Raw genomic sequence first — 55,991 nt, 5'->3', positions numbered from 1 at the left:
CTAATCGTCGGCCCATTGACGATAAACTTCTCAAAACTCTCAGCAGACATATACTTATACAATTCCATGATTATCTCCGTAAGATAAAACGTCTTCAGCTACGCCGTGTCCGACCTGGGCCGCAATGCGGATACCATGTTCAGCCCGCAGTGCCTGCTGGACAGCCTGTTCCAGAGCCGTACGGAAGCCGAGCAACGCTTCCGCCAGGCATTGGATGACGCCAGCCTGCACTTGCGCCTGAGCCTCAACGTGGCCGTGGCGCTGGGAAGATAGATAGGGAGAAGGGGCCCCGAAAGGGGCCCCAAAGAGGTTAGAGCAGATCAAGCAGCGAGAGCTGCTTACACGGGGGATGATCAAGCTTGCGCCAGAGGGGAAATGCCCGTGCCGTCTGGGCCTTATGACACGGCTGGAACGCGAGTGGCGTACAGAACGCGAAAAGCCCATGAGGTAGTAGCCGGGACGATTGGGGTCTTCAGACCCGATAGTGAGGGGCTGCCTCATTTCTCACCCCCTTGTCGGGGCTACTTGGCAGAGCCCGTCTTGTAGGGGATAAAAAACGCCCGTTTCCCATACGTCCGTGCGTAGATCCGCTTGCCGGTTTTGGGGTGAACGTACGAGGCGACAAAATAGCCGCCAGCCTCAGCCGTACATGTCTTTTCAGAAGACATATAAGCATCCTCCAAGAGGATATGGAGGCAGGGCTTGACTGGGCGGCAAATAAAAACTAGGCTAGAATTTCCTAGGTTCTAGGTAGTTCACGATCCCATATCGTGATCTGCTGCCACAAGGCCACGATCCTGCCCCTCGGTTCAGGCTCGTGGCCTTACCTGTAAATATCACAGCGCATGGTTATTCTCCTGTAAAAGAGGGGAAAAGACGCCGCACTTCGCCGTGTCCGACGAGCGCAGTGAATACCCTGTAATTCTTCGTTTCAAAGCGATACCGACCTGCCACGATGGCAGGAGAAAGCGACAGCTCTGCGGCCAATGCGCAGATGCTCATGGTGCTTATCCGGTGGGCACAGAAGCTCTCCCAACGCTCGCGGGGGATGAAGACGTTCTGTGCGATCATATCCGCCGCCACTTCCTGGTTATCTTCTTGGGCCGAGATTTCAAGGTCATCGAAAACGGGCTCTTCCGAGACGTCCCCGTTATACAGATGGCCGAGTTCGTGCATCAGCGTATGCCAGAAATTGTCCAGACGGTCATACCGCAGTGTCAGACCGATGACGGGCTTTCCATCCAGCAGAAAGACCGCACCATCCAGATAGGTGCTCCGCAGATGCGGCATGGTGACCACGCGGATGCCCTTTTCCCGTAAGGCGTTGACAGCCCGGACAGGGCCGTCAGGATAGACGCTCAGACGGGCGATAGCCGTAAGGTCTTCCCTGGTGATGGTCCCATAGTCGGGAGCATCCATGCCAAGGGCACGCTTGCGCACAGCAGCCAGCCAGACCTGCAAAGCACAGACGTCCGACTTTTCATTCTTGCGGATGGAACGGCGATAACAGGCCTGCTTGGCCTGCTCTGGCGAGAAGCCGGCACTCTCAAAGAATCCGCGGATGGCTTCCTCAAAATTGCGGCTGCGCTTCGTCAGGCGGGGACGTACCAGGCCGAGCTTGGCCATCTCAGCTACAGGGTAACGGCTGAAGTCGATACCCTGGTCCTCTGCGGCCTTGGGATCCCCAAGTAGAAGATCAGAAGGGATTCCAAGGTTATCCCGCAACGTCCGCAGGTCAGACATCGAGAGGTTGCGCTTGCCGGACAGGATTTCGCTTGCCCGGCTACGGCTGCCAAGCACCTTGGCAAAATAGGTTTCCGTCAGCTCCCATCGCTTGAGGAAAAACTTGATGGCGGTTGCCGGAGTAGGGAAAGTGCCGCGCAACTTCATCGACAAAAGCAGCAGCATATCGACAGCCAAGTCTTCCTGTTGGGAGGAAGACTCCAGCTTTTCGACCTGCTGCTTCAGGTCGTCTATTTCATGAGAATCGAACAGCTTTTCCATATCGGCCTCTTTCTTCTACCCACCATAGTCCTCATTCCCAAAAGATGTCAAGGGCTGACGTCCCACAACTAGGATAGACAAATTGTTTTTAATTTGTGAACAATGTAAAAATAAATTATTACAATATGTTATTTATAAAAAATTTACAAATTTCCAATTTTTCAAAATAAATCGGAATTTAAAAAGGCCGCCCTAAAGGCGGCCTTTTTTATCCTGTTTCTGACAGGAGCGTATGGAGAAACAGTATGAAGAAGCATAAAAAAATCGCCGTCTATGGCAGCAAATGTCCCTACTGCGGCACGGTCTACAAGCACGAGGGCATGGCACGGCGCTGCCTGCGCAGACCTCTCTGCCGTATCTACAACAACGTCACCGGCGACAGGCGGAAGATCGCGGACATCCAGTTTAAAGCCGCTGCCTGCGTCCAGTTCTTCGCCGCGCCGCTCCTCAAGTGCGGCAGAGATGACAGCGACTACCGGGAGATCAAGCAACATGCCCAACACTGCCTTGATCTCATCGACATCCTGTACACGCGGGTTATCACGTTGCACTGCGGCATGGCGGTCTTTGATGCTTCAACCACCAAAGCGGCCCGGCTGCTGGAATCCATCTGGCCGCCGGTCAAAACCGACATGACCCACCTGCTGGCCGTCATGTCCACCCTGTTCTACGACGTCCGCCGCGCCCTGGACGAAGCCTGGCAGCATTACCCGGCGTGGGCTACCGACGACGTGTGGGCTGAGATCGAGGAGGAGACGGACGCCCTCTTTGATCTTTTCAACCCGGAGGGGACAGAGGACTACCCGCATATCGACAAGGTGATGCCCGCCTATGACATCCTGCGAGAGTTCATCCTTCCCGAGCGCAAGACGGACATGCGCCTCTACCTGGCAGGGGAACGCTTCTGGATCGCCGCACCAACCAAGGCCGAAGCACGGGAAATCCTGCGCACGGAGACGGGCCTCGTCGGCCTCGCCATGAAAGGCATCGACCTGGGCGAAAAGCTGGAAGACGGGCGCACAGCAGGGGAGCTTCTGGCCACGGCCAATGGCATGCCAAAGATCGTGGCGCGGGCCGCGTAAAACAGGCCCCCTAAAAACTTCCTTTGCTGTCACAATTCCGCGGATCTGAAAATCTGGAAAAGCCGCGCAGAAATTCACCTTTTCCCGTGGCCGGTACACGATACAAGGAGCTGACTGCCATGAGCAGGACAGACGCCCAGGAGCGACTGGCAGAGATCCAGAAGCTTTTGCAGGAACGACAGGCAGTCGTAAAAAAAGTAGACATCATCGACAGGCAAATACAGGAACTTGCGGGGCTATGCCCCGACAAAAAGAGAAAGGCCGCCCCCCTGAGCGCACAAGATTTTGTCCGGGGGTGCGGCCTTTCATAATCGGTGGACGTATGAGCATCTCGCAGCGACGTGACGGCAGATGGATGGTGAAGTACAAGCCCCACGGAGAAAGGGCATGGAGACAAAAAACCTTCGTGGACGAGCAGACAGCACGGGCTTGGGAAGCTGAATTCCTGGCGGAATCTACAGCCGAAGAAGAGCGCCTGACACTGGGCGAGGTGGTCATGCTCTATTACCGGAGCCACCCGGAAAGTCATCCCCGGACCAAGCGTAATGTCGTCTACTTCCTGGCGGGGCACGACGCTGATGGAAAGCATGTTCCCGGAGTAGGGGAGTTCCTGCGGGACAAGTTCGCCGATGCCCTGACACGACAGGATCTGGAGCGGATGCGGGAAGGCTTCCGCTCCAGAGGGACAGGAAACAACACCATCAACAAGTATCAGGCCTACCTGCACGCCATACTGGCCTGGGCCGTCGATCAGGAGCTCATCAGCCGCAATCCCTGGCGGGACTACAAACGTTTGCGTGTGCAGCGTCACCTATGCATGACGACGCTTGAAGATTTTCGGCGGGTCTATGCCTTTCTTCCCGCCCACCTGCAATGGGCCTTCAAGACAGCTTTTGCACTGGCCTTGCGACCGGGTCAGGTCGAGCTCTTTTCCCTCACCTGGGATGCCTTTGATTGGCGCCGGAGCTTCGTCCATGTGCGTCAGGGCAAAACAGGGCTCATCAAGACCGTCATTCCGCCAGCCATGTATATGGAGGAAGCTGCCCAGCGTTACGCGGTGGACAGAGGCGCCGGGATCCATCTGGTCTGCCATCGTCATGGCCGACGGATCATATCATATAAGGATGCGTGGGCTTCTGCCTGCAAGAAAGCAGGTGTGAAAATGCGGCCCTACGATGTGCGGCACCTATCGGCCAGTGAGATGCTGGCCCGGGGAGCGGACCTTGCCTCGGTGGCTGCCCAGATGGGCCACTCTTCGGTCACGACAACGGGCAACACCTATGCCCATGTGACGGCAGGAGGGCAGGCAAGGGCGGCTGCTCTGATGCCTGTATTGGATGCCGAGAAGGTTCTTTTCTAAGAGGCTTGCACCATGTTTTTTGGTGCAACTTTTTTGTAAGTAGCTGATAATAAAAGACTACAAAGCGGACTCAAAATCCGTCGGTGGCAACACCTTGCGAGTTCGAGTCTCGCTCCCGGTACCATAAAAAAATCAAGGGTTTACGGATAGTCCGTAAACCCTTTTTTCGTATTTTCCGTATACCTCTGCATACCGCCGTAGACCGGGAATAAGTTAAAATAAGTTTGACTAGGGGAGCGATAATATTGGCAGCGGGGACCAAGGCCGTCACCTGAGCGTAAGGCCGCGAAGGTCAAGGAATTTCGGGCGCAGAGGCTCAAAAAGGAAAACGCGCGAACGTGCATCATTTTTGCACACGTTCGCGCGTTTTTTGCGCTTTTATTGGCAGCTGGCGAATTGCTTTCTATCAGTATTCCCGGCCGCTCCAGAGGACTTGTCCGATGACGCGGAAGGCATCGCGCTGCTGATCGCGGATATCAATAAGTTTGCGGCGCTATTGGCAGCAATTTGCGCGCGTATCCGGCAGTACAGCTGGTCCTGGTGGTCAGGGCCCAGGGCGGTGGGCTATTCACAGAGGGCGGTTCTGGTCACTGCCTGTTTGTGCGGCAGCGTTCGGCGACAAGGGGAGCCGAAGAAGGCGGCTGGCGTCCCGGGCCGCAGGATGTCCCGCTTTGGGGGAGATTGTTTATTTGCCGTATCCCCTTGCGAACTTTCTGTTTCAGTGCTACGGTTTCATAAAACATTTTTTGTGGAGTGCTTTGTTTCAGGAACGCTTCACAGAAAAAACGTGCCGGACCCCGCAGCCGCCAGGCATGCTCGGCTTTCGGCATATACCTGTTTCATCCTGACCCAGGAGAGGAAGCCTATGAGCTACACACGAAGGGGATTCCTGAAACTGGCAGGCGTGAGTGCCCTCTGCCTCTCGCTCAGCCAGTTCGGTTTCAACCTCGGCGAGGCCCAGGCCTATGCCGGGAGTCTCAAGATAGAGGGCGCAAAGGAAGTCATCACGATCTGTCCGTTCTGCGCCGTCTGCTGTCAGGTCATCGCTTATGTGCGCGACGGCAAGCTCGTCAGCACAGAGGGGGATCCCGATTTCCCCGTCAACGAAGGTTCCCTGTGCGCCAAGGGTGCCGCCCTGTTCTCCATGTACACGAATCCGCATCGCCTCACCAAGCCCTTGTACCGGGCGCCCTACAGTGAAAAGTGGGAAGAAAAGGACTGGGGATGGATGCTGGAAAAGATCGCCCGTCGCGTGAAGGATACGCGTGACAAGGATCTGATCCTCAAAAACAGCAAGGGCCAGACGGTCAACCGTCTGGAAAGCATTTTCATGATGGGCACCTCGCACGCCTCCAACGAGGAATGCGCCGTTATCCATCAAGCCATGCGCGGCCTGGGTGTTGTCCAATTGGACCACCAGGCACGGGTCTGACACAGCCCCACTGTTGCGGCTCTGGCAGAGTCGTTCGGACGCGGTGCTATGACCAACCACTGGATCGACATCAAGAATGCCGACGTGGTTCTTATTATCGGCAGCAATGCCGCTGAACATCATCCTGTTTCGTTCAAATGGATCATGCGGGCCAAGGACAACGGCGCGGCGCTTATCCACGTCGACCCCAAGTTCTCCCGCACGTCCGCCCGTTGCGATTATCATGTGCCGCTGCGCTCCGGTACGGATATCGCGTTCCTGGGCGGTATGGTCAATTACATCCTGGAATCGAACAGCTATTTCCACGATTACGTTATCAATTATACCAACGCCTCGTTCATCGTCGGCAAGGGCTATGACTTCAAGGACGGCCTTTTCAGCGGCTATGACGCCAAGGCGCGCAAGTATGACCAGAGCAAGTGGGGCTTCGAAAAGGGCCCGGACGGCGCCCCGCTGCGTGACGCCACGCTGAAGCACGAGCGCTGCGTCTTCAACCTGATGAAGAAGCATTACTCGCGGTACACCCTGAAGAACGTCTCCGACATCACGGGTGTTTCCGAAGAAAACCTGCTCAAGGTCTACAAGCAGTTCAGTGCCACGGGCAAGCCCGACAAGGCCGGCACCATCCTGTACGCACTGGGCTGGACCCAGCATACCGTGGGCGTGCAGAACATCCGCTGCTCCACGCTGGTGCAGCTGCTGCTGGGCAATATCGGTGTGGCCGGTGGCGGCATCAACGCCCTGCGTGGCGAGCCCAATGTGCAGGGCTCCACGGACCATGCCCTGCTGTACCATGTGCTGCCCGGGTATATCGGCCTGCCGCTGGCGCCCTGGCAGACCCTGGCCCAGTTCAACAAGGCCAATACCCCGGTCACCAAGATCCCCAACAGTGCCAACTGGTGGGGCAACCGGCCCAAGTACTTCGCCAGCCTGCTCAAGGGCTGGTTCGGTGAAGAGGCAAAGCCGGAAAACGACTTCTGCTACGGCCTGCTGCCCAAGGGCGAGCCTGGAGCGGACTATTCGTACATGTATGTCATGGACAAGATGTACCACGGCAAGATCAAGGGTGGTTTTGTCTTCGGCGTCAACCCCATGAACAGTTTCCCCAACACCAACAAGATGCGCAAGGCCCTGGACAATCTGGACTGGATGGTCTGCGCCGAGCTGCACAATTCCGAAACCACGGACAACTGGCACCGTCCCGGCGTCGACCCCAAGAAGATGAAGACCGAAGTCTTCCTGCTGCCGTCGGCCCATCGCGTGGAAAAGGCCGGTACCATCAGCAACAGCGGCCGCTGGCTGCTGTGGTTTGACAAGGCCGTGGAACCGGCGGGCGAGGCCCGCAACTTCGCTGACATGTTCGTGCCGCTGATCAACAAGCTGCGTGAAATGTACAAGGCCGAAGGCGGCAAGCTGCCCGAAGCCCTGCTGAAGATGAACTGGCCCGAAAAGTACGATCCCGAGGAATGGACCCGCCGCATCAACGGCTTCTTCTGGGCCGATACCAAGATCGGCAACCGTCTGTACAAAAAGGGCGACCTGGTCCCGGCCTTCGGCAATTTGCAGGCCGACGGCACCACCTCGTCCCTCAACTGGCTGTACACCGGCAGCTATACGGAGGAAGAAGGCAACAAGTCCAAGCGGCGCGACCCGACCCAGACGCCCATGCAGGCCGCCATCGGCCTGTATCCCAACTGGTCGTGGTGCTGGCCGGTCAACCGGCGCATCCTGTACAACCGTGCCTCCGTGGACCTCAACGGCAAGCCCTACAATCCCAAGAAGGCCGTCATCGAATGGGACGGCAAGAAATGGGTGGGCGACGTGCCGGACGGTCCCTGGGCACCGCAGGCCGATACCAAGAACGGCAAGCTGGCCTATATCATGACAACAGACGGCTATGCCCAGTTGTACGGCCCCGGCCGTCTGGACGGCCCGTTCCCCGAGCATTACGAACCGGCGGAAACGCCCGTGGCGCAGCATCCCTTCTCCAAGCAGCTGAGCAGCCCGGTCTACAAGTTCCATACCAGTGATATGGACAAACTGGCCAAGGCGGCCGATCCCAAGTATCCCATCGTGCTGACGACCTACAGCATGACGGAACACTGGTGTGGCGGCGGTGAGACCCGCAATGTGCCCAACCTGCTTGAAGCCGAGCCCCAGCTCTATGTGGAAATGAGCCCCGAGCTGGCCAAGGAAAAGGGCATCGCCAACGGTGACGGCGTGATCGTGGAAAGCGCCCGCGGCAAGGTGGAAGCCATTGCCATGGTGACGGTCCGCATCCGTCCGTTCAAGGTCATGGGCAAGACTGTCCATCTGATCGGTATGCCCTTTGCTTATGGCTGGACGACGCCGAAATGCGGCGACTCCACCAACCGTCTGACCATTGTGGCCTGTGACCCCAACACGACCATCCCCGAAGCGAAGGCCTGTTGTGTGAACATCCGCAAGGCGGACAAGTTGACGGAAATTGCTTAACCAGCACCGGGCGTGCCCTTCGGGGCACGCCCCCCAAGGAGCAAAGATATGCCGAAAGCATTTTTAGTAGATACCACACGCTGCACGGCATGCCGCGGCTGTCAGCTTGCCTGCAAGGAATGGCACGATCTGCCCGCCAACGAGACCAAGCAGCGGGGGAGCCATCAGAATCCGCCGGATCTGAACCCCAACAACTACAAGATCGTTCGTTTCCATGAGCATCTGGACAAGCAGGGCAATGTGGTCTGGAACTTCTTCCCGGACCAGTGCCGTCACTGTGTCACGCCCATCTGCGTGGATGTGGCCGACATGGCCGTGCCCGGCGCCATGATCAAGGATCCCAAGACCGGCGCCGTGCTGGTGACCGACAAGATCCGGAAGCTCAGTGAACAGGACATGGCAGACGTCATCCATGCCTGTCCGTACAATATCCCCAGGTATGACAAGGTCAAAAAGACCCTTGCCAAGTGCGACATGTGTTCCGACCGCATCGCAGCCGGGATGTTGCCTGCCTGTGTCAAGACCTGCCCCACCGGGGCCATGGTCTTTGGCGAGCGGGACGAGATCCTGGCCCTTGCCAAAAAACGGCTAGAGGTCGTCAAAAAGACCCATCCCAAGGCATTCCTGGCAGATCCTGACGAAGTCAGCGTGATCTACCTGCTTGCGGAGGAAGCCGAGTTTTATTACGAATACGCGACCTTCGGCTAACTGTCGTCGCCTTCTCCCTGTTCCCACCCTCTCTCCGAAGCCCGCGGGCTTCGATAGCCGGAGTATCCATGGCCGTATCCTGCCAAAGCGTGGAAGAAACCGTCAGCGGTATCCTTGCCCGCCGTCCTGTCCTGTCCCCTGTCCTGCAAGCCTTTGCCCCGCTGCTGGCTGCCCGGGCCGCGTTGCCCGCACAGCTCAAGCCCCTGCTGGAAGCCGCCGGCGTCCGTCTGCCTGCGATGCAGCGTGAACGGGCCGCCCAGGGCTATCCGCTGCTGGCGGAGGTGCCGCTTGCCGGAATCGGGACAGCCCTCAGGGCTGCGGCCGAGGCCATGATCCCGCTGCTTGCGGCCCAGGAGATCATCAGGCCGCACGAAGCGAAGCTGCGGGCCTTCTTCGTGGACGCCGCGCAGGGCCCGGAGGCCCCGGTGGCTCTGGCTGAGGCCGTGCTCAATGAGACGGCCGAGAGTGTGGAAAAGACCGCGGCGCATCTGGATGTTCCCGTACAGGTGCTGCTGTTTGCGTTCAGCTTCATGCTGGGGCCCGTCCTGCGGGCTCTGGTGGAGCTGTCGCCGCATGGGGACGGAAAGGAGGCTCCCTGGAACGTGGAAGGTACCTGGCGGCAGGGATATTGCCCCGTCTGCGGATCCGGGCCTTCCATAGCGTATCTGGACCGGCCTGTTTTTGATGAAAAAAACGCGTTCCTGGCGGGTGGTGGCGGCAAGAAGCACCTCCACTGCTCGCTGTGCGGTACGGACTGGACCTTCCGCCGCGGGGCCTGCCCCTTCTGCGGTGAAGAAGGGGCAGGCGTCATGGAGATCCTGAAAGAAGCAGGGAATGCCCTGGGCGAACGCCTTGACTGGTGCACCCGCTGCAAGACCTACTGCCCGACGGTGGATCTGCGCGAGCGCGACACCGCTCCCGATCTGGACGCTCTGGCACTGGGGATGCTCCATATGGACATGGTCGCGGCCCAAAAGGGTCTGCAGCCGCTCCATCCCGCCTTCTGGAACACGTTTTAGAGCTGCCGTGGCTGCCTTGCGGCCAGCGGTCAATACGAGGTAACGCATGAAACGAGCGCTCATTGCGATATGTATGCTGTCGTTGATCGGCGGTGCGGCCACCTGGGCCGTGGCCGGCGACGTCAAGGCTCCGGACAAGCCCATCGAGCTCAAGAGCTCGGAACACAAAAAAATGTGGGTGAAGTTCAATCACGCCAGCCATGAAAGCGTGGAGTGTGACGTCTGTCACCACGCGGCGCCCTCTGACGCCAAGGATGCCTATGTGTCCTGCGGGGCAAGCGAAGAATGCCACTCCCTGAAGGGGACGCGGGAGCGTGATCCCCAGAGCCTGTTCTGGGCGTATCATACCAAGAGTTCCGAACGTTCCTGCTATGGCTGCCATACGACCATGCTGGGACCCGGCTGCCGTCCGTGCCATATGCCTCCCCAGGGTGGCGGAGCCGAAGGAAAGTAAGTCACTGTCTGTTTTCTGCCCCGCAGGAAGTGATTCTGCGGGGCAGTTTTTTCTGGAGCCCGGACAGCCCCGGAGACTGGGGCTGTGGGCTGCGCCCTTTCCGCCAGATTCCCCGATCCTTGCGGTTTACAGAGCTGCAGCGAGCGGGTATCGTCTAAAATGGGCCTGCCGGCACGACAGGCTGCCTGCCAGGCGGTCTCTGTGCCGGATGGCTTTTGGGTTTCGGCCCTCCCGGAAGGCCGGAGAGGGGCCCGCGGATGTTCGGGCGATGTGCGGGAGAGCCGCAGGATTTTCAATGGAGACATGCATGCGGATCGGAAAATGGGATCACGACGCCTTTGTGGCCGTGGTAAAGGATTTTCATGGCCATGTGGCCCCTGGGGTCATCATCGGCGGATATATGGTGGAAATGGCACGGCGTACCCTGCCGGAAGGCATCCTGTACGACGCCGTTTCGGAAACGGTCCAGTGTCTCCCGGATGCCATCCAGCTGCTGACCCCCTGCACGGTGGGCAACGGCTGGCTGAAAGTCTATCATTTTGGTATCTATGCGCTTTCTCTGTATGACAAGTATACGGGAGAGGGGACGCGCGTCCGCCTTAATGTGGACGCGCTGGATGCCTACCCGCATGTGCGGGCCTGGTTCCTCAAGGAAAAGCCCAAGCGTGAGCAGGAGCCGGAATTGCTGCGAGAGGAGATCCGTGCTGCGGGCATGGACCTGCTCCAGGCCGCGCCCATCCGCATCCATCCTGATTTTTTGGTGAAGAAGGGAAAAGGCGTGGTGCGCCGCTGCCCCCGCTGCGGGGAATGGTATCCGGCAGTGCTGGGGGATCTGTGTCGTCCCTGCCAGGGGGATGGCCCCTACCTTGCCGGAAAGGAATAGCCCTTATCGTCCCGGGCCCACGGAAACCATGCTGCCGTGGGCCTTTTCGTTTCAGGAGAGATCGTGATGGAACTGGAAGCCCGCAAGGCCGTGCTGTATTCTATCTTCGATGCCGGGGTGCGGGCCGTGGCTCCCGATGCGGCCCTGATGCGCCATGTCTGCCTGGAAGACGGGCAACTGCTGGTGGACGGGCAAAGCTGGAAACTGCCGCGCCGGGGGCGTTTGCTGGTGCTGGGAGCCGGCAAGGGGGTCGCGCCCATGGGCGCTGCCGTGGAAGAGCTGCTGGGGGACCGTATCGATACCGGGATGCTGGTGGTCAAGTACGGTCACGGTCTGCCCTTGCAGCAGATCGCCCAGGTGGAGGCCGCCCATCCTGTCCCGGATGCCGCAGGTGCGGCGGCCACACGGGCCTTGCTGGAACTGGCCGCCGGGGCGGCGGCAGATGATCTTGTCCTTTGCCTGCTCACAGGCGGGGCCAGTGCCCTGACACCGGCCCCGGTGAGCGGGGTCACTCTGGAAGACATGCAGCAGGTGACGGAGCTGCTGCTGCGCAGCGGCGCGACCATTACGGAACTCAATGCCGTCAGGAAGCATCTGTCCCGTTTCAGCGGGGGGCAGCTGGCCAGGACAGCAGCCCCTGCCGGGGTGGTGAGTGTGATCGTTTCCGATGTGGTCGGGGACGCCCTGGATGTCATCGCCTCAGGCCCCACAGCGCCGGATGTTTCGACGTTCGCAGACTGCATGGACATCCTCGCCCGCTACGGGCTGGGATCGGCCATGCCGCCCGCTGTCCTGCACCATCTCCGGCAGGGCCAGCTGCATCAGGAGGCGGAGACGCCCAAACCGGGAGATGCCCTGTTCCGGCATGTGCAGAACACGCTGGTCGCCACCAACCGGCAGGCCCTTGACGCAGCGGCGGAGCAGGCCAGATCGCACGGCTTTCGTCCTGTCATCCTGACGGACAGGATGGTGGGAGAAGCCCGGGAGCAGGCGGCCCTGCTGGTGACACAGGCCCGGCAGATGGCGGCGGAGCTGGCCGCGGACGCACAGCCTGTCTGCCTGCTGGCCGGAGGCGAGACAACCGTGACGCTTCGCGGCCGGGGCAGGGGGGGACGCAATCAGGAAATGGCGCTGGCGGCCAGCCTGGCCCTGCAGGACTGCCCGCATATCTGCGCCCTGTTCGCCGGTACGGATGGTACGGATGGGCCCACGGATGCCGCCGGAGGCTGTGCCTGGGCCGGCAACCTGGCCGTTGCGGGGCTGGAGCAGGCGCGCCGTGCTCTGGAAGAAAACGACAGCTACGCGATCCTGCATCACTGCGGCGCCCTGCTGCGTACCGGCCCCACACGGACCAATGTCATGGATCTGGCCATTTTGCTGGTTTGGCCGGAAAATATACACTAAAAGTTTTTTCTTTGATGCCATAACTTGACAACAGCCGCTTTAAATAGTAATTTTTATTAAATACTGGAGTTCGCTTATGGCCCAACCACAAACCAGAATGACTAGGCAACGTGCTGTCATCCTTGAAGAACTGAGAAAAGTCAAAACCCACCCCACAGCGGATGAGCTGTACAGCATCGTCCGCGAACGTCTGCCCCGCATCAGCCTTGGCACGGTATACCGCAACCTTGACTTCCTGGCGGATACCGGTGAGATACGCCGGCTTGAAGCTGCCGGGACGACCAAACGATTCGATGGTGATATCTCCTGGCATCAGCATGTGCGCTGCATCCACTGCGGACGCATAGGCGATGTCATGCAACCCCTGCCGGTACCCTCTGTGGCAGGCATGCAGGTGGAAGGCTTTTATTCCGTTGTCGATTCCCGTGTGGAATTTGACGGGATTTGTGATGCCTGCGCTGCCAAGGGCTTGAAGTAAGCACACGTTTTCTTCGGGACGGATCTTTTTCCGTCCCGATCTTTTCAAAGGAGATCCTTATGGCTGAAGCTCGGGACATGTGGCGTTGCCAGATGGTGAATTGCGGTTATGTCTACGACCCGGATCGTGGCGACAAACGCCACAAGATCCCTGCCGGTACCAAATTCGAGGACCTGCCCGATGACTGGCGCTGCCCGGTCTGTGGCGCGGCAAAAAAAAGCTTCCGTCGCCTTTCGGAAGAAAATTAAGACGGCAGACAAGGACGCCCCAGGGCGTCCTTTTTTGTGATGGCGCTGTCCCCGGACTCACGGGCAGCAGCAAGGAGCCGTTTTTACGCAACGCCCGCCGGTGGCGGGAAGGCTGTACGGACGTTCAGAAGCGCATGGAGAGCGGTGACACGGACGGGCCTCACCTGCCCGGATACTTCCCGTGCCGTGGCTGAGGCCCCGGCTTCCCTCCCGGCAGCCTGGCTCCTGCCCGGGCAGGAGCACAAAGAGATGCTTGCGTAGCCTGACTGTTTTGGTATCTTCAAAAAATACCTTGTTTCAGCAACAGACTGGTGCGCATGAAGTATCTACCCTCCCAGATCATGACCTTTCTGCATGAGCGTGGTGCAAAGCACAATATAATCGTGCTGCGGCGCTTTTTCATCACCCTGTGCGTCATGATCGCCGCCTACAGCGTTATTTTCCACTGGCTCATGGAGTATGAAGGGAAGGAGCATTCCTGGATCACCGGGGTCTACTGGACGCTGACGGTCATGTCCACGCTCGGTTTCGGCGATATCACGTTTTCCTCGGACCCGGGGCGTATCTTTTCCATCATCGTGCTGATGTCGGGCGTGATCTTTTTCCTGATCATGATGCCTTTCACCTTTATCCAGCATTTTTACATGCCGTGGCTGGAAAGCCAGAAAAAGGACATGGTGCCGCGCCGCCTGCCTGCCGGGATCAGGGGGCATGTGCTGATCGTTGGGAGCGGGCCCATCACCCTCAATCTGGCGGACGATCTGGCACGCCACGGCATCCGGCGCGTGCTGCTGTGCAATGATCCCCAGACGGGCCTCGATCTGCTTGACCAGGGCTACGAAGTGGCTGCCGGTGACCATGACGACGTGAAGACCTACCAGAAACTGCACGCCGATACGGCCGCCATGCTGGTGGTCATGGATACGGACATCCGCAGCACCAACATCGTTTTCTCGGCCCGTGAAGCCGCGCCGCAGGTCATCATCGCTGCCGGGGTGGAAAATCCCGACGCCACGGACATCCTGCGCCTGGCAGGGTGCAACAGGGTGTTCCAGTTCCACAATGTGCTGGGCGAGGCCATGGCCCGGCGGGTGGTCCGCTCGTCCCAGCGGGCCAGCATCATGGGACGCTTCGGCCGTCTGGTGGTGGCGGAAGCTCCGGTGATGCACAGCAGCCTGGCCGGCAAGACCCTGCTGGAGTGCAGCCTGCGCGAACGGACGGGCATCAACGTGGTCGGCGTCTGGGATCGCGGTGCGTTCCAGCTGCCCGGGCCGCACACGATGCTCACGGAAAGCAGCGTCCTGGTGGTGGCCGGTACGGAAAAACAGGTGCGGATGTTCGACCGCCTGATCAGTGAGCCGGAAAAGACAGGGATGGAGAACGTGCCCGTGGTCATCCTTGGCGGCGGCAGGGTGGGCCTTGCCGTGGCACGGAACCTGGCACGCCGCAAGATCCCGGCGGTGATCGTGGACCGGCAGCCGCACATCAATTCCGGCGCCATCCCCCATGTGCACGGGGACGCCGCGGATCTTGCCGTTCTGGAAAAGGCCGGCATCCGCAAGACGCGCACCATCATCATCACCACCCATGACGATGACGCCAACATCTATCTGACCATCTACAGCCGCCGTCTGCGGCCGGATGCCCAGATCCTCTGCCGTGCCTCGCTGGACCGAAACGTCAACGGCCTGCACAGTGCCGGTGCGGACCAGGTGCTTTCCCTGGCCTCCCTGGTGAGCAACAGCATCATCAATCTGCTGGCCCCGGACAAGATGATGATGCTGAACGAACGTCTGCTCGTTTTCCGCTATACCATCCGGGGACAGCTGCAGGGCAAGAGCCTGATGGAATGCGGCATCCGCAACAAGACCAAATGCAGTGTGCTGGCCGTGCGCGACCATACCGGCACCATGCACGTCAACCCCGATCCGGGCTATATGTTTGCCCTGGGGGACGCCCTTTATCTTATCGGCGACTCGGAGGCCGAAGAGCGCTTCCGGGAACGGTACGGCATCGACAGTGATCTTGCCTGTGCCGATGCCGATCTGAGCTGAGGCGCCGCAGCGGCTCAGGCATTGGCCAGCCGCAGGATGCAGCTTTCCGCCATCACAAGGGGAGGGAGATCCGTCTGCCTTCCCTTTTGGGGCGGTCTGCCCACGGGGAAAGGTCTGGCGGCCGCCAGTTTGCTTTCGAGTCCCGGCCTGCAGGAGCCTGTTCCGGCCTGTCCCGAACGGTGGCAGGGGTCGGGGCCGCCCGGCGGGCTGACGGAGATTGTCCTTGCGGCGGCTAGCCCTGCAGGGACCGCAGGACTTCCCTGGCATCTTCCACGACCTCGAAGGCCGATTGCAGGGAGGGAGGCAGGCGGGAAGGCCGGCCGGTCGCCATGTCGATATAGACCCAGACCGTGGCCGCTTCGGCCAGGACGCTGCGGTCAGTGCCGCGCCAGAACAGATAGCGGCGCAGGCTCTGGCGGGAGGCGAGCTCGGCTACCCAGGTGGCGGCGGTGATGATATCCCCGGCAAGGGCGGGGCGTTTGTAGGTGATGGTGTGCTGACGGACGACCCAGCCGTGCCCTTCCGCCTCGTAGCGCTCCACGCCCCAGCCCTGGACTGTGGAGTGGCTGATGGCCAGGTCCTGCATCCACTGGACATAGCACAGGTTGCTGACACGGTTCTGGATGTCGATATGCCGGGGAGAGACGACGATTTCCCGGGTGAAGATGCGCATGGTTCCTCCGTGGCAGACGGGGTGTCGTCTGCCTAGCGGAACACAGCATATACCTGTCCACGGGGAAAGGCCATGTGCCTTTTGCCTGTTCGGCTGCCCGGGAAAGGATTTCGCTTGTCTGGTCCGCTGCCCTGGCGTAGAGGAAGACAGGACATATGCCCGGACAGGAGGAAGGCCGTCATGGCACAGCGCATGGTCAGTGCACGGTATGTAAAATGGCTGGGGGGCGTGGGGCTGATCCTGCTGCTGTCATGGCCGGTCATGGCCGCGGAAGGCGCGCTTGAGATCCTGGCGGCCGGGGACGTGCTTCTGGGCGGCCGCATGCTCGAGGCTCCCCAGGCGGGGGAGCTTTTCGGGCCCCTGACCCGCCGGCGCCTGGAGCGGGCGGATATCTTCCTGTGGAACTGCGAGATCGCCGGTCTTTCTTCCGTCTCCAAGCAGAATACCTTCGTCTTCCATGCCGACGGCCTGCTGTTCCCCCAGATGGCTTTTGCCAATGGGGCCGCCTGCACCGCCAACAACCATGTGTTCGACGGGCTGGAAGAGGGCGCGGCCAATCTGCTGACAGTGCTGGCCGGCGCCCGTATCCGTCACAACGGCCTGCATGATCGCGGGACTTTTACACCTCTCTCCCTGCTGCCCCAAAGGAAGCCGCCGGTCTACCTGCTGACGGGATCGCCCATGTCGCAGATCGGCAGCGGTCCCCGGATCGTCACGCTGTCCTATCCCCAGCTGCTGGAAACCGTGCGGGCCTTGCGTGCCCGGGAGCCGGAAGCCTGGATCATCCTGTATTCCCATGACGGGAACGAAGGTTTTCCCGAGGCTTCGGAACGCCAGCGGCTCTGGGCGGACTGGTTCGCCGCCGCAGGGGCAGACATCATCCTTTTTGCCCACAGTCATTGCTATGGCGGGTTCGAGACCCTCGGGAGCTCGCCGCGCAAGACCTTTGTGGCCTGGGGACTGGGAAATTTCCTGTTCGGCGGCAACAGAGGCTGGCGAAACCGGAACGATGTACGCCTGCTGTCCATCCGCCTCGACACGGTCACAGGCGGCAAATCCGCCTGCTGGCTGTACGGGAAAACCAGCAACTGGCAGTTTTCCCTGTACCGCATGGACGAGGCCGTGCTGCGGCAGGCACAGGATCTGGGGGCCAGGGCTGCCGCCACCATAGCGCAGCCTCCGGCGGAAGGGAGCGGACAGGAGGCGAAGACGGCCGATGAAGGATCGGGACTGGGATCATTCCTCCTGTTCTGGAAAAATCTCTAGGCGCCGCAGGGCCTCCGGGTAACGGGCGGGGCCGCATCCGGGATGGACGAGCTGCGGAAGCTGAGAGCCAGTTCAGTCCCACCGGCCAGTCATGCCGGAAAAAGGCAGGCACGCGCAGACAGCGGCCGGTAAAGCGGAATTGCCCTGGCAGTACCGGGACTCGGAGAGGGGGGCCTGCGCCGTTCCAGCGGCACCAGGATGCGGAAGGACGGTGCTTTGCCGTCCGCATCCTCAGCAGGCCTGCCCAGTGTCCCCGACACCCATCGCTTGAGACGGAAGGGGCGGCAGGTCATTCCTGCCGCCCCTTCGTCTGACAGGGAGCGGGGGTGCTTCCTGCCGGGGGAGGGCATGGCATCGGGCCGTCCGGGAGGTGGAGATTACTTGACGCTTTCGTTGACCGGGAAAGCGAAGTTGTCCTGGTAGTACCGGGTCACAGGATGCTTGTACTGCTCCAGAGGCACCGGGACGCGGAAGAATTCCGGCGTGCTGTCCGCATCCTTGCGCAGGCAGAGCCAGGCCAGCTGGGCGTCGTCGCGCACGGGATAATCTTCCCGGTAGTGCCCCGCACGGGTCTCCCGGCGTTCCAGCGAGGCCCGGACGTACATTTCACTGACAAAGGCCACACCACGGGTCTCATGCAGCTTGAGCAGGTAGTGGGGATCCGCCGCCACCATGCGCGGCAGGTCTTCTTCCCGGATACGTTCCAGTTCCTTGAGCGCGGCCTGCAGGCTGCGCTCGTTCTTGAGGATGGAGACCCCGTAGGGGAAGACCGTTTTCTGGATGGAGGTCAGCACTTCCTTGGGCGTAAGGCCTTCCTTGCCCAGAGGCGCGAACAGGGCCTGCCGGCGGGCGGCGAGCCCCGCGTCGGACAGGTCGCTCCTGACTTCCGGCAGTGTCTGGAGCAGGCGGGCCGCGTTTTCGCCGGCCATATGGCCCAGCACGGACGTGGTCATCAGGGCAAAACCGCCGGCGTAGACACCGGGCTCGGTGGCCCGGGCCGTACCGGCAGCCAGCAGGCCTTCCAGATTGGTGTTGCCCCAGGCATCGGCCCGCAGACCGCCGTAAGAAACGGTCATCTGGGGCACCCACTCCGTGGAATCCCGGAACAGGTCCAGCCCCAGGGCGGAAAGCTTGTCGTAGTTCAGCTTCTGCCAGCCGTTCTGGGGGCGCAGCAGGATCAGGTTCTCCTGCTGGATGCGGCTCAGGTCGAACGTGATGGGGCCGCGGCCTGCCCGGATCTCCATGGCCATGGCCATGGTGGTGTAGTGGGGGTCGGTATTGGAGCCCAGCACGGGGGAGTAGCGCTCCATGAAGGGCTCGCCTTCGGCATTGACGAAGCGTGCGCCCAGGGGCATCAGCACGGTCTGGCCTTCCCAGCCGAAGAGACGGGGCATGTTCCAGACGCGGGCGAATTCCAGGTTCTGCAGGACGGCACCGGCCTCATAGGCCATCTGCATGGTCTCGCCGGTGGGCGTGTTCTTGCCGTACGAGGTCTTCCAGCCGCCCATGCCGCTGGCGGCGATGACCACCCTGGCATCGAGGCGGTAGAAATCACCATTGATGGTATCGAAGCCCAGGGCACCGCAAACACGGCCGTCCTGCTGCAGCAGTTCGGTCAGCAGGATGCGCCCCATCCGCTCCACGGAGCGTTGCCTGAGCTGGCGCACGATGTTCCTGACCATCAGTTCGCCGCCGCGGCCCTTGAGCTGGGCCGGGTACAGCTTCACATGTTCCAGTCCCCGCTGGGGGACGTATTTCATGCTGCCGTCTTCTTTTTTGAAAAATTCGCAGCCGAAGCGCTCGTAGTCATGCAGACGGTCGGCAGAGCGTCGCAGTATCTCCTCCATGAGGTTCTGGTCGCACAGGCCGTCGAAATAATAGACGAAATCCCGGACCCATTCATCCACGTCGTCCGGGGGAAGGACGGCTTCAAAATCGCCGCCCGCCATGGTCATCAGGCCGCCCCAGTCGCGGGGGCCCTTGTCCACGATGCAGATGCGGGCTTCAGGCGCCAGCTCGGAACAGCGGTAGGCGGCCCACAGACCGGCGGAACCGCCGCCCAGGATCAGGACATCCGTCGTGATGTGATGCATGTTCATCTTACAGTCCTCCGCCCAGAGCCTTGGGGATATCGGGGAAAACAGGCGGCAGTTCTTCGCGGAACGGGTGCACGAAGATGGCGCCTGACGGGCACAGCCGTTCGCAGATATAGCAGGTCATGCAGTCGTCGGCATAGGCGATGAAGGCTTTGCCGTCCTCACCGAGCCGCAGGGCGTCCAGAGGACACTTTTCCACGCAGGCGCCGCAGCCGGTACAGATAGCGGCATCGATTCTTTCGATCATGATCGTTCCTTTGGGCACGGCCGCAGTGGAGATACGGCCGTGCCCGTGTTCAGGAGGGCTGGCTAGAAAGAGTAGATGAACAGCACGCTCACGTTCCAGGCGTCGCGGATGTCGCGATGGTCGCCGCCGGTCAGGCTCTGGCCCCAGACGTCATCCGACTTGTCCAGCCACAGGGCGATGTAGCTGGCTTCCAGATTGACCTGCAGGTTGTCATAGATCTTGTATTCGTTGAGCAGGCCGAACTCCAGGGCATAGTCACGCGTGGTGAGGTACAGGTTCTCGCGGCCGACCTTGGTGGTGCCTTCGGGATTGTTGGGAGCCATCCATTGGCCGGTGCGCTCGTGGTATTTTTTCAGGATGCCGGGATCGTTGGTTCCGCCGAGCAGGCTGATGTGGAAGGTGTGCTTGAGGTCTTCCAGGAAGCTCATGTCCTTCAGGCGGAAGCCCACGCCCCAGGTGCCCACCAGGTTGTTGCCGATGACGCGGTCACGCTCCAGACCATTGATGTCCGGGCCCATGAAGGTGCCGGAGAAGCTGCAGGGGCCGTAGTCGTTGCTGATGGTGGGCAGGCGTTCGGAACCGTTGCCCACGTTGTCGTCGTCACCGGAGCTGTACCAGCCGAACAGGCCCAGCTTGGTCCAGTCCAGATTGTATTCCAGCAGCAGGCCGGCCAGCCAGCCGGAGCGGTTCAGGGAGCCGTCGTCATAGGTCACATTGCCGTACGAGAAGTCCCAGGCGATGCGGAAGGGATCCCATTTGGTTATCTCGCCGCTCAGGCCGCCCCACCAGGCCGTGCCGTAGGCATTGAGCTTTTCCTTGTGGCTCAGCAGGTCGGCACGCAGGGGGAACAGGCCGCTCAGGGCATAGCCGCCGTTGACGCCGTTGATCTTGTTGCCGACGTAGTTGTCGTTCTTGCGGAACGTGTTGGAGCCGATGGAGGCGAACATGCCCCAGGGGGTCAGCTTGACGCCGTCAAAGGTCAGGGGCACCATCAGACCGGCCATGTCCATGTTGTCCATGAAATTCTTCTGGTAGCCGTCGGCATCGCCCACATAGTTGTCATTGTACGGACGGGCCCAGAAGGCCGTCAGGGCAGCGTTCTCATTGAAAACGTAACTGGCGGTGATGGCGGCCACGTCGGACTGGAAGACCGTAGGGCCGCCCATGGCCATGTAGGGCAGACCGATGCCCTGGATGCCCATGCGCAGCTTGAGGTCCGTATCGGGCACACGCCAGTCGATGAAAGCTCGCTTGAGCTTCACGATGGATGCGTCAGCCCCCAGGGCCATACCGCCCTGGGGATTGTCGGCCTTGCCCCAGATGGACTTGCCGATTTCAAAGTAGACCTGACCGGAAAGGTTTTCGTCAGCCACGGCGTCGATGACCAGGCGGACACGGGACCGGGCCTCGAATTCGTCTTCGCTCGGGTCATAGCCGGTATGCCCGCCATTGGTGAAGTTGCCGTTCTGGCCATACTGGAAACTCGCCAGCCATACTCCCTTGGCCTTGAAGTCTACAGCATGGCTTGCCTGGGCGGCTCCCGTCACCATGGCCGCCGCCAGCAGCAGGCACCAGATCCTTTTCATAATCCTTCCTCCAGAGAGACAGTGATTGCCGGGCAAAGCCCGGAAATTTGGGTGCAGAAACAGACCCGGAGGCCAAACGGGAGCCTCAGGGGCTGGTGCAATCTTAAAAAGGGCGGATCGTGCGATCCGCCCTTTTCATCATGCTAGACTTGCATAAACAGGGGGAATGTGAAGCCGATGGCGCTGCAGGGGCAGCTGGTGCGGCAGTTGGCGCAGTGCCAGCACTCTTCGCCATGCATCATTTCGGGACGTTCCGCTTCCTGGTAAGGACGCATCTCCAGCACATAGCCGGGGCAGTCCTCGACGCAGGTACCACAGGCCTTGCAGTGGCCGCAGTGGAAGCAGCGGGCGGCTTCCTTCTGGGCCTGTTCGATGGTCAGGCCCAGGTTGAGTTCGGCAAAAGCCTTGGTACAGGCATTTTCGGCTTCCTTTTCAGAAGGAACGCTCTCATACTGGGCGATGCCGTAGATGTCGGCGTACTGCACCACATAGGGAGCGGTATCGCTGCCCATGGCGTCGCAGTCTTCGATCATGTTTTCTTCGTTCAGGGCGTAGACGCGGCTGCTGGTGCCGGTCAGCATCTGGTGCACGGCAAAGGCGGCACGGCGGCCGTCGCCCACGGCGCGGGCGATGGAGGCGGGTCCGGCGGACACGTCACCGGCGGCGAAGACACCGGCCCTGGAGGTACGCTGGCTTTCATCCACCTTGATCCAGTTGCGGGGGGTCAGCTCCAGACCGCCGGCGTTTTCACCCAGGAAAGCCAGATCGGTCTTCATGCCCACGGCGAAGATCACGGTGTCGCATTCCAGGACATGCTCGCCACCGGGCACGGCTTCCAGGGTCAGCTTGCCCTTTTCGTCAAAGTGGCAGTCCTTGACTTCGAAGTAGTCCACGCCGGTGACCTTGTCGCCTTCGGTGCGGATGGCGGACATGGTGCAGGAATTGTGCACATGCACGCCTTCCTTGGCGGCCAGTTCCAGGTCTTCGGCAGGAGCGCGCATCTCGCCGGCCTTTTCCAGGCAGATCACATGGACGTTCTCGGCGCCAAGGCGGCGGGCAGTGAAGGCGCAGTCAAAGGCCACGCCGCCGCCGCCCATGATGACGACGTTCTTGCCGATCTTGCCGGTGTTCTGGCCCAGAGCGGCGGCACGCAGGAATTCAACGGCCTTGACGGCCTTTTCGGCGCCGGGGATGGGCAGGCTGTTTTCAGCGGGCACACCGGTGGCCACGATAACGGCATCGTAGCGGGCGGAGATCTCTTCCATGGTGATGTCCACACCCACGCGGGTGTTGACGCGGGCGCGCACGCCGGCTTCCAGCACCAGGCCCACTTCGCGGTCCACCACATCGCGGGGCAGGCGGAAGTTCGGCACGCCGTAGCGGGGCACGCCGCCCAGCAGGGGTTCGGCTTCATAGATGGTGACTTCGTGGCCCAGCAGGGCCAGGAAGTAGGCGGCCGTCAGGCCGGCGGGGCCGCCGCCGATGACGGCGGCTTTCTTGCCGGTGGCGGGGCGGCGTTTGAAGAAGACGTGCCCGCGTTCGGCAAAGGTCTCGGCAGCGCGTTCCAGAGCGCGGATGTTCAGGCAGCCGTCCATTTCCTTGCGGTTGCAGGCATCCATGCAGAAGTGGGGACAGACGCGGCCGGTGATGCCCGGGAAGGGGTTTTTGGCACGCAGGTAGCGCAGGGCTTCGGTGAACTGGCCTTTTTCGATGAGCGAGTTCATCTTCTGGATGGAATTGCCGATGGGGCAGGAGGTTTCGCAGGGCGAGGTGCGGAACTGCTCTTTAAGCTGGGCGCCCAGCACGACGGGGCGCGTTATTTCACGGCTATATCTCGGGGGCATGATGACAAACTCCTTGGAAAGTGCATGAGGATACCGCGGACATTACAGCAGCGGTGCCTTGCCCCACTGGAAACGGGGGCCATCTTCGCTGCGGATCAGCAGCAGCGGCTTGGCCATGTCGGGGTTCAGCTCGGGGTAATCCCGCAGCTTGTAGACACAGCGGCCGGTCTCCTTGCGTTCCATGGTGGCCTGGATGGCCAGTTCACAGACCGTCAGGATGTCGCGGGACTCGTGACAGCGCATGAGGTCGCGCAGGGTGTCGGCGTGCAGGCGGTCGGCCTGGCCGGACAGGAAGCGGATCTTTTCCAGGGCGCGGGCCATGCCGGCCATGGAGCGGCGGAAGCCCATATAGTAGTTCATGACGTTCCGGGTAGCCTGTTCGATCTCCTTGTAGCTGATGCCGTCGTCGGCGGGCACCTGCATGGGGGCGAACACGTCCTTCTTGACGCTGGCGGCCAGGTCTTCATTGATCTTGCCGGCTTCGGTGATGCCGGCGGCCCGCATGCCGGCCTGGCGACCGGCTTCGTAGCCGCCGCACATGGCGCCGGAGCAGTACAGGAAGATGCTGCCGCAGAAAAGATTGGGCACAGTGGTCTCGAAGGTGTCGTTGACGGCGATGGTGCCGCCGAAGATCAGTTCGCCGATCTCCACTTCCAGCAGCTTGTGCTGGAAGTCGGTGCCGGTGCAGTCGGCCCAGTCACCGAAGGTGGCCTTGTCGCCGGGCATGAGCACATACTGCAGCTCATGCACCACATCCTTGTCCACATGGCGCATGTCCATGTAGAATGGCGGGCCGGATCCCTCCATCTGTTCCTGGAAGGTGCCCTGGATCTGGTTGTTGCGCACGCCGTTTTCCATCATGGGGTCGTACTTGCCCATGAAGCGTTCGCCAAGGGCATTGATCTCGTGCGCACCGGAGCTGTTGATGCCGTTCATGCCGGGGCAGCCATAGCCCTTGGGCAGCATGGTGGCACGCTGGTAGGTGTCCAGTTCGGTCACGGCGGCGCCCACATCATAACCCAGCACCACGCCGGCGCTGGTATTATAGGGGTACATCCAGACGTTGAAGGGATTGTGGGTGGAGTTATCCGTGCCGCGCGTGGCCGAACGACCCTGGGCCGAAACAACGGTCTTGGCGCGAACCAGCACGAATTCGCCGGTGCGGACATTCCAACCCAGCGCACCGCAGGCCTTGCCGTTGTCGGTGAGGATCTTGACCGCCATGACGTTGTCGAGCGTATTGATGCCGGCATCACGCACGATGCGGGCCATGGCGCGTTTGATGGTCATGCCGTTGGCGATATGGACCCACCAGCGGCCCGGCTGACCAAAACCCTGGGTGCGCAGGTAGGTGCCGTCAGCCTTTTTGCTGAACTGCACACCCGCCTTGCCCAGCACATCCAGAAAATATTTCATGTGGGCGTACCAGCCGTTCTGCAGCATGGCAGGCGACCAGCCGTTGAGGGGCTTGGCATAGAACTTGATGAGGTCTTCCACGGTGTCGTGGGCTTCACCGGGCTCATCCAGGACGGCCATATAATGGTCATTGCCACCGCCGATACAGCCGGAGCTTTCCAGCTTGCCCTTGTCCATCAGCACTACATCGAGGCCCTGGTCACGCGCGCCGAGCGCCGCACCACAGCCCGAAGCACCGGAGCCGATCACGAGCACGTCGGTTTCCACCAATGTGCCGAGAGGGTGTTTGGTCATCTTCATAACGATATCCTGGTTGTGATTTTTTAGCGGACAGTCATCGCCGGGCCGGTCGGGCAATCCTCAGTGGCTGGCCCGGCGTTTGTGAATAAAAAATCATGCGAAACTGCTGTATTGTCAAATCAATAAAAATCAAATATCGTTTCAATAAATCAAACATTGGAGGACGTGATGATCCCGGAGTTGAATGGTGATTTTCTTCAATGGTTACGGGGGTTTTATTATGTCGCCAAAACAGGGAGCGTGCGCAGGGCCGCAGAGCTGATGCACAGAAATCCCTCAACGATCAGCTATCAGCTGCGTTCACTGGAGACCGAGCTCAATACGGTCCTTTTCGACAGGTACAAAAAAAGCCTTCAGATAACACCTGAAGGCAAAAAACTGCTGGGCTGGACCATCACGACCTTCGAGACCCTGCAAAGCATGCGCTCCGCCGTGGGGACATCAGACGGCCGCCTGCAGGGCGACATCTTCCTGGGGGCGACCCTGCCGGTGGCCATCATGGCCGTGGATGCCATCGCCGCGTTCCGCGCGGAAAATCCGCAGGTCAACATCCGTATCCAGCGTGCCCTTTCTTCCGAGATCGTCCAGGCGGTCAAGGAATCCCGCCTTGATTTCGGCCTTACAGGCATGACGGCCCTGCCCACGCAGGATACCATGGAGATCCTGCTGAAGGCCCGCCCTTTGCTCGTCATGCGCAAGGACAGCATCTGGGATATCCCGCCCATCCCCACAGAGGCGGATCTGGAGCGCCTGCCCTTCGTCGTCTTCCAGACATCGCTGGAAGAAAACGAGCAGCCGAAACCGACCCTGCAATATGCGGCGCAGCGTCTGCAAAAGAATACCGTCATCAGCGTCAACAACTACCACCTCATCATGCAGTTCGTCCGCTGTGACGTCGGGGTGGCCATCATGGACGAACTGTGCTACCGGGCGACCATGTTCGGTTCGGACTGGAGCTCCATCGTCAGCTGCCCTCTGGATCACCTGCTGCCCAACGTGCTGTATGGCATCCTTGTGCGCAGGCACAAGCATATCAGCCCCCAGGCGCAGGCCCTGATGGACGCCCTGCGGCGGCATTTCACCGAGCTTGCGGCCCAGCCCTTTGCGCCCACGTTCCTTGCCGGGCAGACGCAAAAAGGCGGACAGCCCAAGGCTGCCCGCCCACGCAGGAAGGCCACGTCCCGCAAGGGAGACTAGAAGATGGCCTTGCCTACGATGATCGTGATGGCCGCGGTGACCAGATAGGACATGAGGATGACAGCAGGGGCCGTCTTCCAGATGGCCTTGGAATCCGACCATTCGTTGCCGTGCAGCAGGGCCGCACTGGCGCTGGCGGCAGGCGTGAGGAAGGCAAAGTGCACGCCCATGACCACCATGATCAGCGGAAGTTCGGGGCTGACACCGGCCGCTTGGCAGTAGCTGTAGATGATGGGCATCAGGGCCACACCCACGGCGCCGTTGTTCATGACCTGGGTCAGCAGGGTGGCGGCCAGGCCCAGGAACAGGGCAAAGGTCAGCGGGGTACCGCCGGAAATGATGGGATCAAGCGCCATCATCAGGAAAGGGGTGATGCCGCTCTCGGGCCTGGCCATGGCACCGGACAGGGGCTGCACGAAGGCCAGCAGCAGCACGATGCCCCAGGTGACGCCGGAGTCCACCATGACCTTGAAGTTCAGCAGGGCCTTGCCTTCCACCTTGATGGCCGCCATGACCGTCACCAGCAGGATGACGATGCCGGTATTGCCGATGCCCTTGAGGAAGCGGGTCAGGAAAAAGTCCCTGGGCATGAAGTTGGGAGCCAGCAGCAGGATGACCAGCAGGAACAGGAAAGCCAGGATGATCTTCTGCACACGGGAAAGGACCAGGCTGCCGTCCTTGTCCAGCTTGCTCACATCCAGATGGACGAGCTTGCCCATGTCAGGGCGGAAGATGTACTTGCCCATGACGATGAAGAGCAGCGAGCACACGGCGCAGATGAGCAGGGCGATGAGCATGTACTTGGCGTAGTCGATGCCCACACCGGACATGGTCTCATAGGCGCTGAACACGGTCAGGGCCGCCTGCTTGAAGGGAATGAGGGACATGCCCACCTGGGCGGCGAACACGATGCCGAACACCATCATGGTGGGGTAGCCGTCGCCCTTCTTGAAGCCGCAGACCTCACAGACGCCGTAGAGGATGCTCCAGCCGATGATGGCGGCCGGAGAGGCGCTGGTCAGGCCGCCCAGGATGAAGATGGAGCCCAGAAAGGTATAGGTGAACACCCAGGGACGCCCGGCAACGAACTTGCGGGTGATGAACCACAGGGAAATGAATTTGGACAGGCCATAATGGCTGATGGTGGCGCAGAAGACGAAGATGAAGAACATCATCTGGACCACGGGGTCACCAAAGCTCTTGTTGAGCAGCATCATGGGCTTCATGCCGCCGATGAGCATCAGGGCCAGCAGGCCGGCCAGACTGGGCCAGACGATCTCGATACAGACCCAGCCGTAGAGCACGCCCAGAAAGATGCCGATGAGGTTCATCCCCAGGGGCGTCAGCGGTTCTACGGGCGGTAGCTGGCCAAAGCCGAACATGATGAGCAGACAGACGACAGCGTGCAGATAATAGGCAGGCGCCGAGAAGCGCTTGGGGGTGGATTCTTTTCCAGCCATGATACGTTCCTTCTTGAGAGATCGCTACATACCGCCGCAAAGGCGGCTGTTCCTTCGGTCATCCAATACAGGAGGGGACATGTCTGTCCGCATACCATGCGCCCCGCCAGTTTCTCCCTGTATGGCCGTTGTTCGCGGCCATTATGTGAAAAAGTTATCATGTTAGGCGGTCTGTTTTGTCAATTCAATAAAAAAATATTTTTGTTTGATAATTTTAAACAAAAATGCCACACATAAAATAAAAAATATAGTTATTTTACATTGTTAAGTATTTTATGAGGCAAATTTGCCGCTATTCCAGAAAATTGGGAGCCATCCAGGATGTGGGCGGCCGGAGGGAAAAGACATCCGGGTACGACGTTTGTTTTTAATAGGTTTGATTCGTTGGATAATTTTTATTTCATGAATTGTAGTCAACCATGGTTTCTGTGAAAGGATCTCCGAAGAAACGCGGGCAGGCAACTGTGCAAAAAAGAACAATTGACAGGCGCTGTCAGTCCCGGCATAAGGGGCGGCATCGTGTGCGTTCCTCGGCACACAAGGGAGGAAACATGTCTTATTTTGCAGCCCGGCAGGCCCAGACGACCTTGTCCTGCCCTGAATGCGATCACAAGCTGGAGATCGCACGCACCTGCCACGAGGCCTTCATGCGTTGTCCTTTCTGTGGCAAGCGTTTTCCGCTGGAGCGGTTCATCAGTCAGGCGGATGAAGCCATGGAACGCTTCCTCGAAGGCCTCTACGTCGACCGTATCTAGGCATGAACCGGCAGCAAAGGGCCGCCCTTCTGCTCGTGCTGGCGCTGTCCGGCGCCGCGCATGCCGTCATCCTGCTGTGTTCCGGCGCGGGGATGCTTCTGGCAGGATGACACTTTTTCCACAAAAGAAGGGATGCTGCTTTTTCCGGGTCATGAAAACAGCCCGCATGGGACGAGCCATGCGGGCTGTTTTCATGTTTGCAGAGAGAAAAGGGATCAGTAGAGCGTGGGCAATCCCAGGATGGCCCGGGCAGACACGGCCACCTGCATCATGACCTGGGAGATGTCCTTGACGGCCTGCATGTTTTTGGAGGCCACCCGCGGCATCACGAGGATCTGGTCCCCGGGCCGGATGGTGTCGCCGTCGTGGCTCACCGAACCGTTGGGATGCATGACGAGCACGGTATCCTGGTCAGCGCGGCTGTTATAGCCGCCGGCACCCTTGATATAATCGTCCAGGTCATTGTTTTTGCTCCAGAGCATGGCCTGGGGCATCATGACTTCGCCGCTGACGAGGACCACATCGCTCTTGGCCGGGATGACGATGACATCGCCGTCCTCCAGCGTGATGTCGCCGATCTTCTGGCCGTCGCTCAGGACGACGACACCTTCCGGTTCCACGGCCTTGGCCCGCTCCACGAATTTGGCGATCATCTCCGCCTCCTTGGCGCGGATCTGGGATTCTTCCGTACTGGCCGACGAGGCGGTGAGGGCGGATTCTTCCAGGCGGCGCAGACTGTCGGCGATGGCTTTCTTCTGGCGTTCCGCCACGCTCTTGCGTTTGATGTACATGCCGTTCAGATCCGCACGTCCCTGCTCGACAGCGATGAAATTGCGCACCTCGTCCAGGCGTGCCCCGCGGCGCACGGGAAAGCGGCTGGCGCCGCGCACGGCGCCCTGCACCGTGACCGTGATGGTACTGCCTGCGGCATCCGCCAGCAGTTCGATGGTGTCGCCGTCCGCCAGCTGCAGGCTGGCCAGTTCCCCGAGGGGCAGATAGGTATTGTAGGGCTTGCCGTTGCGGACGCCCTTGATGGCGATGTGCGAGGCGCTGCTGTCGGGGTCCACCAGTTTCAGCAGGCTGGCTCCCGAGGTCTTTCCTTCCGGCAGTTCAAAGCGCGCGCTGGTGCGCACCTTGCCCGTGACGGTGACCGTGGGGCCCTTGTCGGGGACCACGATGATGTCCCCATTCTGGAAGCGGATGGGGGGCATGCTGCCTTCGCGGATAAAGGGGTACAGGTCCACCGTGGCCACGACCTGATTGTTGCGGCGCACCTGGATGTTTCTGTAGCTGCCCCGCCCGGCATCGATACCGCCCGCCTTGTCCAGATAGCTCAACAGGGGATCGGCTGCCGAACCGCTGTAGCGGCCGGGCTTGGGCACATTGCCGGTGACGAACAGGGTGATGGGCTGGGCATCCATGGGCGCCAGATAGATCTGGCTGTCGGCATGGCCGGAGGCCGCCAGCTTGCTGCGCAGGGCATCCTGCAATTTGTCCTGGGCCAGACCTGTCACGTTGAGCTGGCCGACTTCAGGTATGTCCAGCTGGCCGGAAGGGCTGACTTCAAGGATGGTATCCACGTTGAGGCTCCCGCCCCACAGGCGCAGGACGACCCTGTCGCCCGGCGCCATGGCACCGGTGGTCCCACCCTGACCGAAATTGCCCTGGAAAAGGTTGGCCCCGTACGGTGCCGGAGCGTCGGCGGCGCATACGCCCTGCGGCAGGAGCAGCAGATACAGCAACAAAAGAAAAACAGGCTTTTTCATAGTAACAGATCCGGGCTTATTCCTTGGCCCCTTCCGTCTGGGAAGCCGTCACGACAGCGGGGCGCATGCCCTGGCCCCAGACACGGGGCGCCAGCCGCCACTGGCCTTCGGCATTGCGGCAGGCAACGATGATCTCGGCCTCGTTGAAGCTGTTGCGGACAGTGGCACGCTTGCATTCTTCGCCAGCGGCGGAGAAGAAGCTGTCTTCCATGCTCACGCGCACATCCGTCCCGAACGCGGGATCGGAAAGGGTGGTGATATCGCCGGGCACGGCGTTGGCCATGAAATTCTCCACAGGGCTGGGCTTGTATTCGGGCGTTTCAGAGGAATCTCCCAGCAGGCCGCAGCCATTGAGGGCCAGACAGGTCGTCAGCATGAGGAGGAGAGAGAGACGTTTCATGAGTTCTCCTGGAGAAGGAAGGCCGGAAGCGGACCGTTGACCGTCAGCCCCGGATAGGCTGTACGGGATCCGGCGTCCGGGATGAAAAGGGCAGGGGAAGTTCCAGATCGATGAAGCGTTCCTGTACGCTGGTGTCCGGGATATGGATGGCGAGCCGCTCCAGATCCTGCGGAGCGAGCCGGGCAAGCCAGGCCACGGCCTCCCGGGCCATGACGAACCAGCGATCCAGCGGCAGGAAAAGGACTGCCGGACAGATCTTGTACAGATACAGGCCCCTTTCGAGCAGGACCAGCGGGAACAGGCTGCAGGCCACAGGGCGTCGCTGCCGTGGCAGGCGACATCCCTCAGGGCCACAGGATTTGCATCCCCTGTCGTCCAGACAGGCCGTATCAGGGGCAAGCAGAAAAAAATCCCGGTCCAGATGGGCATGCTGCTGCGAGGGCAGCAGCTTCATGGGGAAAGGGGTCGCGCAGTCCTGGGGACCGCAGCAATAACGGCAGTCCCGGCAGTAATCGTTGCTCAGGATCCCCTGATCGAAATGCACATCCCGTTGCAGGGGAAAACGCTGACGCCATTGCTGCCAGTAATACCAAGAGCTTTTTTGCATGGAGATCCTCCGGCCGTTTCGGCTGTGCCGGATAAAAATGTCGATTATCCCGATGCGGAACGTCTGTCAAACATCACTCCATCATACTGAAAATAAAAAATACGGCTTTCCTCAAAACAGGAAAAGGCTGGCAAAAAAGGCTTGCCAGAGGAACGCTGATGGCGTACACAAATTCCTGTGCCGAAGTGGTGGAATTGGTAGACACGCTAGGTTCAGGGTCTAGTTCTGGCAACGGAGTGGGAGTTCGACTCTCCCCTTCGGCACCAAGGGAAAGCAAAGGCTGGTAGCAATACCGGCCTTTTTTCATTATAGCACGGTGCGCGCGACCTGCCCGGAGTCCCCTCTGTCCGCCCTGTCATGCCGCCAGGGGGCAGGACAGGGCGGATGACGATGGTGTCCGATCAGAAAAGGCTCTCCCCAGCTGGGGAGAGCCTTTTCTGATCGGACGGTCATTCCGCCGCCCGCAATCTGCTCGTGATGTCGTCGAACTCCTGCCGCAGCCGGGCATCATACAGCAAGGAAAGGTCGGGCGGCTGAAAGGCGAAGATGCGGGAAAAGTCCGCTTCCGACGTATGCATCATCCCCAGCAGGTCGCTGCTGGTCTTGACCGTCCGGTAGGTGTTGACAGCCACCTTGAAGGATTTTTCCGCCCGTTGCAGCAGCTGCTGCAAATGCTTCTTCTGGCGCGCCAGGTACTGGTTGTAGAGGTCCACGGCATCCAGCGTCCTCTGGTTGGCAGTGATGTTCACTTCCAGGATCTTCCGGTCCGTCTCCTCAGCTCCCGAAAGCAGGCTGCGGGCATGTTCCTGCAACCGGGAGGCTTCGTTCCGTATCTTCTCCAGGCGGCCGAGGTAGCGGCTGTCGATCTGCCGCAAGGCCTGTTGCAGGGCGTAGACGTAGACCTTGTTGCACATCATGTAGATGCCCGTATAGGTCTGGAGCAGTTCCACCGAGGCGTCCGGGGCCGCCAGCTGGCTTTCTATGCTGCGCTGGATGGCACTGATGTTTTCGGCCACGGCCATGATGCTGGCGGTATCCTTGCCGTCGGCCGCACTCAGCATGGTTTCCAGCTGTTCGCGGCTGACAGGCAGGCCGCGTGCGGAGATCTCGGCAAAGATACGTTCCTTGTCCGCCTCCAGCCCCTGTTCCAGCTCAGCGATTTCCTTGCGCAATCCGGCGATGTCTTCCTGCAGGCTGCTGCGTGTGGCTTTGAGGGGGTTCCAGTGCGAAGAGGGGGCGGAGACCAGTTCCTGCTGCAGGGCCGCTATCTCTTGACGCTTTGCCGCTATCTTGTCCCGGGCGGCGTCCCGGCTGGCGATGAGGTCCAGAGCCTGGGAATCCGCGAGGATGGCGAAGCATTCGGAGACGATGCGCTGGAATTTGGGATCCCGGAACGTCAGGATCTCGGTCCAGCTCCGTTCGGAGGGATCGGCGCCCGAGGCGATGATATCCACCCCGTCGTGCAGCAGCGGGATGGCATCGTCCCAGATATCGACGAAGGACCGGGCGGCAGGAACAGTCTGGACATGGAGCAGGATCGCCAGCAAGAGGAGCAGGGCCGGACGCATGGGCTCTCCTTTGGAAAAAGTGACGGTAGAGGGGAAAGGGTAGCAGGCGGAGGGAACGGCTTCAAGAGAAAGGGGACGCGCATCTGCCGGAGGGCACCGGGCTTTGGGAGCCGCCGGCATAAGCTGAAGCCCGGCTGGAGTCCGGTCAGGATGCCCGCCCGCAGGATGAAGGCCGCGGCCTGTTGTCAGGCAGCAGTGCAGAAGCGTGGAGCCATGAAAAAGGCCCCCGATCAAGGGGGCCTTCACAGATGGCGTTATGCGTCCCCCTAGTGGGTGGCCAGCACGGCGCCTTCGTACTTGGTCTTCATGAATTCCTTGGCCGTGTCGCTGCACAGGGCCTTGTACAGGGCCTGCAGCTCGGGGCGCTTTTCGTCACCGGTGCGGATGGCCAGGATATTGGCGTAGGTGGTGGCAGCGGCGGAATCGGCAGCTTCCACGGCCAGGGCATCGGCCACCTTCAGGCCGCCGAGGATGGCGTAGTTGCCGTTGATGATGGCGATGTCCACGTCAGGCAGGGCACGTACCAGCTGGGCGGCTTCGATCTCTTCGATGCGGAGCTTCTTGGGATTGTCCTTGATGTCGCGCACGGTGGCGGTCAGGCCCGTGCCGTCCTTGAGCGTGATGAGGCCCTGGTCCTGCATGAGCAGAAGGGCACGACCTTCGTTGGTGGCGTCATTGGGCACGGCCACGATGGCTCCCTTCTTGAGGTCCTTCAGGCTCTTGCACTTGCCGGCGTAGATGCCGAAGGGTTCATAGTGCACGCTGCCCATGGAAGAGAGCTTGGTGCCTTTCTGGGCATTGAAATCGTCCAGATAGGGCTTGTGCTGGAAGTAGTTGGCGTCCAGATCCTTGCTGTCCAGGGCCACATTGGGCTGCACATAGTCGGAGTATTCGATGATCTCCAGGTTGATGCCTTCGGCCTTGAGCATGTCTTTGACCGCATTCAGGATCTCGGCATGCGGTGTGGGAGAAGCGCCCACCTTCACGGTGGTGGCGGCCTGCGCATGGCAGGCCAGAGTACCGGCGGCCAGCATGGCGGCCAGCGTCAGCAGAAGTTTTTTCATGGGAAAAACCTCGGGGAAAGGGTGATAGAAAAAGCGGATCAAGACCCGCGTTTGTCGCTGTGGCGGGTGGCCCAGTTGCCGAAACTCTGGAAGATCTGCACGATGATGATGAGCAGGATCACCGTGGCGATCATGATATCGGTCTGATAGCGGTTGTAGCCGTACATGATGGCCAGCTTGCCCAGGCCGCCCCCCCCGACAGCGCCGGACATGGCAGAGTAGCCCAGGATGGTGATGGCCGCCACGGCGCTGCCGTTGATGAGCGAGGGCAGTGCTTCGGGCAGCAGGACCTTGGTGATGATCTGCCAGGTGGATGCCCCCATGCTCTGGGCGGCCTCCACCACACCGTTATCCACTTCCAGCAGGGAGGACTCGATGAGCCGGGCCACGAAGGGAGCCGCGGCGATGACCAGGGGCACGACCGTGGCGTTGTTGCCGATGGTGGTCCCCACGATGTAGCGGGTGAAGGGGATGACGGCGATCATCAGGATCAGGAAGGGGAAGGAACGGGTCAGGTTCACCACCACGTCCAGCACGCTGTAGACCACGGGATTGGGACGGATGCCGTCTTTGCGGCAGATGACCAGGACGACGGCCATGACGATGCCGAAGACATAGGAGAAAAACGTGGAGACGATGGTCATGTACAGGGTGTCCACCACCCCTTCCATGAGCATTGCCACAGTGGCCTGATCAAACATGCTTCATTTCCTCCAGCAGGATGTTCCTGGACTTGGCAAATTCCAGGATGCTCCGGCGCGATTCCGGGCATTCGGGCAGCTGCAACACCATCTGGCCAAAGGCGATGCCCCCGATGTCACGGGTATCGGCATACATGATGTTCACAGGGCAGTGGCATTCCAGCACCATATTGGCGATGACGGGCTCGAAGGAGGAGCGGCCGTTGAATATCAGGCGATAGAGGTTCTCCTGGGGAAGGTTCTGCAGGGCCTCAGGCATGACCAGGCGGCGGGCGGCCTCGGTGCGCGGATGGAAGAAGACATCTTCCACTTCGCCGTGCTCCACGATCTTGCCGCGGTTGATGATGGCCACATGGCTGCAGATTTTTTCGATGACGCTCATCTCGTGGGTGATGATGACCGCCGTGATGCCGAGATCCCTGTTGATGTCCCTGATGAGGGTCAGGATGGAATCCGTGGTGGCCGGGTCAAGGGCTGAAGTGGCTTCGTCGCAAAGCAGCACCTGCGGGTTGGTGGCCAGGGCACGGGCGATGGCCACGCGCTGCTTCTGGCCGCCGGAAAGCTGTGAGGGGTAGGAATCCATGCGGTTGGCAAGCCCCACCAGCTCCAGCAGTTCTTCGGCACGCTTGCGGGCCTGGGCCTTGTCCATGCCGATAAGTTCCAGAGGAAAGCAGACGTTCTGGCGCGCCGTGCGCTGCATGAGCAGGTTGAACTGCTGGAAGATCATGCCCATGGAACGTCTGGCGGCGCGCAGCTCGCGCTCCGACAGGCGGCACATGTCCTTGCCCTCAAAGAAGATGGAGCCCCCCGTGGGGCGTTCCAGCATATTGATGCAGCGGACGAGCGTGCTCTTGCCGGCACCGCTCTTGCCGATGACACCAAAGATATCCCCTTTGTTGATGGCAAGATTGATGCCCTGCAGGGCAAAAACATCCGTATTTTTGCTGCGGTAGCGTTTTTCCAGATTGACGATGTCGATGATCGGCGCGTCGGCCATAGTGCCTCCCCTTTGATTCCCCTGTCGGGGGTATACGAGGTTAGCATATCTTCCCCCGCTCGCAAAGAAAAAAGATGCCGAGAAATGTGCTGCGCAAGGCCTCGGGCATGGGGGCCGGGAGACGGCGGGAGCAGACGGCAGACCGCATCCGGTGCTCAGGACGGCACGGCAAGGCATGTGCGGCAAGAACGGTGGGGGATGAAGCAGGGGGAAAGGGATCCCCCTGCTTTGCAAAAGCGCTAGCGCTGGCGGATGTAGGCTTCCAGACGACGCATGGCCTCGGCCAGATTGTCGATGGAGTTGGCGTAGGAAAGGCGCAGGAAGCCTTCGGTCTGGCTGCCGAAGTCGATGCCGGGGGTGATGCCGATATGGGCTTTTTCCAGCAGGTCGAAGGCCAGTTCCATGGAACTGCTGCCCAGGTGGCGGGCATTGATGAGCATATAGAACGCGCCCATGGGTTCCACGGGGATATGGAAGCCCAGACGCTTCAGCTCGCCCAGCAGGAAGCGGCGGCGTTCGTCATAGGTGGCATGCATGCGGGCCACATCCTCATCCGCACAGGTCAGGGCCGCGATACCGGCTTTTTGCACCGCGGAATTGGTGGACAGGAAAAAGTTCTGCATCAGGGCCTGCATGGGGCGCACGAGGTCGCGGGGCACGATGAGGTAACCCAGGCGCCATCCGGTCATGGCGTAGGCCTTGGAAAAGCCGCCGATGACCACGGCATTGTCCGTGTATTCCAGGATGGAGTGCTCTTCCGCATCCCCGTAGGTCAGGCCGTGGTAGATCTCGTCGGAAACGATCATGGGGCCCAGTCCGGCCAGGGCGCGCATGCGCTCCGGCTCCAGCACGATGCCCGTGGGGTTGCAGGGGGAATTGATGAGCACGGCCCTGGTGCGCGGCGTGATCTGCCTGGCCACGTCCTCGGGACGGAACTGGAAGCCCTCTTCCTCATGGGTCAGCGTCCAGACGGGCTTCCCGCCGGCATAGCGCACGAAGTTGGGATAGCAGGCATAGCCGGGATTGGAGAGGATCACTTCGTCGCCCGGATCGAGCAGGGCGGAGAATAGGACCATCATGGCCGGGGAAGAACCGGGGAAGACCAGTACCTGGTCGGGGTGAAGGCTGACACCATAGCGCCGCTTGTAATAGGCGCACAGATGTTCGCGCAGCTCCACATCGCCCAGGGAGTGGGTGTAGTGGGTATGCCCTTCGTCCAGGGCCTTGAAGGCAGCCTGGCGGATGCATTCAGGCGTATCAAAATCAGGCTCGCCCAGTTCCAGGTGGATGATGGAAGCACCCTCCCGTTCGAGATTCTGGGCGCGTTCCAGCACTTCCATGGCCAGAAACGGCGTGATGCCGCGTACTCTCTCGGCTATCATCGTATATCCTTTGTTCTTCCTGCCATCAGGCAGGCGGGTTCCGCGCCTTGGCGGCGGTGACCATGCCGCCGTGGCGCCGCAGGGCGGACGGTATGCCCTGACGCATGTCATCCGGGCCTCATATCAGGAGGGGCGGCAAAAAGGAAGGGGAGGGCCTTCGCTTCATCCCGTCCGGAGCGGAGCGGTCCCGGAGCAGACGGGCACTGGTGATGCAGGCGTTTCCTCACGGGCAGGCACAGGCAGAACGTTTGGCGGCCGGAAACCTTTTGCCGCCCGTGGCCGGGATCTCCGCAATCCGCAAGGCCGCAGGGCAGGGGAGGAAACAAAAAAGCCCCCGGTCCGCGAGGACCGGGGGCCGGAAGATGGACGCGGATGCCTAGCCGGTGATCTCCAGGGCATTGAAGAAGTAGGACATCTCGTAAGCGGCAGTTTCCGGTGCGTCAGAGCCGTGCACGGAGTTGGCTTCGATGCTTTCGGCGTACTTCTTGCGGATGGTGCCCTCCGCCGCATTGGCGGGGTTGGTGGCCCCCATCAGTTCCCGGTAGCGGGAGATGGCCTTGTCGCCTTCCAGGATGGCGCAGACCACAGGACCGGAGCTCATGTATTCCGTCAGGCTGGCAAAGAAAGGCCGTTCCTTGTGGACGGCATAGAAACCCTCGGCCTGCCGGCGGGTCATGCGGATCTGCTTCATGGCCACCACGCGCAGGCCGGCGGCCTGAATCATGGCGAGGATCTCCCCCTGCAGGTTACGGGCAACGGCATCGGGCTTGATGATGCAAAAAGTACGTTCCATGGAATCTCCTGTGGTAAATAAGAAAAAGCGGCAAAACTTATTGCATAAAATATTTCATAAGACAAGAGGCCCGGGACATGAGGAAAGGCGGGGGACCGTGACGACAAAAAAGCCATCCCGTACGGGATGGCTTTTCGCTTCTTACTGGGCATTCAGCCGGCCGGTGATGTTGTCCCTGATCCATTTGGGATCTATCCATTCCAGGGGGGTGACTTCCACACCACCGACAAGGATGCCGAAATGCAGATGGTCGCCGAACGCCAGGCCGGTACTGCCCGTTTTGGCGATGATGGCGCCTTTCTGGACAACATCGCCCACCTTGACGTGGATCTCGCTCAGGTGGGAATAAAGGGACATGAGGCCCAGACCGTGATCGATGACGATGAGGTTGCCGTAGATGCCAAGCTCGCCTGTGAAGACCACGCGGCCATTGTTGGCTGCGGGAACTTCGGCGTTGCGGACCGAGGCCAGGTCAAACCCCAGATGATAGGACTCGCCCACCTGCTTGCCCTGATAGGTGAAGTAGCGGTGGTCGCCAAAACCGGCACGGGCCGCGGAGCGGGGCAGGCGCTGGAAGGTCCCGTCCCAGAGCATGGCGGCAGCGGTATCGTTGCGCAAGGTCCGCAGGGTCTCGACATTGGCCGCCCGGACCTGGTTGTTGATATAAAGATATCCTTCCAGATGGTTGGCGGCGTTGGGGGCCAGATAGCCCAGTTTGTTGTTGACGCTGGCCAGGAAGTTGTCCGTGATGCTGATGGTGTCGCTTTTGAAGTTGCGCTCGTAGGCCAGCAGACCAAGGCGGCTGCGGGTCACGTTGCCGGCCATGTCCGTAGCGGTCAGCTCCACGGCATTTTTGTATTCCACGGCGGTCATGGTGTAGGGGAAGGGGAAAAAGCAGATGTAGCTGCCGTCCTTCTGCAGAAAACCGGGAACAAAGTAGCCCGCCACCAGCACACCGCTCTGGGTGACTTCTTCGTCGATGGTATAGCGGATGGCGGCGGCACCACCGCGGCGCACACTGGGGGGCAGGGTCTTCACGGAGATGCGGGGCGGCTGGGTGTCCAGACGCATGGCCAGCACTTCCGTCCGGGTATTGCCCTGGCCAAAGCCCGCCAGGGAGGCGTCCGTGGCCTTGATCTCCAGCTCGAAGGCGCCCTCGCGCAGGCCGGCGTTCTTCAGCGGGACCTCGACGGTGCGCTGCGGCAGATACTCGTCAAAATGCCGCTGGAAAATGGGCGTGACCACGTTGTTGCGGCGCACCCCCACGGAAAGGGAGCGGATGTTCGAGGGGTCCGCAATCGTTATCTGCAGGGGCGTGTTGGGAGAGACCCGCCCGGTATCGGGCGCGATGGCGATGGACGGGCCGTCCAGATCCTTGAAAAAGATGTACCCACAGGCAATCAGCGCGATCAGGATGAACAGGCTCAGGATAGTGGAGAAGAAATTTTTTTTGCGCATGGAGACTCCTTTCTCATACGAGCGGAGTGTGGCACGTTTCAGGGGAGTTTTCAAGGAAGAGGCCCCGCTTTGGCCGTATTTGACTTGGGGAGCAAAATTTGTTCTTTCTTCGCCATACGCAAAGGAAAAAACGAGCATGATGGCAAGAGGTACAGCGATAGATCCCAGACGCCTGCGTCTGCGCATGGTCCGGGAGCTGGCCGCCAGGGGCATAACGGACGGGCGCGTCCTTGAGGCCATGTCGCGGATCCCCCGGCATCTTTTTGTGCCCGAGGGGCTGCGCTCGCGGGCCTATGAGGACTGTCCGCTGCCCATCGGTTACGGGCAGACCATATCCCAGCCGTCCACGGTGGCCCTCATGTCCCAGATGCTGGAGACCTCTCCCGGCATGCGCGTGCTGGAGGTCGGCACCGGTTCCGGCTATCAGGCGGCGGTCCTGGCCGCCATGGGCTGCACCGTCTATACGGTGGAGCGCCTCAAAGAGCTGTACCAATCGGCCCGGGCCCTCTTGCAGCAGCTTGATCTTCGCGCTATTCACATGCAACGAAGTGATGGAACGCTGGGCATGCCTGCCGCCGCCCCGTTCGACCGCATCATCGTTACCGCCGGAGGTCCCCAGATCCCTCCCCCCCTGCTGGAACAGCTCGCCGTGGACGGCATCATGCTGATCCCGGTGGGGGCACGGCCGCGCACGCAACGCCTGACGCGCATCATGCGCCGCCAGGGACGGCTTTGCAGCGAGGACCTGGGGCCTGCCGTCTTCGTGGATCTGGTGGGCGACCATGGCTGGTGAGCCCGCCTGTTGTCATACCCTGTAAAGGAGATATCATGTCTTCCTGTTCTTCCTGTTCCTCTGCGTCGGGCTGTTCTTCCAAGGGCAATCCCGGTGGTGCCGGCTGCATGGAATCGGCCATGGCGCGTCAAGACCAGATCATTGCCGACCGCCTGGCCCACATCCGGCACAAGATCTTTGTCATGAGCGGCAAAGGCGGTGTGGGCAAGAGTTCCGTCACCGTCAATACCGCCGCGGCCCTGGCCCATCGCGGCTTCAAGGTCGGCATCCTGGACGTGGACATGCACGGCCCCAGTGTGCCCAACCTGCTGGGTCTGAAGGCCACCATCGAAATGAATGAGAAAAATGAGCTCATCCCTGCCATGTACAACGAGAACCTGGCGGTCATTTCCATGGATTCCTTCCTGCAGGATCGTGACCAGGCCATCCTGTGGCGCGGTCCCAAAAAGACGGCCGCCATCCGCCAGTTCCTTTCCGACGTGGCCTGGGGGCCCCTGGACTTCCTGCTCATCGACTCCCCTCCAGGGACCGGCGACGAGCATATGACCATCCTCAAGACCATAACCGACGCCCAGAGCGTCGTGGTGACCACGCCGCAGGAGATCTCGCTGGCCGACGTGCGCAAGGCCGTCAATTTCCTGCAGGTCGCCGAAGGCAGGGTCCTGGGCGTGGTGGAGAACATGAGCGGCCTGGTCTGCCCTCACTGCCACCAGGAGATCGACCTGTTCAAGAAGGGTGGCGGTGAAGAACTGGCCAAACACTACGAGATCCCCTTCCTGGGTGCCATCCCGCTGGATCCGTCCACGGTGGTGGCCGCCGACAGGGGCGTGCCCGTGGTCTATCTTGAACAGGATTGCCCTGCCAAACAGGCCTTCCTGCATCTGGCCGACGCCATCGCCCAGGCTGCCGACAGCGGCGCCGCGAAGCTGGTCAGCAAGAGCTAGGCGCTCTTTGGGGGGTGGCCTGTCCACCCCCCTGCGGGGGCCCGCGTTTTTTCCTTTTCTCGGGAGCGCGTTTGTGATACCCGTTTCCATGTAGTCCTGTTTCCCGGTCGGTGAGAATATGTTCAATCTTGCGAATAAACTGACACTGTTGCGCATGCTGCTGGTCCCGCTCGTCATCGTGCTGCTGTATTTCGAAGGCCCGGTGACCTGCGTGCTGGCCACGCTGGCCTTCATTGCCGCCTCCATCACGGACTGGGCCGACGGTTATGTGGCCCGGCGCAACAACATGGTCACCAGCATGGGCAAGTTCCTTGATCCGCTGGCGGACAAGGTCCTCATCTGTTCCGTGCTCATCATGTTCTGCACCCTCGGCTGGGCTGAGGCATGGGTCGTCATCCTGATCGTCTGCCGCGAGCTGGTGGTCACGGGGCTGCGCGCCATCGCCATCGACGAAGGGATCGTCCTGGCTGCCGACAGGTACGGGAAGCTCAAGACCGTCCTGCAGATAGCGGCCATCATCCCCATGCTGCTGCACTATCCCTACTGGGGGGTGCGCCTGTGGCCCATCGGGGAGATCATCCTTTATCTGGCGCTCATCATGTCCGTGGTGTCCTGTGTGAACTATTGTTACGGTTTCTACCGCAAGGTCGCAGCAAAAAACGCTGCCGAATGAGATGAGCACCCTGCAGTTACGGCTGAAAAACTGCATCCAGACCATCCTTGAGCTGGAGCCACAGATCGGAGCGGATCTCTCCGATCGTTATTTTGTTGAAGAATTCATGGCCTTGCGGCGTTTTTTGGACAGCGTCGAGCAAATGCGCCTCGGAGAGGACGACGTGGAGCGCCTGGAGTCCGCCACAGCGACGTTCCTGGAAGAGCTGGGGCTCTCCCGGCGTACCTGGCAGAAACAACGGCGGGTCTTGCAATAAATGGTAGCATGGCGGGTCATAGTTCTGGTGGCTGTATGGGGGATCAACCTCATCATTTTCTGTCACATGATCTGGGGATCGGAAGGGCTCATCGCCTATCGTGAGCTCAAGCAGAAATATGCGGCCATCGAGGCCGAGATAGCTGCCATCGATGCGGAAAATCGTTCGCTGAGCCGGGATATCCGGTTGCTCCAGACGGATGAGCGCTATGTGGAAAAGATGATACGCCAGCGGCTGCACTACGTTCATGAAAACGAAGTGCTGTATCTTTTTGGTGATTCCTCCGAAAACCGGGAGAGCGGGGCTGCCACGCATGATGGACAAAATTGAATGGTACAGGGAAGTGCTGGAGCTGGAGCCCAGTTCCAAGCTGTTTTTTCCCCTGGCGCGCCTGCTGGTGGAGGATGGACAGCCTGAAGCCGCTCTGGAGACCCTGCGCCGGGGGCTGGAGCGTCATCCCGAATTTCTTGAAGCGCGGCTCTTTTATATCGAACAGCTCTACCATCATGGGCAGCCCGAAGCCTGTGTGGCGGAGGTGACGGAGCTGGGGCAGCTTTTTTCTTCCTATCCCGGCTTCTGGCAGGCCTGGGCGGCCAGCATGCTCGGCAGCGGCTGCGGGGATGTGGCAACGGCCCTGCGCTTTCTGGCGGCCAGCTTCTCAAGTCGCCCGCTGAACCTGAACGAGGTCTTCGAACGGGGCCTGCGGTCCTTCATGCAGGAAGCCCAGAGCAGCGATCTGCCGCGCGGCAGGGCCCTGGCCGATCTTGCCGTCATGGGGCCCAAAAATGCGGACGCGCAGGACCAGGATGTGCTTGCCGCCCAGGTGGCCGTGCCTTCCGGTGCCGGGATGGCGGCGGCAGACGGACAGGTCACTGCCCCTGCTGCAGAGGACTGGCGGAAAGGTCCGCTGCCGCAACCGGGGGCGGTCACGCCTCTTTCCCTGCGTACCCGCTCCATGGCGGAAGTCCTGGCCGAGCAGGGAGACCTCCAGGGCGCTTTGGATATTTATACCGAACTGGCCGCTGCTGCTGCCGGCTCTCCCGGACAGGAAGTCCTGCAGCAGCGCATCGCCATGCTGCGCACTCAGCTTGAGGGCGCTGCCGCGGAAGATCTCGTACCGCCTTCGCCAGACATGGCCGCAGGCAAGGACAAACTTATCAGTATGCTGGAAGCCCTGGCCGAACGCGTGGAAGCCAGGGCCCAGGGTTAAGAAGCAGGAGTGCGTGGTGTCCCATTTGTTTAGGCGTTGTTGTGTGCTGCTTGCCTCTGCCGCCATGGTGGCGGGCTGCAGTTCCTACCAGCCCACCAAGAATGTCTGGAAGGGTACAAAGGATGTCTGGTATACCTATGTCAGCCCTCCCGCATCCGTGGATTATGGTGAAAAAGGAGACCTTTCGCCGCGTGCGCTGGCCCTCACCAATTGCATGATGGGGCTGGATGTGGAGCTGGGACGGTTTGAACGGACCATGCTCAATGCGGATAAACCGCCGACGCGCCAGTGGCTGGACAGCCTTTTTGCCGCCCATCCCTGGCTGGATGGTTTTGCCGGCGTCAAATATGACGGGACCCTGCTGGGGCAGGAACCCCCCAATCCGCTGAAGCAGCTGGATTTCATCCCGCTGCTGTATGAGGACAAAAAGCAGGGCAGCCGTGCCCTGCGTGCCGATGTGCAGCAGACCCCCATGGGGCCGGAAGTCATGCTGGCCGCTCCCCTGTATGATGGCGTGGATTTCCTGGGCATCGTTGTGGCCTATTTTGACATGCGCAATCTGGTGCAGTACTCCGGCAATCCCCAGGATATGGTCATCCTCAGCCCGCAGGCGCTGCTCTGGCCCGGCAAATATGACTATGCGGCGACCCCGCTCGCCTCGGTGAACTGGGAAGAGGCCGTCGCCAAAAGCTCTTCCGGTACCTGCACCAACCCCACGGGGAGTTTCTATTACATGGTGCGTTATCTGGGCAACCTGCCTCTGGTCTTCGCCGTGCCCGAATCCGGTACCTTCCCGCAGGGGAACGGCAATGTGGATCAGGGCCTGCCCTTCTTCCCCAAGGACAGGGAAAAACTTCCGCCGCCGCCCGTGCCCGAGCGCAAGAAGGACAGCGGCAAGACGACACCCGCCTTTGGCGCTTCCGAGGATGCCGTTGACAGCTACGGTGACGCCGGCGGCATGCCGCCGCAGGATGTGGCGCCCGGTGGCAACATCGTCCAGCCGCCGCAGGAAAGCGCTCCGGCACCTTCCCGCGTGCGTGAACGGCCGCTGGCCGGCGAGAACGTGAAGCCGCGCCCGCGCAGACGGCTCATCATCCCCGATGAGGCCCTTACCGTGCCCGAGCTGCCCGAAGAGACTGCCCCCGCGCCGCAGGTGCGCATGCCCAGTCCCTTCGGTCCCAGAGGCGGTGCCAAGCCCGCGGCGGACCAGGCCGGAGCGGAGACCGCCGCACCGGCAGGCCAGACGGCCCCTGCCGCCGATACGGCCCCCGCAGCAGAAGAGGCTGCCCCCGCGGCACCGGCTGCCCCCGCGGCACCGGCTGCTGCCCGGCCCGCAGCTTCCGATTCCGAAGCCCCTGCGGCGCCGGCAGAGACGGCAGCGCCTGCGGCAGAGCCTGCGGAAACGCCGGCAGCCGAAGAGCCCGCAGCTCCCAGGCGCCCGGCCCTGCTGCCCGGAGGCCGTCCCAGTCCCTTCGGTCCCAGGTAGTTGACAGCAATCACGCCGTGTGCGCCGCTTCGGCGGCGCACACGCTTTCATATCCCGTGCAAGGAGGCTTCTCATGGCCGACATTACCGTTACCGAACACCTTCTGCTGCACCAGAAACGTTCCCCCCAGGCCACCGGCCAGTTCACCGGTCTTTTGTATGACCTGATCCTGTCGGGGAAGACCATCTCCCGAAGGATAAACAAAGCCGGTCTGCTGGATATCCTTGGCGGCACGGGCGAAGTGAACGTCCAGGGCGAGAACGTGCAGAAGATGGACAGCATCGCCAATCGCATCCTTCTGTACCGCATGGAGCGTTGCGGGGCCCTGTGTGCCATGGGCTCCGAGGAAGAGCCGGAACTGGTGCGTGTGCGGCCCGAATTCCCCCGTGGGGATTACATCCTTATCTTCGATCCTCTTGATGGTTCGTCCAACATTGATGTCAACATCAACGTGGGCACCATCTTTTCCATCCTGCGCCGTCCTGCGGGCTGCACCGGGGAAGTCTCCCTGGGGGAAGTCCTGCAGCCCGGCATGCAGCAGGTGGCCGCGGGATATATCCTGTATGGTCCGTCCACCATGCTTGTGTTCAGTACCGGCCAGGGGGTGCACGGCTTCACGCTGGACCCCGGTGTCGGGGAATTCCTGCTTTCCCATCCTGACATGCGCATTCCCGAGCAGGGGCACATCTATTCCGTCAACGAAGGCAACCGGAACAACTGGGACGAGCCCGCGCGCGAGGCCGTCGAGTGGTTCCATACCTGCAAGAGCCCGGAAGGCAAGGATTATTCCGCCCGTTATGTAGGTTCGCTGGTGGCTGATTTCCACCGCACGCTTCTGTACGGCGGCATCTACCTGTATCCGCCGGACAAGAACAAGCCCAACGGCAAACTGCGCATGATGTGCGAGGCCGCCCCGCTGGCTTTCCTGGCCGAACAGGCCGGAGGCAAGGCCAGCGACGGCCGTCGCCGCATCCTTGAGCGTCGTCCCGAGACCCTGCACGCCCGCACGCCCCTGTTCATCGGTTCGGCCCGTGACGTGGAGGCGGTAGAGGCCATCTACGCCAGGTATCCGGCCTAGTCCGGGTGGGGGATCACCTTGCTTTGCCTCGGCATTGAGAGTTCCTGTGATGAGACCGCACTGGCGGTGGTCCGGGACGGTGTCCTGCTGGATGCCGTCCTGGCCAGCCAGGCGGATATCCATGCCCTGTTCGGGGGCGTCGTCCCTGAGCTGGCTTCCCGTGAGCATTACCGCTATCTGGGAACGCTGTTCGACCAGCTCATGCGGCGCCTGGATCTGCGGCCCGTCGATCTGGATGTGGTGGCGGTCTCCCGGGGGCCCGGGCTGCTGGGCAGCCTGCTGGTGGGCGTTGCCTTTGCCAAGGCGCTGGCCCTGGGCTGCGGGGCCCGTTTCCTGGGGGTCAACCACCTGCATGCGCACCTGCTGGCCGCAGGGCTGGAGAACGCGCTGCGCTTCCCCGCGCTGGGCCTGCTGGTCTCCGGCGGGCATACGCACATCTATCGCATGGAATCGCCCTCCCGCTGCATCGTTCTGGGCAGGACACTGGATGACGCGGCAGGGGAGGCCTTCGACAAGGTGGGGAAGATCCTGGGGCTGGCCTATCCCGGCGGCAGGCTGATGGATGCCCTGGCCCGGCAGGGCAGGGCGGATGCCCGCCTGTTCCCGCGTCCGTATCTGGACAATGACAATCTGGATTTCAGCTTCAGCGGCCTGAAGACCGCCGTGACCAGTTATGTGCGCCAGGTGCTGCCTGATCAGCCCTGGCCGCATCCCCTGCAGGATACGGCGGACGCTCCCCAGGCCCTGAAGGATTGCTGCGCCTCCTTCAACCTGGCGGTGGTGGAGACCATCGCCGCCAAGGTGGAGCGGGCGCTTGCCGCCAACCCTGACCTGGACCTGCTGGTCATGGCCGGCGGTGTTGCCGCCAACAGCCTGCTGCGTGAGCGCATGTCCCAGCTGATGGAAAAGCGGGGAGGCCGGACCGTCATGCCCGGCCGGGCCCTGTGCACGGACAATGCCGCCATGGTGGCCTATGCCGCCTGGCTCATCGCCAGGGAAGGCTGGCAGCATGAGCTGCGCATGGAGACCATCCCGCGTGGCAAGGCTATCCCGGACGATATGATTTTCCGGGAACTCTAGATATTTGCCGGTGTTTTTGTGTCACCGTCTTGACAGTGGCGGTTGAGGCAACTAATCTTTTGACAGCCGTGGCAGCTCGTCTGCAGCGGCGGGATCCGTCTGTCTGTGACGGGAATTTGCTGTATTTTCCAAGGAGAGACACTATGGCCGAACAGATTTCTGATGCCACTTTCGATAGCGTTGTCCTGAATTCCGATATCCCCGTGCTGCTGGACTTCTGGGCCCCCTGGTGCGGTCCCTGCCGCGCGGTGGGCCCCATCATCGATGAACTGGCCGCCGAGTACGAAGGCAAGGTCCGCATCGTCAAGATGAATGTGGACGAAAACCCGGCGACGCCCACCAAATTCGGTATCCGCGCCATCCCGACCCTGATGCTGTTCAAGAATGGCCAGGCCATCGATCAGGTGACCGGTGCCGTCAACAAGGACGCCATCGTCAACATCCTGCAGACCAAGGCCCTGGCATGAGTTCCTTCGATGCTGCAGTCATAGGCAGTGGCCCTGCCGGGGTGACGGCGGCGCTGTATCTCGTCCGTTCCGGCTGTTCCGTCATCCTTTTTGAGAAGATGGCAGCCGGGGGACAGATCCTGCAGACCGAGGCCCTGGAGAACTATCCCGGCTATCCCAAAGGGATCAAGGGCTATGAGCTGGCGGACCTGTTTGCCGCGCATCTGGAAGGTTTGCCGGTGACGCACAGCCGTGATGCTGTGGAAAGCGTCAGCGGCGAGGCCGGCGGCTTTGTCGTGCAGGCCGGTGGCAAGCAGCACAGCTGCCGGACGGTCATCGTGTGTTCCGGCGCCCATCACCGCGAGCTGGGGCTTGCCGATGAAAAGCGCCTGCAGGGACGTGGTGTTTCCTATTGTGCCCTGTGTGACGGCAACTTCTTCCGCAATGCACCGGTCGCCGTCGTGGGAGGCGGCAATGCCGCTCTGGAAGAGTCCCTCTACCTGGCCAGGCTGGCTTCCAAGGTCTATGTGATCCATCGCCGGGATGAATTTCGCGGTGCGAAGATCTATCAGGACAAGCTGGAGGCCATGCCGGACAAGGTGGAGCTGGTGCGCAGCAGCGTCGTGACCGCCCTCCACGGCGAAAATGCCCTGGCCGGCCTGAGCGTCCGGGATCTGAAGACGGACGAGATCCGCCAGATCCCTGTCGAAGGGCTGTTCATCTATGTCGGTTTCGAACCGGCAACGGCGTATCTGCCCGCCGCGCTGGAACGTGATGCCCAGGGCTTCATCGTGACGGATACAGAAATGCGGACCAGTATCCCCGGCATCTTTGCCGCGGGAGACGTGCGCTCGAAGCTGTGCCGTCAGGTCATAACTGCCGCCGGTGACGGTGCAACTGCTGCGCAGGCAGCCTTCGTCTTCCTGGAACAGCTCCATGTTTAAAAACTACCTTCGCTCTCTGACTCTGGCTTTGGCCATCTTTTCGCTGTCTGGCTGCGGCATCATCGATATGATCTACCTGCCTCCGGCCGAGGATACAGCGCAGGAGATATTCGAAGCCGGCAATGACGCCATGAGCGAAAAGAACTATGTGCGCGCGGTCGAACTGTATAACAAACTGCGGGATACGTATCCCTTCAGCCCGTATACGGTCGACGCGGAGCTGGCCCTGGCCGACGCCTATTACCTTGATGAGGAATATGTGCTGGCTGCGGAAACGTACAAGGACTTCGAGTCGCTGCATCCTCGGCATGAAGCGACCCCCTACGTCATCTATCAGACGGGCATGTCGCTCATGAAGCAGTTCCGGTCCATCGACCGGGCAACGACGATCCTGCAGGAAGCCTATGAATACTTCGCACGGCTGCAGCAGGTTTATCCTGATTCTCCCTACGCCAAGGACGCCGAGGAAAAAATGCATACCTGCCGTCGTCTGATGGCCGAGCATGAGCTTTATATCGCCGATGTGTTCTGGCATATGGAAAAATACGGTCCTGCCTGGCGGCGCTACGAGTATGTGAGCGAGACCTTCCCGGATGTCCCCGAAGTCGCCTCGCATGCCAAGGAAAAGTCCCTGGCGGCATACCACTACTACAAGGAAGAACAAGGCCGCCTGACCCGTGAAAAACGGCAGGGCAGCTGGCGAAACTGGTTCACCTGGCTGTAAGAACAAAAAAGCCCCGTTCGGGGCTTTTTTGTTCTGCACGGAAAAAGGCTTCCGTTTCGGCTTCCGGGAGGCTCGGCTGCCCGGGGAAGCACAATGACGGCGGCGCTGAGGCTTCCGGTCTGGCCTGGGGCCGCGCTGCCGCATAACAACAAGGATGGAATGACAATGAACGAGGAATACGGCCAGGCAAAAAACAGGGCCGCGCTGCTCTCCCTGCTGGCTGCCTGCCTGCTTACAGCCATCAAGCTGGTTGTGGGGATTGCTACCAACAGCCTGGGGATCCTCTCCGAAGCCTTGCACAGCGGCCTTGACCTGCTGGCGGCGGCCATGACCCTTTACGCCGTCCGGATTTCCTCACGGCCGGCGGATGACCGGCATCCTTACGGTCATGGCAAGATAGAGAACCTGTCGGCCCTGGGCGAGACGGTCCTGCTGTTCGTTATCTGCATCTGGGTCGTTTATGAGGGGGTGGGCCGTCTCCTGTCGGGTGACACGCCCGTGGCCCCGTCCATCTGGGGCATCATCGTGATGGGCATTTCCATCGTCATCGATGTGAACCGGGTGCGGGTGCTGAAGAAAGTAGCCAAAGAGACGCGGAGTCAGGCCCTGGAGGCCGATGCCCTGCACTTTTCGACGGACATCCTTTCTTCCGCTGTTGTCCTTGTGGGGGTAGGCGCGGTCTGGCTGGCCGCCAAGCTGCAATTGCCTGAACCGGTGCACAGGGTCCTGGTGCAGGCGGATACCGTGGCCGCCCTGCTGGTGGCCCTGATCATTTTCCGGGCCAGCCTGCACATGGCCCGGGAAGCCATCAATATGCTCATGGACAGCGGCTCCACGGAAGAGCAGCAGGCCATCTGCGAGGCGGTGAAGCGTCTGCCGGGCGTCCAGGACGTGCAGCGTGTCCGCCTGCGCTCCAGCGGCCCGCATTATTTCGTGGATCTGACGGTGGGGGTCGACCCGGCCATACGGGTCAGCGCAGGGCACAAGATCGCCCATGATGCCGAACTGGCTGTGGATGGCATCCTGCCGGGAGCGGATGTCACGGTCCATGTGGAGCCCGTCCGGTCAGGGCAGAAGGAAGATCCCTTTGCCGTGGTGCAGCGGGTGGCCTCCATCCAGGGGCTGGCCATCCATGATGTCCAGATCCTGCGCAGCGGGGCGGGGACGCTTGTGGAGGTCCATGTGGAAGTACCGGGGCAGGAAGCGTTCTGCGAGGCCCACAAACGGGTCCGTGCCTTTGAGGAGGCGCTGCAGACGTCCCTGCCGCAGGCCGGGATCGTCACGCACATTGATCCTGAAGAGAGCGGGGATGTCCAGGAGGAAGCGGCACCTGCCCAGACGGCCGTGGCGGATCTTGCCTGGAAGGAAGTGGAACAGGCCGTTGCCCATGAGCCCTTGCTGTGCTGCGCCCACAACTTCCATGCCTATACATTGCCGGTATACGGCTTGTGCATCTCCTTCCACTGCTGTGTCCGCCATGAGCTGAGCGTGGAAGAAGCCCACCAGCTGACTGTCCGTCTGGAAAAAGAATTGCGCGAGCGCCTGCCGCTGCTGGGGCGCATACTCATCCATCTGGAGCCGCCCAGGACGGAGGCTGCCCCGCTGGGCAAGTAATGAACGAAAGAAAAGAGGCAGGAAGATGCATGGACATTTTCCTGCCTCTTTTATCAAGAGCTTTGTCGGCCGTCTTTTTTGACAAAATGCCTTTTCCGGGACAGAGGCCTTGGAGAGAGGAGGGGACTTGAGAGAAAAGAGTCCACTTCGCTGTCCAAAGGGAGGCCTTGATCCCTCTGATCTCTAAGCCTTTTCTTCCGTTCCGGCGGTCGTCCGGGCAAGGGCTTCGGCCAGCGACGCCGTCACGGGCTGGGCGGGTTCTTCCTCAAGGATGACCGGCGCGCAGCCCGAGGCCTCGATAAGGCGCTGCCACAGGGCATCCATGCCCATGCGCTTGCTGGAAGAGGTGATGACCGGTTTGACCCCGACGATCTCGCCCCATTCCGCCTGGCGTGCCGCGCGTTCCCGCTGGTTGCACTTGTCGGCCTTGGTCAGGATGGGCAGCAGAGGAAGTCCGCAGGAACGGGCGAATCCGGCCAGATCAAGGTCCAGTTTCTGGGGGGGCAGACGGCTGTCCAGAAGCAGGGCCAGGGCACGCAGGTTCTTGCAGGTGGAAAGATATTTTTCCAGCAGGGTCGCCCAGCTGCGGCGCTCGCTGTGGCTGGCCCGGGCATAGCCGTAGCCCGGCAGGTCTACCAGAAAAAAGTTGTGGGGCTGTACCCGGTAAAAATTGATGGAGCGCGTCTTGCCCGGCGTGGCGCTGACCTTGGCCAGCTTTTTGCGCACGGCCAGGGCGTTGATGAGCGATGACTTGCCCACGTTGGAACGGCCGGCCAGGGCCACCTGGGCTTCCGGGACATCCAGAAGTTGCTGGAGGGTGTAGACGGTGCTTTCTAGGGTAAGCGTGGGCATGGTGTGGACCTCAGGCACAGCTTGACAGTAAGGGGTATTTTCACAATAATCCGCAATTCACTAAGCGTATAGTAGCCGTAGCGCGTTTTTTTTGCAAATGGCTGAAGAAAGGCCACGTGCACGGCCGCAGGAGGAAGAATGTATTCGACGACTGATTTTCGCAAGGGCCTCAAGATCGAGGTGGAAGGCATCCCCTACGAAATTGTTGACTTCCAGCACTTCAAGCCCGGCAAGGGCGGTGCCATGGTCCGCACCAAGCTGCGCAACATCCTGACGGGACGCATCCAGGACATCACCTTCCGTTCCGGCGAAAAGGTGGGCAAGCCCGACATGGAGACCCGCGACATGCAGTTCCTGTATCGCCAGGACGACGAGCTGATCTTCATGGACATGACCACCTACGAACAGCTCCAGGTCTCCACCTCCACCACCAGCGGCAAGGAAGGCTTCCTCAAGGACGGTCAGGAATGCCGCGTGCTGCTGTACAAGGGCAATCCCCTGGATATCGATATCCCGCTGAGCCTGGTGCTCGAAGTGGTGGAGACCGAACCCGGCGCCAAGGGCGATACCGTGAGCAACGTGACCAAGCCCGCCAAGCTGGAAACCGGCATCGTGGTGCAGGTGCCCATCTTCGTGAACGAAGGTGACCGCATCAAGGTCGATACCCGCACCAAGGAATACCTGGGCCGCGAATAGGCCTTTTTGCAAGATACGCGAGGGTAGACATACGGACGCACGCAAGTTCAGCCGCGAACTTTTTGGGCTTTTCCTGCTTTTCTGGGCGCTGTTGATGCTGCTCAGTGTGGTGACTTTCAGTGCCAATGACCCCAGCCTCAACCATGTGGTCAGCAAACAGGCAGAAGTCAGCAACCAGGCGGGACTTTTTGGTGCCTATACTGCCGGCTTCCTCAATGATGTTTTTGGCATAGGCGCCTATATCTGGCCCCTGGTCTTCGGGGCCCTGGGCGCGTCCTGTGTCTCCCCCGCGTATACCATCAGCTGGTGGCGCTGGTGCGGCCTTTTTTTGCTGACCATCTGCCTTCTGGTGGTGGGGGCCGCATGGGATCTGTCCCTTGGCGATATCACCGGCGGCGGGATGATCGGCAGCACCCTCCATTCCAATTCCAGCTACTACCTGAGTCCCGGAGGTTCGGGGCTTGTCTGGTTCTTCATTTTTCTGGTCGGTGTGCAACTGACCTTCAACTTTTCCTGGTTCTCCGTGGGGGCGCTTTGCATGGCCCGCATCCGGGAGCGCATTCTGCAGAAAAAACAGGATGAAGAGCACAAGCCCGAAATCGTCACCCACGGCCAGGAACTTGCGTCCCTTCCTTTCCATAAGCGTATCCTGGCCGGTCTGAAGCAGAAAAAGCCGGGCAAGGGATCTGATTTCTGGCGGGCCCTGCGCGACAAGCTGGGCAATATCCGTCCGGCCAAAGAGCCCATGCCGGAGATCTATCCTGTGGAACCCGAAGAGACGCCCGCCGCATCTGCTGCTCCCGCCAAGGATCAGGCGCCCGTTGCCGCGCCCGTCGCCGTGGCAGATGACGATGATGACTTTTTTGCGCCGTCGGCTCCCCGTCCGGTCATTGTCGAGACGGCGTCTGTGGTCCCGGCTGATGGAGACGATGAGGCTGCCGGGGCAGCGTCTGCGGACAGCGGCGTACCGTCACAGAAAGATCCCGGGATGCGTCCCGCCGCGTCCGCGCCTGCTGAGGGGGCTCCTGCACCGCAGCCCTCTCCCGCATCCCCCAAGGCCGCTGGTTCAACGCCCGCAGCTCCTTCTGGCCGGCCGACGGCCGCGCCGGAAAAGCGCCCCCGCGCCCCCATCCCCTTGCCTAGCCTCGATCTGCTGAGCCTGCCTTCCAAGGATGCTCCCCGTGTACGGCGCGAGGATCTGGAAGCCCGCGGCAAGGCACTGATGGAATGCCTGAAGGATTTCGATATCCAGAGCGAGCTTGTCCGCATCACTCCCGGCCCTGTGGTCACCATGTACGAGGTGCGCCCGGCTCCCGGTATTCGCGTCAACCGTATCGCCAATCTCAGCGACGATCTGGCCCTGGCCCTCAAGGCCATCGCCGTGCGCATCCAGGCGCCGATCCCCGGTTCCGATACGGTAGGCATCGAGATCCCCAATGATGACCGGGAGATCGTCAATTTCAGGGAGCTGGCCTCGTCGGAAGATTTCCGCAAGGGCTGCGGGCCCCTGACCATGATCCTGGGCAAGGATATCGCCGGTCGCCCCTTCATGGCGGATCTGACCCGGATGCCGCATCTGCTGGTGGCAGGCGCCACCGGTGCGGGCAAGAGCGTCTGTCTCAATGGTATCCTGCTCAGCCTGCTGTACCGCACGCAGCCGGAAGAGATGCGCTTGCTCCTGGTGGACCCCAAACGTATTGAAATGGCCATGTACGCCGATGAGCCCCACCTGATCCATCCCGTGGTGACGGAGATGAGCGAAGCCAAGAACGCTCTCGACTGGGCCGTGCATGAAATGGATCAGCGCTATGAGGCCATGGCCCGCATGGGCGTACGCAACGTGGCCTCGTACAATCAGCGTCTGGCCGGCTACAATGGCCAGCTCCCGCCGGATCTGGCGGATCTGGAGCCCTTGCCTTATCTGGTCATCGTCATCGACGAGCTGGCCGACTTGATGATGACGGCTGCCCGAGAAGTGGAGACCAGCATCGTGCGTCTGGCCCAGCTGGCCCGCGCCGCCGGCATCCATATGATCCTGGCTACCCAGCGTCCCAGCGTGGATGTGGTAACCGGTCTGATCAAGGCCAACTTCCCGTGCCGCATTTCGTTCCAGGTCACGTCGCGGCATGATTCGCGTACCATCCTGGACCAGGCCGGTGCGGAGCACCTGCTGGGCCGCGGGGACATGCTGTTCAAGCCCAGTGGCGGGCGCCTGCAGCGTTTGCATGGCCCCTTCCTGAGTGATGAAGAAGTGCAGAACGTCGTCGGCTACTGGAAGCACCATCTCGTGCCCAGTTATAAGGTCAGTTTTGCGGACTGGAACACTGACGGCGCCGCCGGTGGCAATGGGGGCGGCAGCGGAGCGGGCGATGTGGCTTCTGATCCCCTGTATGCAGAAGTCCAGGCCTTTGTGACCGAACAGGGCAGGGTGTCCATTTCCCTGATCCAGCGACGCTTCAAGATCGGCTTCAACAGAGCCGCCAATATGGTGGAACAGCTGGAGGCCGATGGTATCATTGGCCCTGCCGACGGCAGCAAGCCGCGAGCCGTGGTCAAATAGGAGGTAACAAATGCGCATGATAAAATCTCTGGTGCTTGGAGCCGTATCCCTGCTGGCGCTTGCCTCATGGGCGCAGGCGGCCGATCTTGTTGGTGATCTCAAACAGCGTTATGACAGTTTGCAGTCCTTTTCCGCCGAGTTTGAACAGAAGCTTACCCATAAGGAAAGCGGAGCTGTGGAAACGCGCTACGGGACCCTGCACTTCAAAAAGCCCCTGCTCATCCGCTGGGAGACGAAAAAGCCCATCAAGGAAACCCTTGTGGTCACGGGCAAAGAGATTTGGGATTATATCCCGGACGAGGAAGTGGCCTACCGCTATCCCCACGATCTGGTACAGGACTCCCGCAGCATCATCCAGGTGCTGACCGGCCAGGCCGCGTTGAGCAAGGATTTTGACATCAAGGAAGAGGGCACGGAGAACGGGATGCGGAAACTCCGCCTGTACCCCAAGGATCCGACGCCCCAGATGGTGGAAGCCCTGATCTGGGTCGATGCCCAGACCTTTATCCGCCGTGTGGATCTGGTGGACTTTTACGGCAATCATAACGATGTGAATTTCACCAAGTTCATCCCGGACGTCATGCTGGGAAGCGGCACCTTCCAGTTTACGCCGCCCAAGGGAGTGGATGTGGAGGACCGTACTGATAAAGCCAAGGTGCAGGAGCGTGAGCTTTTCAAATAGCCGTCCGGCATGTGACATTCGTAAAAGGTCCCGGTTTCCGGGGCCTTTTTCATTTTATGGGCTTTAGCCTGTTGAGCGCCTGACAGGCGCGAAACAAAAAACCACCCGCTATGCGGGTGGAGACAATACGTTATACACACAAAAACACCTTTCCGATACGATGAAGTTGTTCAAGCCCATCGCAACTTTAACGGAAAGGTGTTTTTGTTATGAAAACTAAGGCTCATAGTTTAGCACATACGAAGTTGTTGTGCAAGTATCATATCGTCTTTACTCCAAAATATAGAAGGAAAATAATCTTCGCACAGCTTCGTGAAAGTATAAAAGAAATTTTGCAATGTCTCTGCAAATATAAAGGGGTTGAGATTCTGGAAGGGCATCTGATGCCGGATCATGTCCACATGCTGGTGTCCATACCTCCTAAAATCAGTGTGGCAAATTTCATGGGCTACCTGAAAGGGAAAAGTTCGTTGATGATATTCGATAAACACGCAAACCTTAAGTATAAGTTCGGCAACAGAAAATTTTGGGCCGAAGGATATTATGTCAGTACGGTGGGGCTTAATGAGGCAACGATTAAAAAGTATATCCAGGATCAGGAACGCCACGATATTATAAGAGACAAGCTGACATCACGCGAATATCAAGACCCCTTTAAGGGGTAGTCAAGGCGGCAAGGGCACTGGGCTTGAACAACGTGAAAGCCAGCGTCTTTAGGCGCAGCCGGTAATAGGCCCTTATAGGGCCAGAGCAAACCACCTGCTTTGCGGGTGGTT

The 55,991-nt window shown here is 60.7% G+C and carries 53 protein-coding genes and 2 tRNA genes (1 of these 55 only partly in view); 35 read left to right on the top strand and 20 right to left on the bottom strand.

Features of this window, described 5'->3' with window-relative positions; genetic code table 11:
* Positions 1-68: the 5' end (the start) of a DUF2971 domain-containing protein gene (locus tag DESPIGER_RS12600; protein WP_083575277.1), read on the bottom strand. 724 nt of this gene lie to the left of the window's left edge; the window shows 68 of its 792 coding nt (coding positions 1-68); it begins with the start codon at positions 66-68; its stop codon lies beyond the left edge, outside the window.
* 37 nt (positions 69-105) lie between these two features.
* Between DESPIGER_RS12600 and DESPIGER_RS12830 the strand changes: the two genes are divergently transcribed.
* Positions 106-273, top strand: coding sequence for a hypothetical protein (locus tag DESPIGER_RS12830; protein ID WP_156831627.1), 168 nt, complete (start codon positions 106-108; stop codon positions 271-273).
* Positions 274-849: 576 nt separating this feature from the next.
* Here DESPIGER_RS12830 and DESPIGER_RS03735 read toward each other — a convergent pair.
* The gene (locus DESPIGER_RS03735) at positions 850-2,004 is read right to left on the bottom strand and encodes an ImmA/IrrE family metallo-endopeptidase (protein WP_072333229.1); all 1,155 of its coding nucleotides are present in this window, start codon (positions 2,002-2,004) and stop codon (positions 850-852) included.
* Between the two features lie 245 nt (positions 2,005-2,249).
* Here DESPIGER_RS03735 and DESPIGER_RS03730 point away from each other — a divergent pair, with 245 nt between their 5' ends.
* The 13 genes from DESPIGER_RS03730 to DESPIGER_RS03670 all read left to right on the top strand — a co-directional run bounded on the left by DESPIGER_RS03730 (position 2,250) and on the right by DESPIGER_RS03670 (position 15,601).
* Positions 2,250-3,086, top strand: coding sequence for a hypothetical protein (locus DESPIGER_RS03730; protein ID WP_072333226.1), 837 nt, complete (start codon positions 2,250-2,252; stop codon positions 3,084-3,086).
* A 119-nt stretch (positions 3,087-3,205) separates the two neighbouring features.
* Complete coding sequence (locus tag DESPIGER_RS13075) at positions 3,206-3,397, top strand: hypothetical protein (RefSeq protein WP_072333223.1); 192 nt, start codon at positions 3,206-3,208, stop codon at positions 3,395-3,397.
* 11 nt (positions 3,398-3,408) lie between these two features.
* Positions 3,409-4,446 (top strand): tyrosine-type recombinase/integrase, encoded by a 1,038-nt coding sequence (locus tag DESPIGER_RS03720; RefSeq protein ID WP_162273849.1) that lies wholly within the window; start codon positions 3,409-3,411, stop codon positions 4,444-4,446.
* Positions 4,426-4,570 (top strand) — tRNA-OTHER (locus DESPIGER_RS12825). Before DESPIGER_RS03720 ends, DESPIGER_RS12825 begins: the two co-directional genes overlap by 21 nt.
* A 741-nt stretch (positions 4,571-5,311) precedes the next feature.
* Positions 5,312-8,353, top strand: a complete 3,042-nt coding sequence (fdnG, locus tag DESPIGER_RS03710) for a formate dehydrogenase-N subunit alpha (protein ID WP_083575275.1) — start codon at positions 5,312-5,314, stop codon at positions 8,351-8,353.
* A 48-nt stretch (positions 8,354-8,401) separates the two neighbouring features.
* Positions 8,402-9,061, top strand: coding sequence for a 4Fe-4S dicluster domain-containing protein (locus DESPIGER_RS03705; RefSeq protein ID WP_072333217.1), 660 nt, complete (start codon positions 8,402-8,404; stop codon positions 9,059-9,061).
* A 68-nt stretch (positions 9,062-9,129) separates the two neighbouring features.
* Entirely contained in the window at positions 9,130-10,080 is a 951-nt protein-coding gene (locus DESPIGER_RS03700; RefSeq protein WP_072333214.1) for a formate dehydrogenase accessory protein FdhE, read from the top strand.
* A gap of 73 nt (positions 10,081-10,153) precedes the next feature.
* Positions 10,154-10,534 carry a cytochrome c3 family protein gene (locus DESPIGER_RS03695; protein ID WP_231927631.1) on the top strand — a complete coding sequence of 127 codons (381 nt, stop codon included), beginning with the start codon at positions 10,154-10,156 and terminating at the stop codon, positions 10,532-10,534.
* Between the two features lie 307 nt (positions 10,535-10,841).
* Positions 10,842-11,417, top strand: coding sequence for an FmdE family protein (locus tag DESPIGER_RS03690; protein WP_231927630.1), 576 nt, complete (start codon positions 10,842-10,844; stop codon positions 11,415-11,417).
* A 66-nt stretch (positions 11,418-11,483) separates the two neighbouring features.
* Positions 11,484-12,821 (top strand): glycerate kinase type-2 family protein, encoded by a 1,338-nt coding sequence (locus tag DESPIGER_RS03685; RefSeq protein ID WP_072333206.1) that lies wholly within the window; start codon positions 11,484-11,486, stop codon positions 12,819-12,821.
* Positions 12,822-12,897: 76 nt separating this feature from the next.
* Complete coding sequence (locus DESPIGER_RS03680; protein WP_072333203.1) at positions 12,898-13,299, top strand: Fur family transcriptional regulator; 402 nt, start codon at positions 12,898-12,900, stop codon at positions 13,297-13,299.
* A gap of 59 nt (positions 13,300-13,358) precedes the next feature.
* Positions 13,359-13,547 carry a rubredoxin gene (locus DESPIGER_RS03675; RefSeq protein ID WP_072333200.1) on the top strand — a complete coding sequence of 63 codons (189 nt, stop codon included), beginning with the start codon at positions 13,359-13,361 and terminating at the stop codon, positions 13,545-13,547.
* Between the two features lie 317 nt (positions 13,548-13,864).
* The gene (locus DESPIGER_RS03670; RefSeq protein ID WP_072337533.1) at positions 13,865-15,601 is read left to right on the top strand and encodes a potassium channel family protein; all 1,737 of its coding nucleotides are present in this window, start codon (positions 13,865-13,867) and stop codon (positions 15,599-15,601) included.
* A 232-nt stretch (positions 15,602-15,833) separates the two neighbouring features.
* Here the strand turns inward: DESPIGER_RS03670 and DESPIGER_RS03665 are convergent, their stop codons facing one another.
* Positions 15,834-16,274 (bottom strand): acyl-CoA thioesterase, encoded by a 441-nt coding sequence (locus DESPIGER_RS03665; protein ID WP_072333197.1) that lies wholly within the window; start codon positions 16,272-16,274, stop codon positions 15,834-15,836.
* Between the two features lie 180 nt (positions 16,275-16,454).
* On the opposite strand from DESPIGER_RS03665, the gene DESPIGER_RS03660 reads away from it, so the two are divergent.
* Positions 16,455-17,540: a CapA family protein gene (locus DESPIGER_RS03660; RefSeq protein WP_072333194.1), complete on the top strand. Its 1,086-nt coding sequence runs from the start codon at positions 16,455-16,457 to the stop codon at positions 17,538-17,540.
* Positions 17,541-17,917: 377 nt separating this feature from the next.
* Here DESPIGER_RS03660 and DESPIGER_RS03655 read toward each other — a convergent pair whose 3' ends face one another.
* The 5 genes from DESPIGER_RS03655 to DESPIGER_RS03635 form a co-directional block, all read right to left on the bottom strand.
* Positions 17,918-19,639 carry an FAD-binding protein gene (locus tag DESPIGER_RS03655; protein ID WP_072333192.1) on the bottom strand — a complete coding sequence of 574 codons (1,722 nt, stop codon included), beginning with the start codon at positions 19,637-19,639 and terminating at the stop codon, positions 17,918-17,920.
* Between the two features lies 1 nt (position 19,640).
* Positions 19,641-19,883, bottom strand: coding sequence for a 4Fe-4S dicluster domain-containing protein (locus tag DESPIGER_RS03650; RefSeq protein ID WP_072333189.1), 243 nt, complete (start codon positions 19,881-19,883; stop codon positions 19,641-19,643).
* Positions 19,884-19,945: 62 nt separating this feature from the next.
* Complete coding sequence (locus tag DESPIGER_RS03645; protein ID WP_072333186.1) at positions 19,946-21,469, bottom strand: outer membrane homotrimeric porin; 1,524 nt, start codon at positions 21,467-21,469, stop codon at positions 19,946-19,948.
* A gap of 143 nt (positions 21,470-21,612) precedes the next feature.
* Complete coding sequence (locus DESPIGER_RS03640; RefSeq protein ID WP_072333184.1) at positions 21,613-23,313, bottom strand: FAD-dependent oxidoreductase; 1,701 nt, start codon at positions 23,311-23,313, stop codon at positions 21,613-21,615.
* Between the two features lie 42 nt (positions 23,314-23,355).
* Entirely contained in the window at positions 23,356-25,029 is a 1,674-nt protein-coding gene (locus DESPIGER_RS03635; RefSeq protein WP_072333181.1) for an FAD-binding protein, read from the bottom strand.
* Positions 25,030-25,197: 168 nt separating this feature from the next.
* On the opposite strand from DESPIGER_RS03635, the gene DESPIGER_RS03630 reads away from it, so the two are divergent.
* Entirely contained in the window at positions 25,198-26,226 is a 1,029-nt protein-coding gene (locus DESPIGER_RS03630; RefSeq protein ID WP_072333178.1) for a LysR family transcriptional regulator, read from the top strand.
* On the opposite strand, the gene DESPIGER_RS03625 is transcribed toward DESPIGER_RS03630, so the two are convergent.
* A complete protein-coding gene (locus DESPIGER_RS03625; RefSeq protein ID WP_072333175.1) occupies positions 26,223-27,686 on the bottom strand; it encodes an SLC13 family permease in 1,464 nt (487 codons plus the stop codon). The genes DESPIGER_RS03630 and DESPIGER_RS03625 overlap by 4 nt on opposite strands.
* Positions 27,687-28,237: 551 nt before the next feature.
* On the opposite strand from DESPIGER_RS03625, the gene DESPIGER_RS03620 reads away from it, so the two are divergent.
* On the top strand, positions 28,238-28,441 hold the full coding sequence (locus DESPIGER_RS03620; RefSeq protein ID WP_072333172.1) for a dual CXXC motif small (seleno)protein: 204 nt from the start codon (positions 28,238-28,240) through the stop codon (positions 28,439-28,441).
* 215 nt (positions 28,442-28,656) lie between these two features.
* Here DESPIGER_RS03620 and DESPIGER_RS03615 read toward each other — a convergent pair whose 3' ends face one another.
* From DESPIGER_RS03615 to DESPIGER_RS03605, 3 genes are read right to left on the bottom strand one after another with little or no spacing between them, the layout of a single operon-like run.
* Positions 28,657-30,207: a polysaccharide biosynthesis/export family protein gene (locus DESPIGER_RS03615; protein ID WP_072333169.1), complete on the bottom strand. Its 1,551-nt coding sequence runs from the start codon at positions 30,205-30,207 to the stop codon at positions 28,657-28,659.
* Positions 30,208-30,223: 16 nt separating this feature from the next.
* On the bottom strand, positions 30,224-30,607 hold the full coding sequence (locus DESPIGER_RS03610) for a DVU3141 family protein (RefSeq protein ID WP_072333166.1): 384 nt from the start codon (positions 30,605-30,607) through the stop codon (positions 30,224-30,226).
* A gap of 43 nt (positions 30,608-30,650) precedes the next feature.
* Positions 30,651-31,214: a hypothetical protein gene (locus tag DESPIGER_RS03605; protein ID WP_072333163.1), complete on the bottom strand. Its 564-nt coding sequence runs from the start codon at positions 31,212-31,214 to the stop codon at positions 30,651-30,653.
* A 179-nt stretch (positions 31,215-31,393) separates the two neighbouring features.
* Here DESPIGER_RS03605 and DESPIGER_RS03600 point away from each other — a divergent pair.
* Positions 31,394-31,480 (top strand) — tRNA-Leu (locus DESPIGER_RS03600).
* Positions 31,481-31,663: 183 nt separating this feature from the next.
* On the opposite strand, the gene DESPIGER_RS13070 is transcribed toward DESPIGER_RS03600, so the two are convergent.
* The 7 genes from DESPIGER_RS13070 to DESPIGER_RS03565 all read right to left on the bottom strand — a co-directional run bounded on the left by DESPIGER_RS13070 (position 31,664) and on the right by DESPIGER_RS03565 (position 39,177).
* The gene (locus DESPIGER_RS13070; protein ID WP_072333160.1) at positions 31,664-32,782 is read right to left on the bottom strand and encodes a hypothetical protein; all 1,119 of its coding nucleotides are present in this window, start codon (positions 32,780-32,782) and stop codon (positions 31,664-31,666) included.
* Positions 32,783-33,048: 266 nt separating this feature from the next.
* Positions 33,049-33,846, bottom strand: a complete 798-nt coding sequence (locus DESPIGER_RS03590; protein WP_072333157.1) for a MetQ/NlpA family ABC transporter substrate-binding protein — start codon at positions 33,844-33,846, stop codon at positions 33,049-33,051.
* A gap of 38 nt (positions 33,847-33,884) precedes the next feature.
* Complete coding sequence (locus DESPIGER_RS03585) at positions 33,885-34,547, bottom strand: methionine ABC transporter permease (RefSeq protein WP_072333154.1); 663 nt, start codon at positions 34,545-34,547, stop codon at positions 33,885-33,887.
* Positions 34,540-35,544 carry a methionine ABC transporter ATP-binding protein gene (locus tag DESPIGER_RS03580; RefSeq protein WP_072333151.1) on the bottom strand — a complete coding sequence of 335 codons (1,005 nt, stop codon included), beginning with the start codon at positions 35,542-35,544 and terminating at the stop codon, positions 34,540-34,542. The genes DESPIGER_RS03585 and DESPIGER_RS03580 overlap by 8 nt, the downstream gene beginning before the upstream one ends.
* A 239-nt stretch (positions 35,545-35,783) precedes the next feature.
* A complete protein-coding gene (locus DESPIGER_RS03575; protein WP_072333148.1) occupies positions 35,784-36,926 on the bottom strand; it encodes a pyridoxal phosphate-dependent aminotransferase in 1,143 nt (380 codons plus the stop codon).
* A 376-nt stretch (positions 36,927-37,302) separates the two neighbouring features.
* A complete protein-coding gene (gene ndk, locus DESPIGER_RS03570) occupies positions 37,303-37,719 on the bottom strand; it encodes a nucleoside-diphosphate kinase (RefSeq protein WP_072333145.1) in 417 nt (138 codons plus the stop codon).
* A 141-nt stretch (positions 37,720-37,860) separates the two neighbouring features.
* Complete coding sequence (locus DESPIGER_RS03565) at positions 37,861-39,177, bottom strand: M23 family metallopeptidase (protein WP_072333142.1); 1,317 nt, start codon at positions 39,175-39,177, stop codon at positions 37,861-37,863.
* Positions 39,178-39,313: 136 nt separating this feature from the next.
* Here DESPIGER_RS03565 and DESPIGER_RS03560 point away from each other — a divergent pair, with 136 nt between their 5' ends.
* From DESPIGER_RS03560 to DESPIGER_RS03500, 13 genes are all read left to right on the top strand, one after another.
* Positions 39,314-39,970 (top strand): protein-L-isoaspartate(D-aspartate) O-methyltransferase, encoded by a 657-nt coding sequence (locus DESPIGER_RS03560; RefSeq protein WP_231927629.1) that lies wholly within the window; start codon positions 39,314-39,316, stop codon positions 39,968-39,970.
* Between the two features lie 35 nt (positions 39,971-40,005).
* Positions 40,006-40,914, top strand: coding sequence for an Mrp/NBP35 family ATP-binding protein (locus tag DESPIGER_RS03555; RefSeq protein ID WP_072333139.1), 909 nt, complete (start codon positions 40,006-40,008; stop codon positions 40,912-40,914).
* A 118-nt stretch (positions 40,915-41,032) separates the two neighbouring features.
* On the top strand, positions 41,033-41,587 hold the full coding sequence (gene pgsA, locus DESPIGER_RS03550; protein WP_072333137.1) for a CDP-diacylglycerol--glycerol-3-phosphate 3-phosphatidyltransferase: 555 nt from the start codon (positions 41,033-41,035) through the stop codon (positions 41,585-41,587).
* A 1-nt stretch (position 41,588) separates the two neighbouring features.
* A complete protein-coding gene (locus DESPIGER_RS03545) occupies positions 41,589-41,843 on the top strand; it encodes a hypothetical protein (protein ID WP_006005367.1) in 255 nt (84 codons plus the stop codon).
* Positions 41,844-42,173 carry an FtsB family cell division protein gene (locus tag DESPIGER_RS03540; RefSeq protein WP_072333134.1) on the top strand — a complete coding sequence of 110 codons (330 nt, stop codon included), beginning with the start codon at positions 41,844-41,846 and terminating at the stop codon, positions 42,171-42,173.
* Positions 42,157-43,053 (top strand): tetratricopeptide repeat protein, encoded by an 897-nt coding sequence (locus tag DESPIGER_RS03535; protein WP_072333131.1) that lies wholly within the window; start codon positions 42,157-42,159, stop codon positions 43,051-43,053. Before DESPIGER_RS03540 ends, DESPIGER_RS03535 begins: the two co-directional genes overlap by 17 nt.
* 43 nt (positions 43,054-43,096) lie before the next feature.
* Positions 43,097-44,539 carry a hypothetical protein gene (locus DESPIGER_RS03530; protein ID WP_231927628.1) on the top strand — a complete coding sequence of 481 codons (1,443 nt, stop codon included), beginning with the start codon at positions 43,097-43,099 and terminating at the stop codon, positions 44,537-44,539.
* Between the two features lie 73 nt (positions 44,540-44,612).
* Positions 44,613-45,617, top strand: a complete 1,005-nt coding sequence (fbp, locus tag DESPIGER_RS03525) for a class 1 fructose-bisphosphatase (protein ID WP_072333128.1) — start codon at positions 44,613-44,615, stop codon at positions 45,615-45,617.
* An 18-nt stretch (positions 45,618-45,635) separates the two neighbouring features.
* Entirely contained in the window at positions 45,636-46,697 is a 1,062-nt protein-coding gene (tsaD, locus tag DESPIGER_RS03520) for a tRNA (adenosine(37)-N6)-threonylcarbamoyltransferase complex transferase subunit TsaD (RefSeq protein WP_072333125.1), read from the top strand.
* 143 nt (positions 46,698-46,840) lie between these two features.
* A complete protein-coding gene (gene trxA / locus DESPIGER_RS03515; RefSeq protein WP_006005379.1) occupies positions 46,841-47,164 on the top strand; it encodes a thioredoxin in 324 nt (107 codons plus the stop codon).
* Positions 47,161-48,087, top strand: a complete 927-nt coding sequence (gene trxB, locus DESPIGER_RS03510) for a thioredoxin-disulfide reductase (protein WP_072333123.1) — start codon at positions 47,161-47,163, stop codon at positions 48,085-48,087. The genes trxA and trxB overlap by 4 nt, the downstream gene beginning before the upstream one ends.
* On the top strand, positions 48,080-48,811 hold the full coding sequence (locus DESPIGER_RS03505; protein ID WP_072333120.1) for an outer membrane protein assembly factor BamD: 732 nt from the start codon (positions 48,080-48,082) through the stop codon (positions 48,809-48,811). The genes trxB and DESPIGER_RS03505 overlap by 8 nt, the downstream gene beginning before the upstream one ends.
* 165 nt (positions 48,812-48,976) lie before the next feature.
* Positions 48,977-50,425 carry a cation diffusion facilitator family transporter gene (locus DESPIGER_RS03500; protein ID WP_083575273.1) on the top strand — a complete coding sequence of 483 codons (1,449 nt, stop codon included), beginning with the start codon at positions 48,977-48,979 and terminating at the stop codon, positions 50,423-50,425.
* Positions 50,426-50,608: 183 nt separating this feature from the next.
* Here the strand turns inward: DESPIGER_RS03500 and yihA are convergent, their stop codons facing one another.
* A complete protein-coding gene (gene yihA / locus DESPIGER_RS03495) occupies positions 50,609-51,277 on the bottom strand; it encodes a ribosome biogenesis GTP-binding protein YihA/YsxC (protein WP_072333114.1) in 669 nt (222 codons plus the stop codon).
* Positions 51,278-51,415: 138 nt separating this feature from the next.
* On the opposite strand from yihA, the gene efp reads away from it, so the two are divergent.
* From efp to tnpA, 4 genes are all read left to right on the top strand, one after another.
* Entirely contained in the window at positions 51,416-51,973 is a 558-nt protein-coding gene (gene efp / locus DESPIGER_RS03490; protein ID WP_072333111.1) for an elongation factor P, read from the top strand.
* Between the two features lie 94 nt (positions 51,974-52,067).
* Complete coding sequence (locus DESPIGER_RS03485) at positions 52,068-54,533, top strand: DNA translocase FtsK (protein ID WP_231927627.1); 2,466 nt, start codon at positions 52,068-52,070, stop codon at positions 54,531-54,533.
* Between the two features lie 10 nt (positions 54,534-54,543).
* Positions 54,544-55,215: an outer membrane lipoprotein chaperone LolA gene (gene lolA, locus DESPIGER_RS03480; RefSeq protein WP_072333108.1), complete on the top strand. Its 672-nt coding sequence runs from the start codon at positions 54,544-54,546 to the stop codon at positions 55,213-55,215.
* 209 nt (positions 55,216-55,424) lie between these two features.
* Positions 55,425-55,880 (top strand): IS200/IS605 family transposase, encoded by a 456-nt coding sequence (gene tnpA / locus DESPIGER_RS03475; protein ID WP_072331899.1) that lies wholly within the window; start codon positions 55,425-55,427, stop codon positions 55,878-55,880.
* Positions 55,881-55,991 lie beyond the last annotated feature (111 nt).

The organism is Desulfovibrio piger, assembly GCF_900116045.1.
Classification (GTDB): domain Bacteria; phylum Desulfobacterota; class Desulfovibrionia; order Desulfovibrionales; family Desulfovibrionaceae; genus Desulfovibrio; species Desulfovibrio piger_A.
The sequence above is the reverse complement of the archived record's forward strand: the minus strand, read 5'-3'. Positions and strand labels throughout refer to the sequence as shown.

Excerpts from the sequence above, each read along its gene's own strand:
- DESPIGER_RS03665 (WP_072333197.1), bottom strand. The coding sequence starts at position 16,274 with ATGCGCATCTTCACCCGGGAAATCGTCGTCTCTCCCCGGCATATCGAC.
- DESPIGER_RS03545 (WP_006005367.1), top strand. The coding sequence starts at position 41,589 with ATGAGCACCCTGCAGTTACGGCTGAAAAACTGCATCCAGACCATCCTT.
- DESPIGER_RS03565 (WP_072333142.1), bottom strand. The coding sequence starts at position 39,177 with ATGCGCAAAAAAAATTTCTTCTCCACTATCCTGAGCCTGTTCATCCTG.
- DESPIGER_RS03735 (WP_072333229.1), bottom strand. The coding sequence starts at position 2,004 with ATGGAAAAGCTGTTCGATTCTCATGAAATAGACGACCTGAAGCAGCAG.
- DESPIGER_RS03645 (WP_072333186.1), bottom strand. The coding sequence starts at position 21,469 with ATGAAAAGGATCTGGTGCCTGCTGCTGGCGGCGGCCATGGTGACGGGA.
- DESPIGER_RS03730 (WP_072333226.1), top strand. The coding sequence starts at position 2,250 with ATGAAGAAGCATAAAAAAATCGCCGTCTATGGCAGCAAATGTCCCTAC.
- DESPIGER_RS03630 (WP_072333178.1), top strand. The coding sequence starts at position 25,198 with ATGATCCCGGAGTTGAATGGTGATTTTCTTCAATGGTTACGGGGGTTT.
- DESPIGER_RS03505 (WP_072333120.1), top strand. The coding sequence starts at position 48,080 with ATGTTTAAAAACTACCTTCGCTCTCTGACTCTGGCTTTGGCCATCTTT.
- DESPIGER_RS03605 (WP_072333163.1), bottom strand. The coding sequence starts at position 31,214 with ATGCAAAAAAGCTCTTGGTATTACTGGCAGCAATGGCGTCAGCGTTTT.
- ndk (WP_072333145.1), bottom strand. The coding sequence starts at position 37,719 with ATGGAACGTACTTTTTGCATCATCAAGCCCGATGCCGTTGCCCGTAAC.
- DESPIGER_RS03705 (WP_072333217.1), top strand. The coding sequence starts at position 8,402 with ATGCCGAAAGCATTTTTAGTAGATACCACACGCTGCACGGCATGCCGC.
- yihA (WP_072333114.1), bottom strand. The coding sequence starts at position 51,277 with ATGCCCACGCTTACCCTAGAAAGCACCGTCTACACCCTCCAGCAACTT.
- lolA (WP_072333108.1), top strand. The coding sequence starts at position 54,544 with ATGCGCATGATAAAATCTCTGGTGCTTGGAGCCGTATCCCTGCTGGCG.
- DESPIGER_RS13075 (WP_072333223.1), top strand. The coding sequence starts at position 3,206 with ATGAGCAGGACAGACGCCCAGGAGCGACTGGCAGAGATCCAGAAGCTT.
- DESPIGER_RS03680 (WP_072333203.1), top strand. The coding sequence starts at position 12,898 with ATGGCCCAACCACAAACCAGAATGACTAGGCAACGTGCTGTCATCCTT.
- DESPIGER_RS03580 (WP_072333151.1), bottom strand. The coding sequence starts at position 35,544 with ATGGCCGACGCGCCGATCATCGACATCGTCAATCTGGAAAAACGCTAC.
- DESPIGER_RS13070 (WP_072333160.1), bottom strand. The coding sequence starts at position 32,782 with ATGCGTCCGGCCCTGCTCCTCTTGCTGGCGATCCTGCTCCATGTCCAG.
- DESPIGER_RS03660 (WP_072333194.1), top strand. The coding sequence starts at position 16,455 with ATGGCACAGCGCATGGTCAGTGCACGGTATGTAAAATGGCTGGGGGGC.
- fbp (WP_072333128.1), top strand. The coding sequence starts at position 44,613 with ATGGCCGACATTACCGTTACCGAACACCTTCTGCTGCACCAGAAACGT.
- DESPIGER_RS03655 (WP_072333192.1), bottom strand. The coding sequence starts at position 19,639 with ATGAACATGCATCACATCACGACGGATGTCCTGATCCTGGGCGGCGGT.
- DESPIGER_RS03640 (WP_072333184.1), bottom strand. The coding sequence starts at position 23,313 with ATGCCCCCGAGATATAGCCGTGAAATAACGCGCCCCGTCGTGCTGGGC.
- DESPIGER_RS03620 (WP_072333172.1), top strand. The coding sequence starts at position 28,238 with ATGTCTTATTTTGCAGCCCGGCAGGCCCAGACGACCTTGTCCTGCCCT.
- DESPIGER_RS03485 (WP_231927627.1), top strand. The coding sequence starts at position 52,068 with ATGCTGCTCAGTGTGGTGACTTTCAGTGCCAATGACCCCAGCCTCAAC.
- DESPIGER_RS03685 (WP_072333206.1), top strand. The coding sequence starts at position 11,484 with ATGGAACTGGAAGCCCGCAAGGCCGTGCTGTATTCTATCTTCGATGCC.
- DESPIGER_RS03560 (WP_231927629.1), top strand. The coding sequence starts at position 39,314 with ATGATGGCAAGAGGTACAGCGATAGATCCCAGACGCCTGCGTCTGCGC.
- DESPIGER_RS03610 (WP_072333166.1), bottom strand. The coding sequence starts at position 30,607 with ATGAAACGTCTCTCTCTCCTCCTCATGCTGACGACCTGTCTGGCCCTC.
- efp (WP_072333111.1), top strand. The coding sequence starts at position 51,416 with ATGTATTCGACGACTGATTTTCGCAAGGGCCTCAAGATCGAGGTGGAA.
- DESPIGER_RS03695 (WP_231927631.1), top strand. The coding sequence starts at position 10,154 with ATGCTGTCGTTGATCGGCGGTGCGGCCACCTGGGCCGTGGCCGGCGAC.
- DESPIGER_RS03590 (WP_072333157.1), bottom strand. The coding sequence starts at position 33,846 with ATGAAAAAACTTCTGCTGACGCTGGCCGCCATGCTGGCCGCCGGTACT.
- DESPIGER_RS03690 (WP_231927630.1), top strand. The coding sequence starts at position 10,842 with ATGCGGATCGGAAAATGGGATCACGACGCCTTTGTGGCCGTGGTAAAG.
- DESPIGER_RS03615 (WP_072333169.1), bottom strand. The coding sequence starts at position 30,207 with ATGAAAAAGCCTGTTTTTCTTTTGTTGCTGTATCTGCTGCTCCTGCCG.
- DESPIGER_RS03535 (WP_072333131.1), top strand. The coding sequence starts at position 42,157 with ATGATGGACAAAATTGAATGGTACAGGGAAGTGCTGGAGCTGGAGCCC.
- DESPIGER_RS03670 (WP_072337533.1), top strand. The coding sequence starts at position 13,865 with ATGAAGTATCTACCCTCCCAGATCATGACCTTTCTGCATGAGCGTGGT.
- pgsA (WP_072333137.1), top strand. The coding sequence starts at position 41,033 with ATGTTCAATCTTGCGAATAAACTGACACTGTTGCGCATGCTGCTGGTC.
- DESPIGER_RS03625 (WP_072333175.1), bottom strand. The coding sequence starts at position 27,686 with ATGGCTGGAAAAGAATCCACCCCCAAGCGCTTCTCGGCGCCTGCCTAT.
- DESPIGER_RS03500 (WP_083575273.1), top strand. The coding sequence starts at position 48,977 with ATGAACGAGGAATACGGCCAGGCAAAAAACAGGGCCGCGCTGCTCTCC.
- DESPIGER_RS03675 (WP_072333200.1), top strand. The coding sequence starts at position 13,359 with ATGGCTGAAGCTCGGGACATGTGGCGTTGCCAGATGGTGAATTGCGGT.
- DESPIGER_RS03540 (WP_072333134.1), top strand. The coding sequence starts at position 41,844 with ATGGTAGCATGGCGGGTCATAGTTCTGGTGGCTGTATGGGGGATCAAC.
- trxB (WP_072333123.1), top strand. The coding sequence starts at position 47,161 with ATGAGTTCCTTCGATGCTGCAGTCATAGGCAGTGGCCCTGCCGGGGTG.
- DESPIGER_RS03575 (WP_072333148.1), bottom strand. The coding sequence starts at position 36,926 with ATGATAGCCGAGAGAGTACGCGGCATCACGCCGTTTCTGGCCATGGAA.
- DESPIGER_RS03635 (WP_072333181.1), bottom strand. The coding sequence starts at position 25,029 with ATGAAGATGACCAAACACCCTCTCGGCACATTGGTGGAAACCGACGTG.
- DESPIGER_RS03650 (WP_072333189.1), bottom strand. The coding sequence starts at position 19,883 with ATGATCGAAAGAATCGATGCCGCTATCTGTACCGGCTGCGGCGCCTGC.
- DESPIGER_RS03555 (WP_072333139.1), top strand. The coding sequence starts at position 40,006 with ATGTCTTCCTGTTCTTCCTGTTCCTCTGCGTCGGGCTGTTCTTCCAAG.
- trxA (WP_006005379.1), top strand. The coding sequence starts at position 46,841 with ATGGCCGAACAGATTTCTGATGCCACTTTCGATAGCGTTGTCCTGAAT.
- DESPIGER_RS03585 (WP_072333154.1), bottom strand. The coding sequence starts at position 34,547 with ATGTTTGATCAGGCCACTGTGGCAATGCTCATGGAAGGGGTGGTGGAC.
- DESPIGER_RS03700 (WP_072333214.1), top strand. The coding sequence starts at position 9,130 with ATGGCCGTATCCTGCCAAAGCGTGGAAGAAACCGTCAGCGGTATCCTT.
- DESPIGER_RS03720 (WP_162273849.1), top strand. The coding sequence starts at position 3,409 with ATGAGCATCTCGCAGCGACGTGACGGCAGATGGATGGTGAAGTACAAG.
- tnpA (WP_072331899.1), top strand. The coding sequence starts at position 55,425 with ATGAAAACTAAGGCTCATAGTTTAGCACATACGAAGTTGTTGTGCAAG.